This is a genomic window from Pseudooctadecabacter jejudonensis, assembly GCF_900172275.1.
Taxonomy (GTDB): Bacteria; Pseudomonadota; Alphaproteobacteria; order Rhodobacterales; family Rhodobacteraceae; genus Octadecabacter; species Octadecabacter jejudonensis.
In genome coordinates this window covers 54,775-111,703 of the sequence record NZ_FWFT01000006.1, presented here as the reverse complement: position 1 = coordinate 111,703, position 56,929 = coordinate 54,775, and the positions used below count along the sequence as shown (strand labels likewise).

The window sequence follows — 56,929 nt, the reverse complement described above, 5'->3', positions numbered from 1 at the left end:
CCCGCCGCAAACAGCCCCGCCAGTGCGGCAAAAACAATCACAGGGATCATCAACAGCCACTTCATTTGCGCGCCACAGCTTGGATATGCCGCCGTGCCTCAACATCCTGCAACTGTCGGGCCACGCGCCGTTCGCGACGCAAAGACACCACCACAACGCCGATCAAAAGAACAATGGACACGCCATAGGCCAGCAAAACCTCGACCGCGTATTTTCCCAGATCCGGCATCATCCGCGCATCCTCGCCTCAAGTGCGCGCATCCGGCGGACGCGAATTTCGGTGGCTGTGCGCATCAGCACCAAGGCCACAAACAACAGCACGAAACCCGCAATACAAACCAGCGCGGGATACCAAAACACATCTGCCACGTTTTCTTCCTTATCCAGCGACAAGGATGCGGGTTGGTGCAACCCTTGGCTCCAGAAGTTCACCGCATAGCGCGACAAGACGGCAAACACCGACCCCACGATGCACAGCACCGACGTCAGATCAGCGGCCGTGTCCGGATCCTCGATCGCTTCCCACAAGGCAATGTAGCCAAGGTAGAACAAAAACAGGATCAGAAAGGACGTCAGGCGCGGATCCCAGGCCCACCATGTGCCCCACATGGGCTGGCCCCAAATGGCGCCGGTAAACAAGGCCATCACTGTCATCACAACGCCCACAGGCGCAGCGGCCCGGGCGGCCAAGGCGCTGACATGATGACGGCGCACCAACCAGATAACCGAGGCGATCAGCATCATGAACCACGCGTTGATCGCCATCAGGGCCGATGGCACATGCAGATAGAAAATCTTGACGGTGGACCCCTGCCGGAAATCGTCGGGCGTAAAGAAAAACCCCCAGACAAGCCCGACAACAAGGATTGCAATGGATCCCCACAGCATCACCGGCACCCAAGGGCCGGTTGTTGCAATGAATTTCTTCGGATTGGCGTATTCCCAGATCGACATGAGTGTTAGCTAGCCCTTCCCCTTTGCGCCGACAAGACCGCTCACTTCAAATTCACCCGCAGGGCGGCGGCACTGGCAAAAGGCAGCAGCGCAAAACAGCCCAGCGTGATCCCGGCCAACATCAAAAGCGGCGTCGTGGGGTCTTGCCCATCGGCCCCGCGACGCACGGCCTCCGCCCCGAAAATCAACGTCGGCACATAAAGCGGCAACACCAGAAGAGACATCAAAAGCCCCCCACGTTTGAGGCCCACCGTCACCGCCGCCCCAAAGGTGCCGATCATCGACAGGGCCGGTGTGCCCAACACCAAAGACGCCAGCAGCCAGACATAGGCCCCGGGCGCCAGTGACAGCAAAAACCCCAACGCGGGCGCGGCGAAGGTCAGCGGCAGGCCCGTGGTCAGCCAATGGGCCACCCCTTTTATCAAGGCGACCCCTTCAAGCGGCAGCGGGGATGTCGCCAAAAGCGGCAGGGACCCGTCCTCAAAATCCAGCGCAAAGATCCGATCGAGCGACAACAGCGCCGCCAACAGCGCGGCCACCCACAAAACACCAGGTGCGATGCGGGACAGAATATCCGCCTGCGGCCCGACGCCAAAGGGCACCAGAACGATCACAATCAGAAAGAACGCAAGGCCAAGGCCAAAGCCGCCGCCTGCGCGCACGGCCAAGGCCAGATCTCGGCGCAACAGCGCAATCAAAGAAACGCCTCGTCCGCACCGTCCCGAGCGTCGGGCGCCGCCTTGAAAGGCGCCAGTTCCAGCTCCGGGGCATCGATACCAAGGTCAATGTGGGTGGCAATGACAGCAATGCCGCCTGCGGCCAAATGGCTGCCCTGCAACCAACGGGCAAACATCTTCACTGAAAAGCCATCGAGGCTAACCGTCGGCTCATCCAGAAACAACACTTTGCGCCCGATGACCCCCAGCCGTGCAAGACCCAAACGGCGCTTTTGCCCCGCCGACAACGTGCCCGCCAAACGGTCCCTCAAGTCTTCTAGATCAAACGCCGCAAAGACGGCGTCCGGCACATCTGCCCCATGGACGTCCCCCCAAAACGCAAGGTTTTCGGTCACGCTCAGCTGCGCTTTGATGCCATCGGCATGACTGGCGTAGGCGCCACTGTCTTCGGGATAAATCACCTCTCCCGTCAGTGGCGGCTGCAATCCTGCAAGGGTGCGCAGCAATGTCGTCTTGCCGACCCCATTGGGCCCGCGCAACACCAGTGCCTGCCCTGCGGCGACCTCAAAAGTCAGCCCCTCCAGCACAGGCACCCCGCCACGCGCGACGCATACATCCAGAACCTTCAGTTCCATCGCGGCCCGCCCCCTCAACCGACAGGCAGCAGGGCCAGCCCGACACGCCGCCCTTCGCTCAGCAAAACATTGTAGGTGCGACACGCCGTGGGCGACGACATCACCTCAACGCCCAACCCCGCGTCCTCAAGAGCGGTGCGCAAATCCGTTGGAATATGCGCGATCTCAGCCCCAGTGCCAACAAACACAACATCCAGATCGGCGACTGCATCAATCAGGGTCTGCGCATCGTCATATCCGCCCCACGGCGCGATGCCTGTGGGCAGCACAACCAAGGCCCCCTCGTACACCTGCCCACCGATGCGAAAAAAGCCCGCACCATACCCATCCACGGGCTTCGCATCCGTATAAACAACTTCATTCAGGCGCATGGGCGGCCCCCTTCATCTGACCCGAAAAACTCCCGCCGGAGGCGCTAAAATTCCGGAATTTTAGCATGCCCCTCAGGCATCAATGTTGGCAAATTGTCCGCCGACGTTCTTGTTGTCACCCGACCAATCCCGTTTGACGCCCAACACCAACAACGTGGTCGAGGCCACAAAGATCGATGAGTAAGTGCCCACAATCACGCCCCAGATCATCGCAAACACGAACCCGCGGATCACATCGCCGCCCAAGACATAAAGCGAAATCAGCGCCAGCAAAGTCGTGAACGACGTCATGAATGTCCGGCTCAGGGTTTCATTGATCGACAGGTTCAACACCGCCTTAAGGTCTTTTTGCTTATACTTGCGCAAATTCTCCCGCACGCGGTCAAACACCACCACCGTGTCGTTCAGCGAATAGCCCACAATCGTCAGCAAGGCCGCAATGATCGCCAGATCGAACCGGATTTGCAGCTCCGAGAAGATGCCGATCGTCAGCACCACATCATGCACAAGGGCCGCCACAGCGCCCAGGGCAAACTGCCACTCAAACCGCAACCAGATGTAGATCAGCACCGCACCGATGGCCAATGCCACCGCAATGATCGCCGCCTGAATCAACTCTCCCGACACGGTCGGTCCGACGGATTCCACCGCAGGGAAGGTCATGTCCGGATCAATCGTGCGCAACGCGTCTTGCACCGCATTGATCGTCTCGTTCGTCACGGCCTCCTCGCCATCTTGCGCTTGCAAGGCCACAAGGGCCACGTTTTGATCCGGCCCAAACGTCGGGTCGAACACTTCCGTAATCGTGACCTCGCCCAGCTCCAGACCGTCGATCACGCTGCGATATTCGCCCACATCCACCACCTGCGCGCTTTGGGTGCGCAAGGTTGTGCCGCCTTTGAAATCGATGCCGAAATTCAGGCCCTGATACAGGAACGATCCGAAAGCGACCAAAGCCAGAACCGCCGAAATCCCCAGCCACATCTTGGCCCGGTTGAAGAAATCAAACGCAGTCCCCTGTTTGACCAGCCGCAAATACCGACCCGCAAACAACTGCTTTGGCCGCTTGCGTTCGAACCAGATAACCACCAACAGGCGCGTCACAAAAATCGCCGTAAAGACGGATGTGATGATCCCCAGCCCCAGCGTAATCGCAAACCCGCGCACGGGCCCCGCGCCCATGGCAAACAGGATCGCCGCGGTGATAAAGGTCGTGATGTTGGCGTCGATGATGGCCGAAAGCGCCTTTTCATAGCCCAACTCAATAGCGCGGGCGGGGCCTTTGGCCGTGCGCGCCTCTTCTCGTATCCTCTCAAAGATCAGAACGTTGGCATCCACCGCCATACCAATCGTCAGCACGATGCCCGCGATGCCAGGCAACGTCAGCGTGCCGCCGATCAGCGACAAAAGCCCGAAAATCAGCGCCACGTTCACCAACAATGCGACATTGGCAAAGATGCCGAACAGCCCATAACTCAGCACCATGTAAATCAGCACCAGCGCAAAAGCGACCAGACAGGCGATGGCGCCCGCATTGATGCTGTCTTGCCCCAAATCAGGCCCAACTGTCTGTTCTTGCAAGAAATTCAATTCCGCGGGCAAAGCACCTGCGCGCAACAAAACGGCCAGATTGGTCGATTCCTCAACCGTAAACTGCCCCGTGATAATGCCCGATCCACCCGAGATATGCGCCTGAATGGTCGGCGCGCTGACCACCTCGTCATCCAGCACAATCGCAAAGGGCGACCCGATGTTTTCCAACGTATAATCACCAAATTTCCGCGCACCCGACGGGTTGAACCGGAACGTCACGGCGGGGCGGTTGTTCTGGTCAAAGGTGGGCTGGCTGTCCACCAGATCCTCGCCCGTCACCACCGGCGAGCGTTCGACGATGTAATACACACCAGGTTCATCCAGCGACGGCAGCACCACATTGCCCGCACCTGCACGGTCCTCAGGGTCAGAGGTGCGGCCCACCACAGGGTGGAACCCCAGCTGCGCGGTTGTGCCAATGATGTCTTTGACCTCTTGTGCCGATCCCACACCCGGCACCTGGATCAGGATCCGGTCCGCGCCCTGGCGCTGAATGGATGGCTCCCGCGTGCCGACCTCGTCAATCCGGCGGCGCACAATCTCAAGCGCCTGGCGCACCGTGCGGTCGTCCGTGGCCTGCATTTCGGCCTCGGACAGGGTCACGATCAGGTCTGTATCGCTGACCGCGCGCACCACAATATCCGTCTGCCCGACGCCTGTCACACTCACCACCTGTTGCGCCAGACCCCGCACCAGCGATAGCGCACGGTCCATGCCGGCAGGCTCCGAAATGCGCACGCGCAGTTCACCGGGCGTGTCGCTTTCGTCGGTGACAAACCCCACGACGTCCCGCTGGGCGGCCAACACATCGCGCACCTCGGGCCACAGGGCGCGCATGCGGGTCTCGTAGACATCTTCAACCTGCACTTCGGCCAACAGCTGGGCGCCACCGCGCAAATCAAGGCCCAGGTTCACCAGATTGTCGGGCATAAACGACGGCCACGCGGCCGCGTCAGCCTGCAGATCCTCGCCTGACTGCCCTGCCGCCAGCGCGGCCTCGGCATCGTTGGACCTCTCGACCGTGCCGTAAAACCCGTTGGGCAACGCCATCGCGATACCAATGGCCACCACCAGCCAGATTGTAACGCGTTTCCAAAGATCAATCTTCAGCATGGCAGGTCCTGTGTGTCTGGGGCCGCCGCCTGCGGGGGCCACCTTTTAAAATCAAAAGGGGCGGGCCATCGTGCTGGCCCGATCCCCAAATCCTGTCGTGACACGGCCCGCTTTGGGCCGCCCCGTTTTAGCCTTCGGCTGGTTCGGTTTTGTTCAAAACCTGAGAAATGGTGGAACGGACAACACGCACTTTCATGCCCTCGCCCAGCTCAACAACGACTTCGCCATCATCAACGACTTTGCTCACCTTGCCGATCAAACCGCCTTGGGTGATCACCTGATCGCCGCGCCGCAGGGCCGCAACCATCGCCTGATGCTCTTTCAGCTTTTTCTGCTGCGGACGGATCAGCAGGAAATACATGATCGCAAAAATCAGGATCAGCGGGATAAATTGGCCAAGCGCTTCCATGGTCGGTCGTTCCTTACGTGTTAGGGGCAAAGCTGCACGCCTTGCAAAGTTGCGGCACCCTACGGGCGGGGTGCGGGATTCGCAATCTGAAGTGGCCGCAAATTAACCTATGTTCAAGGCTCGGGCGCAATAACAACGCCATATCTTTTGCCATACGCGTGCCATACGCCAGCCATACGCTTTCCATACGCGCAAAATTACGCCATATGGCCCCCTTGAGACGCATTAACCAAAGGACAGACCCATGCACGACATCCGCGCGATCCGAGAGAACCCCGCCGCCTTCGACGCGGCGCTGTCTCGACGTGGGGACGCGCCCGTGTCGTCCGAATTGCTCGCCATGGATGAGGCCCGCCGCACCAAGATCGCGCAGGCAGAGGGCGCGCAGGCCGACGCCAACAAAGCCGCCAAAGAAGTGGGCGCCGCAAAGGGGCGTGGGGATGAGGCTGAATTTGAACGGCTGCGCGCACTGGTGGCTGAAAAGAAACAGCAAATCGCTGCCCTGAACGAGGAGGCGAAGGCGCAAGATGCAGCCCTGACGGCCCGTCTGGCGGAAATCCCGAACCTGCCCGCCGATGACGTGCCAGACGGCACGGATGAGGCCGACAACGTGGAAATCAACCGCTGGGGCACCCCGCGTGACATTAAGAACGCACAGGAACACTTTGATATTCCAGCCGTAAAAGGCAGCATGGATTTTGAAACGGCAGCGAAACTCTCTGGCAGCCGGTTTGTTCTGCTCAGCGGGGCCGTCGCCCGAGTGAACCGCGCTCTGGCGCAGTTCATGTTGGATGTGCACACGATGGACAATGGCTTGACCGAGGTGAACACCCCGGTCCTCGTCCGCGATGACGCCATGTACGGCACCGACAAACTGCCAAAATTCGGCGACGACAGCTACCGCACCGAAGACGGCATGTGGCTGATCCCCACATCCGAAGTCCCGCTGACCTACATGGCCGCCGGGGACGTGCTGGAGGAGGCCACCCTGCCCCTGCGCTACACCGCCCATTCCCTGTGTTTCCGCTCCGAGGCCGGAAGTGCCGGCCGCGACACCTCAGGCATGTTGCGTCAGCACCAGTTCGAAAAGGTCGAAATGGTCTCTGTCACGCACCCGGGTGAAAGCGATGCGGAACAAAAACGCATGTTGCGCTGCGCCGAAGACATCCTCGAACGTCTTGAAATCCCTTACAGAACCGTCATTCTGTGCACCGGTGACATGGGGTTCGGGGCGCGCCGCACCTATGACATCGAGGCGTGGTTGCCGGGCCAGAACACCTACCGCGAAATCTCCTCCGTTTCGACCACGGGTGACTTTCAAGCGCGTCGCATGAACGCCCGGTTCAAACCTGCCGAGGGCGGCAAACCGCAGTTCGTCCACACCCTCAACGGCTCGGGCCTTGCGGTGGGGCGCTGTCTGATCGCTGTGCTGGAAAACGGACAACAGCCCGACGGCTCGGTTAAACTTCCAACTGTCTTGCACCCCTATCTGGGCGGCAAACAGGCGATCTCCGCTGACGGTGCGTTGATCTAGCCCCGATCACTCGTCCAGCGTATCAGGCGTTCGGGCCCATTCCGGCGGGCCCGGCCACGTCACCCGTCCCGGCATATGGGTATAGGCCCCATCGGTCGCCCTGTGGGCCTTCCTAATCTTGTCGCGCCGGTCCTCGTCCAATTTATACAGATCCGCATAAATGGCCTTCAGGCTGGGGTTGCGGATATAGCCCTCGTCCTCAAACACGCGGTCAATGGCCAACATCGACATCTCGACCAGCTCTTGCGGGCCTTTGCGGTCGTTCGTCCATTTGTTCAGGACATTGGCCAGCCCAAGGGGCCCGAACTTGTTGTCCAAAGGCTCCATCACGTCGAACCGGTCCGCGACGTTTCGCATCTCGCGCCAATCCAGCGCCAACCCCGCCTTGGCCGCCCCCAACATCACCCAGTTGAGCGCAACAGACGACAGCCCCCGACGGCTGCCGCCCCCGCCCACGGACCCATGATTGCCGGGAAACCATTGCTGCAGATATTCCGGTGCCACAAAGTTTCGGGCCTTGTTCATCTCGGCAATATTGCTCCACGGCATGGCCGGAAACGTCTTGCGGCGTTCATCAATGGAAATCGCGTGGCGCGCGGCCATGACCATGGAAGACAACATCGCATCGTGAAATTCATATTTGCGGTTAAACGCCCCCGCCCCCGGCAAAGCCGCCGGCAACCCCAGCGCCTTCACCGTGTCCCACACACCCAGATAGGCGATGCGCAGATCCACCACATCCTCATGTCGTTGGCCATGTTTTGCGCGCCATTTCCGTTCATCCAGCGACGTCACGACGGCGGGCGAAAACCCCAGCCGAAACGCATAACTGTCCTCATGGCGCGGGTGCGTTTCGGGCGCGCGGTCCACATACCGTGCCACCGCCGCCGGAATATCGCGCAACCTGTCGCGCCCGCAAATCCCCGCCGACCGGATGAACCCCACCAACGACCGCGCGGCAAAAGCCCCGCGCGAAAAGCCGAAAATCATCACCTCGTCGCCCGGCTCATAGGCAAAGACCAACCGGCGGTACATGTCCTCCATGATCGACAACAAGCCCCACCCCAAGGTGCCGCCAAAAACACGGTCCATCTTGCGCGCCAGCCTGTTGTTGCCCGATCCAGACCCCACTCCAGCGGTATACAAAACCACCTGCGGCATCCCGCTGTCCGTGCGGTGCTGCACGCAGCGCGCCAGACGCACCACATTTGTGGGATGTTCCGCATCCGGCCGGTTCCACGTTCCATCAATGAAAATAACAATGCGTTTCATAGGCTTGTCCCCCAACATTGATTTCAGCCTGATGGGGGCACCCGTTTCGGTCAAGTGTGCTTTTCCCGACCCTCGGCCTACATCTTTTGACATCCAATTGAACCAACCTCGTCTGCGGTGCGTTCACCCTGAAAACCAAAAGGCACACCATGATACGCGCATGTCTGACCCTCCTGTTTACCGTGACTTTCGTGGTCTCCCCCCTTGTCACCTCCCCCTTCAGCGGATTTGAGGCAGACCAGCTGCCGATCCCACAGATCAACCCGCCAATCCAGCCCGCCGGATACGCGTTTTCCATCTGGGGCCTCATCTATGGGTGGTTGACGGTCTCGGCGCTTTTTGGGGTGCTAAAGCGGGCGCAAGATCCGGCGTGGGACGTGATGCGCACACCGCTGATCCTCAGCCTCGCCCTGGGGACACCATGGTTATGGGTCGCCAACCAATCCGCCATCTGGGCGACCGTATTGATCATCGCCATGGCCGTGCCTGCTGTGGTCGCCATGCTGCGTGCGCCCGCCCATGACGCGGGCTGGGCACGCTGGCCTGTATCAATCTATGCGGGCTGGCTGACGGCCGCGTCCTGTGTGTCCATCGGGTCAACCATGGCAGGCTACGGTATCTTGTTTGACCAAAACGGCTGGGCCTACGCAGGTATTGCCCTTGCCCTCGCCCTCACGCTGCCTGTGCAATATACGCGCGCAGACGCGCCGGGATATGGCCTCACGGTCATCTGGGCCAGCGTCGGCATCATCGTGGCCAATGGCACCAGCCTCGTCTCGCTTGAGGCCGCCTTGGGCATCGCATTGATCGCGGGGCTTTTGTGGTCCCAACACCGGGCTGCCCTGCCCGCCTAACGGCGCGCTCAACTCCGCAAACGCGGCTTCGTCAGACCGGCCCCCAGCGTACTACAAACGGGGCCGCTCCGAGACGGCTCGGGTCTCCGACCATTCTTCGCCTGACCGGCCCCCCAGTGGACATCATTTACGGCCGCTCCGAGACGGCTCGGGTCTCCGACCATTCTTCGCCTAACCGGCCCCCCAGTGGACATCATTTGCGGCCGCTCCGAGACGGCTCGGGTCTCCGACCATTCTTCGCCTGACCGGCCCCCCAGTGGACATCATTTGCGGCCGCTCCGAGACGGCTCGAATTCTTTGGGTCAAAAATACCTTAAAACTCACTCATCTGCCCGTCCCTTGCCCAGATGTTTGCGCAGACGGGACGGGGTGGATTTGGTTTTGTTTTTATAGGGGTTTTTCTCGGCCTGAGACCGGAAATGCAGACGGATGGGCGTGCCGGGCATGTCGAAATCCAACCGCAATCCGTTCACCAGATACCGAGAGTAACTGGCAGGCAGCATGTCGGGATGGCTGCACATCACCACAAACCCCGGGGGCCGTGTTTTCACCTGTGTCATATAGCGCATTTTGATGCGACGGCCGCCCGGTGCGGGGGGCGGGTGCGCCTCGGTCATGCCCATCAGCCAGCGGTTCAACTGGGCCGTGGTCACACGGCGGTTCCAAATGTCATGGGCCCGCATGATCGCTTCTTGCAGCCGGTCAAGGCCACGTCCGGTCTTGGCGGACACCGTGATCAGCGGCGCGCCGCGCAACTGCGGCAAAAGCCTCTCGAACTGTTCTTTCAGCGCCTTCAGTTTGGCCTGCTTTTCGTCTTCCACGTCCCATTTGTTCACCGCGACCACAACGGCGCGGCCTTCCCGTTCCGCCAAATCGGCAATCCGCAAGTCCTGCTGCTCAAACGGAATCTCAACATCCAGCAAGACGACAACCACCTCGGCAAACTTCACCGCGCGCAGACCATCCGACACGGACAATTTCTCAAGCTTTTCCTGAACCTTAGCCCGTTTGCGCATGCCCGCGGTGTCAAAGATCCGCACGGGCGTCTCGCCCCAATCGGTCTGCACCGAAATCGCGTCACGGGTGATGCCAGCCTCAGGTCCCGTCAGCAGACGGTCCTCACCGATGATCTTGTTGATCAGCGTGGATTTGCCCGCATTGGGGCGGCCCACGACGGCAATTTGCAGCGGCTTGGCACGGGTTGGCGTGCGCGGGCCGTCCGCGTCGTCGTCTTCCTCCACGTCAACATCTGTCTCGGGCGCATCGGCGGCGGCGCGTTCCTCGAACGCGTCGGCCAACGGCATCAACACATCGTAAAGCTCTGCCAGACCTTCGCCGTGCTCTGCGGACAAACGAATGGGCTCCCCCAGCCCCAGATTGAACCCCTCCAGCACACCGGCATCCGCCGCCTTGCCTTCGGATTTGTTGGCGGCCAGGATCACATGGGCATTCTTCTTGCGCAGGATATCCGCAAAGACCTCATCTGCGGGCATGACGCCCGTGCGCGCATCATACATGAACAGGCACATATCGGCCATTTCCACGGCGCGTTCCGTCAGGCGGCGCATGCGGCCCTGCAGGCTTTCGTCCGTGGCCTCCTCCAGCCCGGCGGTGTCGATGACGGTGAACTTCAGGTCGCCCAGCCGCGCGGCCCCTTCGCGCAAATCGCGCGTCACACCGGGCTGGTCATCAACCAGCGCCAGCTTTTTGCCGACCAGACGGTTAAAGAGCGTGGATTTGCCAACATTCGGGCGCCCCACGATGGCAAGGGTAAAGGACATGTCTGCACACCTATCAGGTTAAGGGCTGCCCCCTACACCCTAAATCGTCTAACGGAAAGCCACCAGTTGGCCCCGTTCGGACACGACATACAAAATGCCATTGGCCACAACGGGGTTGGAGGTCGCGCCCCCCGGGATCGCAGCTGTGCCCACAACCGCACCGGAGGCCGGATCAAACTGGCGCAGCACCCCGTCGCTTGACGCGACAATCACGCGACCACCGGCGATGATCGGCCCATAATGGGCAAAGCGGGTCTTCTGACGCCGTTCGCGCGTTTCCTCAAACCCAGGCAAGGCAACACGCCAGATGGGTTGCCCGCTGGAGGCATCCAGCCGCACCAATTCCCCGATGTCGCTGACCAAAAAGACCGACCCGCCCGCAGGCCAAACAGGCCCCACAACGCCTTCGGTGGCCGTCCAGATCCGATCGCCCGTGTCGACGTTCAGCGCCACAACGCGGCCCGAGACGTTGCCAACATACACAGTGTTGCCGTCAACCACAGGATCACCCGCAATGTCCGAGATGTTTGACGCCGCCTGGCCCGCACGTTGGCCCGTCACAACCGTGGACCAGCGCCGCAAGCCGCCTTCAGGGAAGGCCGCCAGAACTTCGCCCGTCGGGAACGGGAAAATCGCCAGATCAGAGGTCACAGCGGCGCCCGCCCCACCTGAGAAATTCGCACCCGGTGTGAGAGTGTTGATCGTCCAGCGCACGCGGCCATTGCCCCGTTCAATGGCCCAAGCCCGGCCATCGCGGCTGACCACATAGACAAGATCGCCGCGGATTGTGGGCGCGGATGTGCCCGGCGCGTCCAGATCCTGTCGCCAGATTTCGCCCCCTGTCGCAGGGTCCAGCGCCACGACCTCACCAAAGCCGGTGGTTGCGACCAGCAGATCACCGTCGGCGGCCAGACCCCCACCAGAGGCATCTGTCGCGTTGTCTGTGGCAGGTGTGGTGCTCGCGCTCCACAAGGTTTCACCGCCTGTGGAGGTCGCCGTCACCTGCGACCGCGCGTCCAGTGTGAACACTCGTCCACCGGCCACGACCGGATCCGCTGTGATACGCAACCGGCGGGTGTTGCCCGAACCGATGTCGGCCGAAAAGATTTGCGTCAACGTCGCACCCAGCGCCGGATGGGTGATCTGGTGCGCAGGCCCGCCACCGCGATGGGTCCATTCGGCATTGGCCACTTGGGCGGGCAGCGAAATCGCGCGTGTTTCATTCACGAAGGCCTCTGCGACCACCGCATCGCCGCGAATGTCCAGACGTTCGCCCGGCAGGACGATATCCGCCTCACCGCAGGCCGACAAAAGACCCAGCGCCGCGCAGGCCGCCAAAAGGGATGTCTTCAAAGGACGGCGATCGCCCCGTTTCACAGCGTAGGAGGTGTCCATGCCTGTCACGTCATTCCCCATTATCGACCCCTTTTCGGGCTTATTGATTGACTTCACCGGTGTCGCCCAAAAGCAGACCTTCCAGATCACCGCCCATCGCCACAATCATCCCGAATGCCCGATCACGCAAGCCCCGTGTCACTTCGGCATCTTGTGCAATCGCCGCGAACTGATCCAGCGCAAGGTCCGTTTCCCCTGCAGCGACATTCATCAATGCAATCTGTTCCTGCGCCACAAGACGAAACGTCGCCCCCGGGGCGGCAAGACGTTCAAAGGTCGCGCGGCGGTCATCGTCAGACATCGGTCCGTCTGCGATCATGGCAGATTTCAGCGCCGCCAGATCGCGGTAGATTTGCGGCGCGTCATCTTGCAAGGCCACGGCATTCAAGGTTTCAACCGCCGCTTCGGCTTCGCCGGTTTCGGTCAGGTCTGCAGCCGCCAGAAGGCCCGTGATTGCCGCAGCGCCCCCCTCTGCCTCAACCGCCTGCAAGGCCTCGGCCCGCGCGGCATCATCGTCAAGCTCAAGGGCTGCAAGAATCGCATTGCCTGTTTCTTGCGCGGCACCCTCAGATTGGGCCTTGCGGAATTCGGAAAACGCCGTGCCGCCCACCAGCACCAAAACCACCAAAACGGCGATCCAGCCGTACTTGCGCATATAGCCGAACAATTGGTCTTTGCGGACCTCTTCGGAAACTTCATCAATGAAGCTGTCAGTATTGCTCATCTGGTCCTCACCTTGCGTGTTGGACCCTCTTATCTTGAACAGCCAAAGCTGGGCAAGGGGCTCACGGGTGCTCTGCCTCCAGACCGGCATTGAAACCGATCAAAAATTCACCAATTTGCACATGTAAATACGTTTTACATCTTCATGTTGCACCTGCGGCAATAATTCTTTAATCTGAACTGGTCAGTTTAGCGTAGATTTTGTACGTCACAGAACATACTTGCCGGTCGACGACATCTATTTCGAAAGTTGCTACATGCGTATCATGCCCCTCTTCACTGCGATCATCGTGTCGCTGACGCTCTATGCTCTCGTTTTTGAACGTGAACAGCTTTTGGCATTCGCGCAGGTCGCCCCCGACACCGATGACACCCCGCCTCAGGTGGACACAATCGACCCCGTCAGCGTCGTGGCCCGCACCTCTGTGGCCGAAACCGTGGACAGCGCCGTGATCCTGCGCGGCCGCACCGAAGCCGCGCGTCAGGTGACGGTTGCGTCTGAAACATCGGGTCAGGTGATCTCTGAGCCGATCCGCAAAGGTGCCACGATCGAAGAAGGCCAGCTGATGTGTCAGCTGGACCCCGGCACGCGGGCATCATCCCTGGCCGAGGCCCGCGCCCGCCTGACGGAGGCGCAAGGCCGCGTGCCAGAGGCCCAGGCCGCCGTGGCCGAGGCGCAGGCCCGCGTCCGCGAGGCTGAGATCAACGTCAACGCGGCCCGCACCCTCAGCCAGGATGGGTTCGCCTCCGAAACCCGCCTTGTAAGCGCCGAGGCCGCCCTTGAAGCCGCCAACGCAGGCGTGCAGCGCGCGACCTCTCAGGTGACCTCCGCGCAGGCCGGTATCGAATCCGCCCAAGCCGCCGTGGCCGCAGCTGAGCGTGAAATGGAACGTCTCAACATCACGGCACCCTTCGCAGGCCTTCTGGAATCCGACACCGCCGAACTCGGCTCACTGATGCAGCCCGGCGCGCCCTGCGCGACGATCATTCAACTCAACCCCATCAAACTGGTGGGCTTTGTGCCTGAAGACAGCGTGTCCCAAGTGACCGTGGGTGCCCGCGCAGGGGCCCGCCTGACATCCGGGCAAGAGGTCGTGGGCGAGGTGACGTTCCTGTCCCGCTCCGCCGATGATGAAACCCGCACCTTCCGCGTGGAAATCGCGGTGCCCAATGACGATCTGGCCATCGGCGATGGGCAGACGGCGGAAATTCTTGTGGCCTCCGACGGGCGCAAGGCACATCTGCTGCCCGCCTCCGCCATGACATTGGACAACGATGGCAACATCGGCATCCGCGTTGTGGACGAAGGCGATGTGGCACGGTTCATGCCCGTAGGCGTGTTGCGCGACACCATTGATGGCATCTGGGTCACGGGCCTGCCCGAAACCGTGGATGTGATTGTGGTCGGTCAGGAATACGTCACCGACGGCGTGCCCGTAATCCCGACCTATGAGGAGGCAGAAGGATGATCAGACTCGTCGATACCGCCGCCGCCCGCGCGCGGATGGTGATTGCGTTTATCGTGCTGTCCCTGCTTGCGGGGGCCTACGCCTATGTGGGTCTGCCCAAAGAGGGTGAGCCGGATATTGAGATCCCCGTGATCTTCGTCTCTGTCCCCTTCCCCGGCATCTCGGCCGAGGATTCCGAGACGTTGCTGGTCAAACCAATGGAGGCACAGCTTCAGGATATCGACGGCCTGCTTGAGATGACCGCCACCGCCTCCGAAGGCTATGCCGGTGTGGCGCTGGAATTCGATTTCGGCTGGAACAAGACCGACACCATGGCCGACATCCGTGACGCCATGAACGCCGCCGAAGGCCAGTTTCCTGCAGGCGCGGACAATTATTCCATCAACGAAATCAACTTCTCCGAATTTCCCATCGTCATCGTCAACCTGACCGGCAACGTGCCCGAACGCACGTTGATCCGCGTGGCTGAAGACCTGCAAGAGGCGGTCGAGGGCATTGACGGCGTGCTTGAGGCCTCCCTCACAGGTCAGCGCGATGAGATGATCGAAGTCATCATCGACCCCCTGAAACTTGAGGCCTACAACGTCACCGCCGGTGAGTTGATAAACGTCGTCACCCAAAACAACCTGCTGATCGCGGCGGGTGAGGTTGAGACGGATCAAGGGTCGTTCGCGGTCAAGATCCCCTCCAGCTTTGATGAACCCCGCGACATCTACAGCCTGCCCGTCAAGACAAATGGCGACCGCGTGATCACCCTTGGCGATCTGGCCGAAATCCGCCTGACATTCGAAGACCGCACCAGCACCGCGCGGTTCAACGGCACAACCACCGTGGCCCTGCAGGTGGTCAAACGTCGCGGCTTCAACCTGATCGACACCGCCGCCGAGGTGAAAGAGGTCGTCGACGCCGAAGTTGCCACCTGGCCGCAAGACCTGCGTGATGCCGTGCAAGTGGGCGTCAGCAATGACCAGTCCCGCAACGTGGACAGCATGGTGCGCCAGCTTGAAGGATCCGTTCTGACGGCCATCGCGCTGGTGATGATCGTGGTGCTGGCCGCCCTTGGCACGCGGCCTGCGCTCTTGGTGGGTTTTGCGATCCCGACGTCGTTCCTGCTGTGTTTTGCCTTCCTTGCAGTCATGGGTGTGACAATTTCGAACATCGTGATGTTCGGCCTCATTCTGGCTGTGGGTATGCTTGTCGACGGGGCCATTGTGGTGGTCGAATACGCCGACAAACGCATGTCCGAAGGGGCAGGCCCGATGGAGGCCTACACAGACGCCGCCAAACGCATGTTCTGGCCCATCGTCAGCTCCACCGCCACAACGCTGTGCGCCTTCCTGCCGATGCTGTTCTGGCCCGGTGTGCCTGGCCAATTCATGGGCATGTTGCCGGTCACGATCATCTTCGTGCTGTCGGCGTCCCTTGTCGTGGCGCTGATCTATCTGCCCGTTATGGGCGGTGTGACGGGGCGGTTGTCCAACGCCTTTGCGGGGGCGTCAAATGTTCTCAAGGCGCGTCTGCCTTGGATCATCCGCGCCCTCCTGATTGCGCCTGCGATCATGTTGGTCTTCACCGGCGCGATGCTCACGTTGAACCCGGGCTATTTCACCGGCGAACAGGTGCAAGGCGGCTTTTTCGCCGCCCTGCCCGGTATGATCCTGTTTCTTGCGGGCGCAATTGCCGTGTCCATCACGGTGGGGGCCGCCCGTATCGAACGTCAGCAGCGCCGCATCCGCGCAGGCTACCGCCGTTCGATCTTTGGCCACCTGATCCACTTCATCTCCGGCAACCCGATCATGCCGATCGTGGCCATCGGGGCGGTCGTGGGCTCGGTCATGTTTGTGTTCACGTACTTTGGCCAGAACAACAACGGCGTCGAATTCTTCGTGGAATCCGAACCGGAACAGGCGATTGTCTATGTACAGGCCCGCGGCAACCTCAGCATCGATGAAAAAGACGACATCGTCGCCCAGGCCGAGGCGATTGCCCTCGCCGAACCCGGCATCCAGTCCGTCTTTGCCTTTGCCGGTGCGGGTGGTCTGAACCAGAACACCGGCGGCGGCGAAGGCCCGCGCGACACCATCGGCCAGCTGCAGCTGGAACTGGTGCCGTGGGATGACCGCCCCGCCTTTGCCCGTGCCAATGACATCGATCTGGCAACGCTGGACGGCGATCTCGTCCTCGAACGCCTCACGGCTGAGCTTGAGACCTTGCCAGGCATCCGCACGGAAATCCTCAACCTCTCTCGTGGGCCTGCGGCGGCCAAGCCCGTCCACCTGCGCCTGTCCGGCGAAAACTGGCCCGAACTGATCGAGGGCACCGCCATCGCCCGCGCCCAGTTCGAACAGACCACCGGTCTAACCCTGATCGAAGACAGCCGCCCCCTGCCCGGCATCGACTGGCAAATTGACGTCGACGTGGAAAAGGCGGGCCGTTTTGGCGCGGACGTGGCGACCGTTGGCGGCATGGTGCAGCTGGTCACACGCGGCATTCTGCTCGACACCATGCGCGTCGACACATCGGATGAAGAGATCGAGATCCGCGTGCGCCTGCCTGAGGCAGACCGGGTGCTGTCCACCCTCGACAGCCTGCGCGTGCGCACCAACGGCGGCCTTGTGCCCCTGTCAAACTTCATCACCCGCACGCCGGTCCCCAAACTGGCCGAAATCAACCGCATTGATCAGGCGCGCTATTTCGACGTCAAAGCGGACGTTCTGCCGGGCCTGACGAAATTCACTACCGGCGAAGGCGACGATGTGTCCACCTTGGGCATCTTCCGCAGCCTGGCTGAGGGTGAGGTCGCCGCAGATGGCAGCGCAACCGTGGAAACCACAGGCGGCGACGTGTTGGAACTGGTGACGTTGATCGACGCCGCCTCCGTCGATGCGGTGCAGCAGGCGATCAGCGACGGCGACGCCACACCGGTTGTGATCAACGGCAATGAACGGATTGAGGTGTTGACCGCATGGCTGGACACCCTGCCCCTGCCCGCCTCCGTCAACTATCAATGGACCGGCGATCAGGCGGATCAGGCGGAATCCGGGGCCTTCCTCGCGACCGCCTTCATGGGCGCACTGGCGTTGATGTTCATCATCCTGCTGGCGCAGTTCAACTCCATCTACAACTCCGTTCTGGTGCTGCTGGCGGTGGTGCTGTCCACCACCGGTGTTCTGATCGGCATGTTGGTCATGGATCAGGCGTTCTCGATCATCATGACAGGCACGGGCATCGTGGCGCTTGCGGGCATCGTGGTGAACAACAACATCGTTCTGATCGACACCTATCAGGAATATGAACGCTACATGCCGCGGACGGAGGCCATCACCCGCACGGCAGAGGACCGCATCCGCCCTGTTCTATTGACCACAATCACCACCATGGCCGGTCTGGCACCGATGATGTTCGGCCTCTCGCTCGACTTTATTGGCGGTGGCTACAGCGTCGACAGCCCTACATCGCTCTGGTGGAAACAGCTGGCCACGGCGGTGGTCTTTGGCCTTGGCATCGCGACGGTGCTGACGTTGATCTTCACGCCTTCGATGTTGGCGCTGCGTGTCTGGGTCACGACCTATGCGCGGTGGTTGGGCCAACTGCTGGCAAAACTGTCCATGGGCCGGTCCAGCCGTGCCGCCCGTGACTGGGCACTGGCCCGCGACGCCAAACGCGTCAAAGCGCCCGAGATCATCTGGGGCGACCCCGACGCCCCCCATGACGTGACGGAGCTGGACGCCAATGTCGAACCGGAGGCATCTGACGACGGGGACAATACCCCGGACAGACCCCACCCGCCCCTTCAGGCGGCCGAGTAAAGAAAGGGCGGTTCCAATGGGCCGCCCTTTTTGCCAGACCTGCACACCCCTTTGCCGCGCGTCCTTCCCACCACTCAAGCCTTGCGATGTTGCGACAGGCCGCGGTCTGTACCGTCAGGCGCGTCGCGACTTCTACGCTGCTCTGCCGGAACTGCCTAATTTATTTGATTTTTCCAGCCCAGTCGTACACCATATTGCGTAAAGGTAATGGAGTGTGACGATGGAATTGATTTTATTACTTGGCGCGGCTTTTGGCGTTGGCTTGGTGTTGGATGTTTTCGACAGCACCGACAATACCACCGAGGATGCGCCCATCGACGACACTCCGCCTCCCACCGAATTGACAGACCAAAATGACTTTCTGGAAGACAAAACCAACGATGACCTCCTGGTCTATGGGTTGGATGGTGACGATGACATCCTTGAAGGCTATGGAAACTCCACGCTCTTTGGCGGCGAAGGCAGCGACTATCTAAGGAGCGAGGGCGGACAAGACATCATATTTGGTGGCAACGATGCGGACACGATCGTTATATATAATTCTAGCCTTCGCGACGGGGAAGACGAAGCCACAGCCTACGGCGGCGCGGGAAACGACTGGATTGCAACTCGTTTTGGCGATGACGAAGTGCATGGCGGCAGCGGCAATGATCTGATCGGAGACGCTACCATCTTCGGCACCGAAGTTTTCGGCGGGATCACGGATGATGACACCATTTATGGTGGATCCGGGAACGATAATATCTCGACCCGCGTGGGGGCCGACATCGTTTATGGCGGCACGGGCGACGATCAGATTATGTCAGCGCCGTCTTTGGAAACGGAAATCAGGTATAATGACCTTGCCGCCCCCGATACCTTGTATGGCGGCGAAGGCAACGACCGCGTATTTGCCGTCAACGGATCGACCCTTTTTGGGGGCGAAGGCGAAGACACACTAGCCACAATCACCAGAGCGAGTACCGTGGACGTGTTCGAGCCTGTGGTCATCGCTGACTTCAACCCGGACGAAGACATGATCGAATTGACGGCCTATGGGTTGGGCAACCCTACGTTTGGGGACATCACATACGAAGACCGCGACGACGGGTCGGTGATGGTGTCGATTGACGGCAATGACTATGCGCTGATCCTCAACACCCAGTCGTCCGATTTGAATGCCGCGAACCTTTCGATCGAGGCAAGGCCAAACGGGGGTTAAGCCGCCTCATCTTGCTGCTGGCGGTTCCACAACTGCGCATAGCGCCCTTCGGCCTCAAGCAGCGCATCATGGCTGCCCTCTTCCACGATCACACCGTTTTCCAACACAACGATCCGGTCCGCATCGGCAATCGTCGACAGCCGGTGGGCAATGGTCAGCACCGTCCGGCCCTGCCCCATCGCCTTGAGTTCGTTTTGAATTTCCAGCTCAGTGTCCGTATCCAGCGCGCTTGTCGCCTCGTCCAAAATCAGGATCGGCGGGTTCTTCAGCAACGTGCGCGCAATGCCCACCCGCTGCTTTTCGCCGCCTGACAGTTTCAGGCCACGCTCGCCCACAGCGGTCTCATATCCCTCAGGCAGGCTTTCTATAAAGTCGTGGATTTTCGCGGCCTTCGCGGCGGCAACGATGTCCTCAAAACGGGCCCCATCCCGGCCATAGGCGATGTTATACCGGATGGTGTCGTTGAACAGCACGGTGTCCTGCGGCACCACGCCGATACGGTCATGCAGGCTGTCTTGGGTCACATCGCGAATGTCTTGGCCATCGATGGTGATCGCCCCCGCGCCCACGTCATAAAACCGGAACAACAACCGCCCCAAGGTCGATTTCCCCGACCCCGATGATCCCACAATCGCCACCGTCTGCCCCGCAGGCACGGCCAAGCTGACGCCCTTCAGGATCGGGCGTTCCGCGTCGTAGCCAAAGACCACATCGTCGAACCGAACCTCCCCACCAGTGACGTTCAAAGGGGCCGCGCCCTCACGGTCTTTGACCTCGGCAGGTTGTTCCAGCAGGGTAAACATCTCCCCCATATCAACCAGCGCCTGACGGATTTCGCGATACACGGTGCCAAGGAAATTCAGCGGCATGGTGATCTGGATCATGTAGGCGTTCACCATGACAAAATCACCCACGGTCAGCGCGCCATTCTGCACGCCGATTGCGGCCATAACCATGACCGCGACCAGCCCGCCGGTGATCAACAGCGATTGGCCGAAGTTCAAAAACGCCAGCGAATAGGATGTTTTCAGGGCAGCCTTTTCATAACCGGCCATCGCGACGTCATAACGGTCCGCCTCACGGGTTTCGGCCCCGAAATATTTCACCGTCTCGAAATTCAGCAGGCTGTCGATGGCCTTTTGGTTGGCGTCTGTGTCTTGGTCGTTCATCTCCTTTCGGATCTTCACGCGCCATTCGGTGACCGTGAATGTGAACCAGATATACAGCGCGATGGTCCCCACGACGACCGCCAAGTACCAGACATCAAACAAGAAAAACAAAACGACCGAAATCATCAACAATTCAAGCACAAGCGGCCCGATGGAAAACAGCAAGAACCGCAGCAGGAATTCCACGCCCTTGACGCCCCTCTCGATGATCCGGCTCAGCCCGCCGGTTTTGCGCGTGATGTGATAGCGCAGGGACAGCCGGTGGATATGGGTGAAGGTTTCCAACGCCAGCGCGCGCAGTGCCCGCTGACCCACGCGGGCAAAGATCACATCGCGCAGCTGTTGAAATCCGACATTCAGCAAACGCGCCATCCCGTAGGCAACCGTCAGACCCACAGCCCCCACCGCGACCAGCCAGCCCGAACCTTCACCGGCCAGCGCATCCACCGCGTTCTTGTAAAAAATCGGAGTACCCACCGCGATCAGTTTCGCAATGAACAGCACGATCAGGGCCGCCACGACCCGGCGTTTCACCCAAGGCTGATCGTCCGGCCACAGGTAGGGTGCCACCTTTTTGACGACCTTCCAGCCCTGCACTTGATGATCATTGAGGTTGGCGGAGGTCGGGCTGAGGCTGCGCATCGGTGCTCTTTCTTGGCGTCGGCTGCTGTTACTTAGGCCCCGATTGGTCCCATTGCCAGCCCAAGGTGTCTTTGGGGGCCGCATCATCCGCCTTGATCAGGGCCATCATGCGGGTCTTGTCGCCTGTGTCGCGGGGGTCAGACAGGGCCGCCGCCAGCCCTTCAAGCGACGCGATGTTGTGGCCTGCGCGAAACGTATTCACATGGGGCAGCATGGTGCGGATGCCGCGCGCTTTGGGGGCAAAATCCGCCCAGCGCAACAGCGGGTTCAGCCAGATGACCTGCCGTGCCGTCAGCGACAGCCGCCTCATCGCGGCCCCCAAGGTGTCGCCCGCGTCACGGTCCAGACCATCGGTGATCAGCACGACAACCGCGCCCTGCCCCAAAATGCGCCGCGCCCAATCGCGGTTGAACCGGTCGACGCAATGCCCGATCCGCGTGCCGCCTTCCCAATCCTGCGCCTGCGCACCGGCCGCGGCCAGTGCTGCATCCACATCGCGGGTCCGCAGGTGGCGGGTGATGTTCGTCAGCGTCGTGCCAAAGGTGAAGGCATGCAGCTGACCCCAGTGTTCTGTCCGGCTGTTGGCCAAGGTATGGGCGAAATGCAGCACCGCGCGGCTGTAGGCGGACATGGATCCCGAAATATCGCACAGCACCACCAGATCGGGGGGCTGAATGCGTTTTCGGCGGGTGACAAAGGCGCGGATCTCGCCGCCCTGCCGATTGGCCCGGCGCAGTGTTTCACGCCAATCGGGCAAAGGGCCCACACCCCGCACAGTGCGCCGCGAGGGGACGGGCGTCACAGGCAAGGTCAGCTTGGACAAAAGCCGCAGGGCCTCGGCCATCTCGGGCGCTGACATCTGCTCAAAATCCAGCGTGCGCAGCACGTCTTGTGTGGACATTGTATGGGACGCGTCGATGTCGATCTCCGTCTCGGCGTCCTCTTTTGCCGTCTCTGGCGTGATCGGATCGGTCTGGTCCAAAAGCGCCTGTGCTGCGCGTTTTTCCGCGGGGGCCGCGCGCCGGTCGTCTTGCAGCCCCTGCACCTGTGGGATCAGCAAAGACATCATGTGTTCAAGGTACTGCGGATCGCGCCAATAGAGCCGGAACGTCTGCGCAAAGACCGCGCGGTGATCGGGTTTGCTGACGAAACAGGCCTGCAACGTGTGGAAAAAATCCTCACGTTTCGTGAAGCCCGCCGCAGCCACGGCTGCGATGGCATCCACGGTGCGCGCCGGACCAATGGGGATCCCTGCCCGCCGCAGGGCGCGGGCAAAGTGGGTGATGTTGCGGGCCAATGCGCCGTCTTCGGGAATATCGAGGGGCGGAAGGGCAACCATCAGGGGGCGCTGCACGCGATATTGTTGGGGGTTCTGCACGCGACGTTTTTGGGGGCTCTGCACGCGATGTTTCTGGGGGCTCTGCCCCCGGCCCTACGGGCCTCCCCCGGGATATTTATGAAACAAAGACAGATCATGCGGGGGAGAGGTCGGCGCGGGCCTCATCCAGCAGTTTTTTGGCGGCGGACCCTTGCAGCGCCTGAATGTCGTCTTGGTATTTCAGGATCGCGCCGATGGTGTCGCTGATCACCTCAGGCGAGAGCGTCACGACATCCAGCGCCAGCAGGCATTTGGCCCAGTCGATGGTTTCCGCCACCCCTGGCGTTTTGAACAAATCGGCGCCGCGCAGACGTTGGACAAAGGCCACGACCTCACGGCTGAGCGTTTCCTGCGCCTCAGGCACGCGCGCCGCCAGGATATCCATTTCGCGGTCAAAATCAGGGTAATCCACCCAATGATAAAGACACCGACGTTTCAGCGCGTCGTGGACCTCGCGGGTGCGGTTTGACGTCAGGATCACAATCGGTGGCTGGGGCGCGCGGATGGTGCCCAGTTCCGGGATCGTGACCTGAAAATCGCTCAGCGCCTCAAGCAGGAATGCCTCAAACGGGGCATCGGTGCGGTCGATCTCGTCGATCAGCAGCACGGGCGGGCCTGCGGGATGGGGGCGCATGGCCTGCAGCAGCGGGCGTTCGATCAGGTAGTCTTCGGTGAAAAGCTCGGACTTCAGTGTGCGACGGTCCGCCCCACCCGCAGCCTCAGCGGTGCGAATGGCAATCATCTGTTCAGCGAAATTCCATTCGTAGACAGCCGACGCCGCATCAAGGCCCTCGTAGCATTGCAGGCGGATCAGGTCGCGCCCCAAAGACGCAGCAATCGCCTTGGCGATTTCGGTTTTGCCGGTGCCTGCCTCCCCCTCCAGGAACAACGGTCGGCCCAAGGTTTGGCTCAGATACACCACAGTGGCCAGCGCGCGTCCGCACACATACCCCTGCCCGCCCAGTTGAGATTGTACGTCATCAATGCTGTTCATATCGCCCTCACCTGTCCCATAGCTGCACCCTATGCCCCGCGCGTCAAGCCGTGCATTGTCCCAGCGGGGGCGGCGCGTTAGATTAACGCGAAATCAAGGGAGTGCTCAAATGACCGAATCGTCCCCGATCAAAACCGGATTTGGCCCCGATTTGGGCGCCTTCGACTGGGCCGATGCACTGCGTCTTGAAGATCAGCTGACCGAAGACGAACGCATGCTGCGCGACGCGGCCCGCACCTTTGCCCAAGATCGCCTGCAGCCACGGGTGCGCGATGCCTACCGCGAAGAGGCCACCGACGCTGCCATTTTCAAGGAGATGGGCGACGCGGGCCTTTTAGGGCTGACCGTTCCCGAAGAGTATGGCGGCCTCGGCGCGGGCTATGTGACCTACGGCCTAGTTGCGCGCGAGATTGAGCGCGTGGACAGCGGATACCGGTCCATGATGTCGGTGCAATCGTCCTTGGTGATGTATCCCATCCACGCCTATGGGTCCGACGCGCAAAAGGCGAAATACCTGCCAGGGCTGGCCACAGGCGATCTGATCGGCTGTTTTGGTCTGACGGAACCCGACGCGGGCAGTGACCCTGCGGGCATGAAAACACGGGCCGTCAAAACCGACACCGGCTACCGGTTGACCGGGTCCAAGATGTGGATTTCCAACGCCCCAATCGCCGATGTCTTCGTGGTCTGGGCCAAGTCCGACCATCACGACGGCAAGATCCGCGGGTTTGTGCTGGAAAAAGGCATGACGGGCCTCAGCGCGCCAAAGATCGGCGGCAAACTGTCCCTGCGCGCCTCCATCACCGGTGAGATCGTGATGGACGGGGTTGAGGTCGGCGAAGACGCCCTGCTGCCCAATGTTCAAGGCCTCAAGGGGCCGTTTGGCTGTCTCAACCGCGCGCGCTACGGCATTTCGTGGGGTGTGATGGGGGCCGCTGAATTCTGCTGGCATGCGGCCCGGACCTACGGGCTGGACCGTCACCAATTCGGCCGACCTTTGGCACAAACGCAGCTGTTTCAAAAGAAACTGGCGGATATGCAAACGGACATCTCGCTGGGCCTGCAAGGATCCCTGCAAGTGGGCCGCTTGATGGAAGCCGGCACAGCCGCGCCTGAGATGATCAGCCTGATGAAACGCAACAACTGCGGCAAGGCGCTGGACGTGGCACGGGCGGCGCGTGACATGCATGGCGGCAACGGCATCTCGGACGACTTCCACGTCATGCGCCATATGGTCAACCTTGAGACCGTCAACACCTATGAGGGCACCCACGACGTCCACGCCCTGATCCTGGGGCGCGCGCAAACGGGCCTTCAGGCGTTTTTCTGATGGCTTCGCAAAAACGTCGCATCGCCCGCCCATTTTCGCCGCATTCCTTACGCACAAAGCGAGGTGTGAGTGGGATCACACTGAGTACGAGTAAAGTTTGATGAAAGACATAAGTGCCGCCTTTCAGTTTGATCTGACCAACCTGGCGTTTGAGCCCTGGCTCGACCTGCTGGATGATGTCAGCGAGGAATTCGGGCATTTTGAGCCCCTGGGCCCGGATCATTCCGCGGCCTTCATTGATGCCGGTCGCACCCTGTTGGTGACGTTCGAAGCGGCACCAACCGTTCATAAAAGCAATGCAAATCACGCACCCTTGGGCTGGCAGTTCGTCCAAAGCCACGGCTGGTCCAGCCTGACGGTGATGTCCCACAACCGGCAGGATTGGTTCCGCCATGACGCGGTTTTCGGCTATTTTGACCGGATGATCGACGACGGGTTTTTTGATGATTTCGATCAAATCCTGTTTTACGGCGCAGGCGCGCGGGCCTATGCGGCGGCTGCCTTTTCCGTGGCAGCCCCCGATGCACGGGCGCTGCTGATCCAACCGCAAGCCACGTTGGACACCGATCGCGCTGGTTGGGACAAACGGTTTCCGCAAACGCGACGTCTGGATTTCAGCACACGCTACGGCTACGCCCCCGATATGGTTGAAACGGCCTCCGATGTGTGGGTGATCCATGACCCCGATGTTCTGGAAGATGCCGTGCATGCGCAGATGTTTGATGCAGATCATGTGCACCATCTCACCGCGCGCCATGTGGGGCCGAATGCGGATCGTGCATTTATGGACGTGGGCGTGTGGGCTGATCTGGTGGAACAGGCCATGTCGGGCGATCTGACACCGGCCCGCTATGGTGCCGTGTGGCGGGCGCGGTTCAACAACCTCAAATACATGCGTCAGCTGTTTGACAGGTTGGTCTCATCGGACACGCATCCCCGTCTGCTGGCCTGGGTCTGCCGCGCAATGACACGCGACAATGATCGCCCGCTGTTTGCCCAAAAACTGGCTGAGCTGGAGGCGAAGGGCGTCAAAGTGTGACGCCCTGCTGTTGCGCCCCCTCGCCCCTGCCCGTCGCCTGAACAGCCTCCAAACGGCGGACGGATGCCACAGGTCGCGCGACCTAGTCGCGCCGCCCTTCGATGACCCGCTGCACCCAACGCACCAAACGCAGGCCAAAATAGCCCAAAGTTCCCCCAACGATCAGGCCCACGGCTGATCCGCTGTCAAAGACCGACCCCAAGATGGCTGCTGCAAAAAGCGCCACAGCAAAGGCAATCAGTCGGATTTCGGTGTCCTGCACCTCGATGTTCTGGCCCAGCGCGCGGGCGATGGGGCGCGCAACGGGGCCTTCGATCATGGGCGTTGCGGCACCTGCGGCGACGGCAATGAGAAATCCAAACATGTGACACATTCCTTTCAAAGTCTTTGACGTGGTGTTGGGCCGATAATCAAACACGGGGCGCAGTGGGCGCAAGGGGAACCCTCTTCCCCCTTTCCCTCAAGCGGTGTAAGGCGGTGATATGCCTAAGACTGCCATAGACCGCCTTACACTCCGCCGCCCTGACGACTGGCACCTGCACTTGCGTGACGGCGCAATGATGGAAGCCGTGACTGCGTATTCTGCGGCCCACTTCGGACGGGCCATCGTGATGCCCAACCTCGTGCCGCCCGTGGTGACAGGGGCACAGGCGGGCGCTTACCGCGACCGGATCATGGCCACCTTGCCCGAAGGCAGCCCGTTCCGCCCCCTGATGACCTGTTATCTGACCGAAGACACCGACGCGGAAGATCTGGCCCGCGCCCACGCGGATGGCATCATTACAGCGGTGAAGTTGTACCCGGCAGGGGCGACGACAAACTCGGCCTCCGGCGTCAAAGACTTCGACAAGGTGCGTCCGGTGCTGGAACGCATGGCCGAGATCGGCCTGCCCCTGTGTGTGCACGGTGAAGTCACAGACAGCGATATCGACATCTTCGACCGTGAGGCCGTGTTTATCGACCGCATCCTGAAACCGATGCGCAAGAAGGTGCCCGACCTGCGGATCATCATGGAACATGTGACGACAGAAAATGCCGTGGATTATGTCCGCGACAGCCGGTCCAATCTGGCGGCGACCATCACAACGCACCACCTGATCATCAACCGCAATCACATCCTCGCCGGTGGGATCAAACCGCATTACTATTGCCTGCCCGTAGCCAAACGCGAAAAGCACCGCATCGCGCTGGTGGCGGCGGCGATCTCGGGCGACAAACGTTTCTTTCTGGGCACCGATTCCGCGCCACACACGGATGCGAACAAGTATCTGCCCTGTGGCTGCGCGGGCTGTTTTACCGCCCCCAACACCCTGTCATGTCTGGCTGAGGTTTTTGACGCAGCGGGTGCCTTGGACAAGTTGGAAAACTTCACCTCACTGGCCGGTCCACGCTATTACGGCCTGCCCCCCAACGAAGACACGATCACACTGATCAAGGGCGATCCTGTCGATTATCCAGCACAGATCGAGACCGGCGACGGCCCCGTCACCGTCTTCGACCCGGGCTTCCCCCTCCATTGGCGCGTCGAGGCGAGAGCAGAATTTTGAAAAAATTCTGTAGACAAATTCTTGATAAGAATTTGGCCTCCGGCGGGCATATTTTTGAAACAGCGAAGACAGGCACATGATCCCCACCTCCTTTCCAGACAAAGCCGAAATTGCCCGATTGACAGCGCGCATGTTGATCGAGATTGGCGCGATTGATTTCAACGCGGAAGAGCCGTTCACCCATGCGTCCGGCAAAAAGGCCCCCACTTACGTGGATTGCCGCAAACTGATCTCGTTTCCGCGCATTCGCACGACCTTGATGGATTTTCTGGCCGTCACCGTCATGCGTGAGGTGGGGTTTGAGGCCTTTGACAATGTCGCAGGCGGTGAGACAGCAGGTATCCCGTTTGGCGCCTTGATGGCCGAACGTTTGGCGCTGCCCATGACCTATGTGCGCAAAAAGCCCAAAGGCTATGGCCGCAATGCGCGCATTGAAGGGGTGATGACCGAAGGTCAGCGGGTGTTGTTGGTCGAAGACCTGACGACAGACGGCGGATCAAAGCTGAGCTTTGTGGACGCCATTCGCGAAACAGGCGCCACCTGCAACGCGACCGCCGTCATCTTTTATTACGGGATATTCGAAGGGGTGGAACAGACACTGGCCGATCATGGTGTGCAACTGCTGTCACTGTGCACCTGGTGGGATGTCTTGGCTGAGGCGAAGGCCTCCGATTCCTTCGATGCGGCCACCTTGGATGCGGTTGAGGCCTATTTGAAGGATCCGGCGGGCTGGTCTGCCGCACACGCCTAAACCTTACAAAATAATTAAGCGCGGCAGAGCGCCCAAACCACCACATCTGGCCCGTAGCACCTAGCCGCGGGCCTTATTTTGTGGCACACTTTGTCCCACAGCTTATCCACAGCTTATACAATTTGCCCTGCCCGTCGGGGCTTTGTATGGCAGTGGCCTGCGGTGGGACGCGGCACAATCGGGCAACATAGGGGTGAGGCATGAACGAAATCACGACTTTCAACGCATCAGGCACGGCTGAGGCGAACGTCGATCAGTCGCCCCATTCGATTGAGGCGGAACAACAGCTTTTGGGCGCCATCCTCACCAACAATGACATCTTTGACCGCGTGGCCTCCATCGTTGGGCCGGAACACTTCTATGACCCCGTCCATGCCCGCATCTTTGAAACCGCAGCCGCGCGGATTGCCAAAAACAACCTCGCCTCTCCTGTCACGCTAAAGGCGTTTTTGGAGGACGACGAGGGGCTGAAGGAACTGGGCGGCCCCGCCTATCTGGCCCGTCTGGCGGGGGCTGCGATTTCGGCCTTTGCGGCGCGGGACTACGCGCAGATGATCTATGACCTCAGCGTGCGCCGCGAATTGATCAGCGTGGGCCATGACATCGCCGCCAAAGCCGCCAAGGTCGATGTCGCCTCCGAGCCAAAAGAGCAAATCGTCGAGGCAGAACAGGCGCTTTACAAACTGGCCGAACAGGGCACCTCCGAGGGGGGCTTTCAATCCTTCCTCAAGGCGGTGACCGAGGCTGTGAATGTCGCCAACTCCGCCTATCAGCGCGATGGCGGGCTGGCGGGTGTGCCCACGGCCCTTGTGGATCTGGACGAAAAACTGGGTGGATTGCACAAGTCTGACCTGCTGATCCTGGCCGGCCGTCCGTCTATGGGCAAAACCTCGCTTGCCACCAACATCGCCTACAACGTCGCCAAGGCGTACCGCAAAGGCAAGCTGACCGATGGGTCCGAAGGGGCTGTTGATGGGGGCGTCGTGGGCTTCTTTTCGCTTGAGATGTCGGCCGAACAGCTGGCGGGCCGGATTCTGGCCGAAGCCTCCGAAATTTCCAGCCACAAGATCCGCCAAGGCGACATGACCGAAAGCGAATTCCGCCGCTTTGTGGATGCCGCCAAACAGCTTGAGTCCTGCCCGCTGTTCATCGACGACACCGCCGCCATCCCCATCAGCCAGCTGGCCGCCCGGGCGCGCCGTCTGAAACGGACCCACGGGCTCGATGTGCTGATCGTGGACTACCTGCAACTGGTGCGCGGGACATCCGACAACCGCGTGCAGGAAATCGGTGAAATTTCCATGGGCCTCAAGGCGATTGCAAAGGAACTCAACATCCCCGTCATCGCCCTGTCCCAGCTCAGCCGTCAGGTCGAAAGCCGCGAGGACAAACGCCCACAGCTCAGCGATTTGCGCGAATCCGGCTCGATTGAGCAGGACGCAGACGTCGTGATGTTCGTTTACCGGGGCGAATACTACACCGAACGCGAAAAACCCGATGACAACAACCTTGAGGCCATGGCCGCATGGCAGGACAAAATGGCCCAGCTGCACGGCAAGGCCGAAGTCATCATCGGCAAACAGCGTCACGGACCCATCGGCACGGTTGAGCTCAGCTTTACGCCCGAATTCACCCGTTTTGGCAATCTGGTCAAACCGTGGCAGCAAAACTCGGATCAAGAATTCTAGCCCCCCATGCCAAATTGGCTGACCCGAAACGCCCCCGTGATTGAGGCCTGCGCCGCGGCCCTCACGGCAGTGGTCGCTGTTGCAGCCCTTTTTGGGGTCAGTGCACAGCTGAACGCTGCCGATACACTGGCGCTGGAACAGGCCGCCCGCGACGCCTATCGCGGCCATCTGTCCTTGGCGGTCTCCCACCCGGACTTTGCAGAACCCAAGGATGTTTGCCGCCTCTTGGACAGTGACACATCCGGCGCCTACATCGCCTTTGTCGATCACCTTTTGTATTCGGCGGAATTGACCCTCGACACGGACAGCGGTTGGGCCTCCGTCTATCTGTCCGACATGGTGCCACACGCGCCCTATTTTTGCAGCACTTCAGCCCCGCGCGGCGACACCGAAAGCGTGGCGAAACTGATTGCCACCTTCCGTGATCTGTCGTGCGCCCTGGTCCCCCCCTGTGACTGACATCAAGGGGTGTCTTTGTTTCAAAAATATCCCCGCCGGAGGCACCGGATCTCGCCGTCATGTGCAGGAGATGCTGAATGTGATCCGCGCGCGCCTCATCTCCTGCTCTCCCACATCCCCCACTTGCGACCCATGCCCGTGGCTGGCATGAAGCGGCATGAGTACAGGTTTTCTTTCCGTCGATCTTGATGCGCTGGTCACCAACTGGCGCGCCCTTGATGCCCGTTCAACCGCCGAAACGGCTGCGGTCGTTAAGGCGGATGGCTATGGTCTTGGCGCCGATAAGGTGGGGCGTGCGTTGATGCGCGCAGGGGTCCGGCGCTTTTTCGTGGCTGTGGCCGAAGAAGGCGCGGCCCTGCGGCAGGCGCTTGGCCCCAATGTTGAGATCTGCGTGTTCTCGGGCCACATGCGCGGCGACACGGACATGATCGCCGACATGATGCTGACGCCGATGATCAACACCGTGGGCCAGCTGACCCGCCACCTCGAAGGCCTGCCCGAACATCCCTTCGGGGTTCAACTGGACACGGGCATGAACCGTCTGGGGCTTGAGATGGCCGAATGGGCCAGCATTGCTGAAATAGCCCTGTCGCAAAACTGCCGACTGGTGATGTCCCATCTGGCCTGCGCGGATGAGCCTGACCACCCGATGAACCGCCAACAGCTTGACCAGTTTCACCTGATGACAGACGGCATTTCCGTGCCGCGGTCGCTGGCCGCCACGGGGGGCATTCTGCTGGGGCCTGAGTATCATTTTGATCTCGTCCGGCCCGGTGTGGGCCTCTACGGCGGTCTGCCCTTTGCCGATGCCCAGCCCGTGGCCTATCTTGACCTGCCCGTCATCCAGATCCGAGAGGTCGAGGCCGGCGAAACCGTCGGATATGCCAACAGCTGGACCGCCGAGAGGCCGTCAAAAATTGCAACCGTATCAGGGGGATACGCAGATGGCTTGATCCGCGCCATGGGCGGCCACGCGCAGCTGTGGCACGGCGCACAGCCCGTCCCGGTGGTGGGCCGTGTGTCCATGGACCTGATCACCGCAGACGTGACCGACCTGTCCGAATTGCCCGGCGTGCTGTCGATCCTGGGGTCGGACCAGACCGTTGACGCCGTCGCGGATCATGCGGGCACCATTGGCTATGAAATCCTCACATCCCTCGGCGCACGCTACCAGCGCCGCTATTCCGGCGGATGACGCGGGGGGCCGTTGGACTGGCTGCCGCGGGTCTGGCCGCCTTGGGGGCGGCGACCCTGGCCCTTTTGGCCGCAATCGGACGGGTTACGCTGTTCACAGCCGCCACGGTGTCCCACCTCGTGCGCCCCCCCTTCTACGCCCGCGAATTCGCCACGGCGCTCGTCCAAATCGGGTTCTTTTCCCTCCCCGTCGTCGGCCTGACCGCGCTGTTCACCGGCGGCGCGCTGGCCTTGCAGATCTACGCAGGCGGCGCACGGTTTTCAGCCGAAGCCGTGGTGCCCCAAATCGTGGCCATCGGCATGGTGCGCGAATTGGGCCCTGTCCTGGTGGGGCTGATGATCGCGGCCCGCGTGACGTCTTCGATCGCCGCTGAAATCGCCACCATGAAAGTGACAGAGCAGATCGACGCGCTGGTCACCCTGTCCACCGATCCCATGAAATACCTCACCGTGCCGCGCGTGCTGGCCGCAACGCTCGTGATGCCCGCCCTTGTGGCTGTGGGCGACATCATCGGCATCCTCGGCGGCTATATCGTGGCCACCGGGCGGCTGGAGTTCAACGCCGCCGCCTACCTGCAAAACACGGCGCAGTTCATCGAACCGCTTGATATCGTCTCCTCCCTCGTGAAAGGGGCCGCCTTCGGCTTCATCGCCGCCCTTATGGGCTGCTATTTCGGCATGACGTCCTCGCGCGGGGCCATGGGCGTGGGGCGCGCCACCAAATCCGCCGTCGTGGCCGCTGCCGTTCTGATCCTGGGCGCGAACTTCCTCCTGACGGAGGCCTTCTTTTCCCTATGATCACCTTTGAAAACATCCATAAATCCTTCGGGCCAAACCATGTCCTCAAAGGGGTCGATCTGACGGTGGATCAAGGCCGCTCCATGGTGGTCATCGGGGGCTCCGGCACCGGCAAATCCGTGCTGATCAAATCGGTGCTGGGTCTGATCCAGCCCGACCGCGGTACTATCACTGTGGGCGGGCGCGCCACCACGCGCCACGACCGCGACGCGTTCCTGTCGCGGTTCGGCATGTTGTTTCAGGGCGCGGCCCTGTTTGACAGCCTGCCTGTGTGGCAAAACGTGGCCTTCAGGCTGCTGCGGGGGCGCCTCAAACTGCCCCGCGATCAGGCGCGGGCCACGGCCATCGACAAATTGCGACAGGTCGGCTTGGGGGAAGATGTGGCCGACAGGTTTCCGGCTGAGCTGTCTGGCGGCATGCAAAAACGCGTAGGCCTCGCCCGCGCCATTGCCGCCGACCCCGATATCATCTTCTTTGACGAACCCACGACAGGCCTTGATCCGATCATGGCGGGCGTCATCAACACCCTGATCCGCGACATCGTCACCGACCTTGGCGTAACCGCGATCACCATCACCCATGATATGTCGTCCGTTCACGCGATTGCAGATGATGTGGCAATGCTGCACGACGGCAAAATTCAATGGACAGGGCCCGTTGGCACCTTGAACGACGCCCTGGACCCCCATGTCGTGCAATTTGTAAATGGGCGTGCCGACGGCCCGATTGCAACGATCCGCTAAACCTAAACACGAATCGCAGCGCCTGTGTCTGGGGCAACCCCAACATCTTTGCCCCCGCACCTCATCTGCGAATCTATACCCGTCAGCACATCAAGATATGGCCAGGCATGCCGCGAAACAAAGACGTCTCCGCACAGCAGATTGTTCTCAGCCCCGCGACGGCAAAGCAACAACTTGCTGAAAACGAACAGCAATTCTTGCAGCAAACGGGATATTTTCGTTTTTCCCCTTAGGCATCGGCAACTTTTTGCTTAGATTAGGGTTAACGATCTAATCAGTAACCTGGGGGTGCAAGTGTCTGATCGGTCTTTGGTGGCAACGGGCCACCGTATCCTACATTCCATGTCCATGACCTTTATCTTGGTTTTGGGGCTGGCGGCGATTGGCTACACTCTGGCGTGTGCGATGGGGGCCGCCCCGTGGCTGACGTTTACCGCCACCTTTGGCGATCTGTTCGTGCCCAATGCAGGAATGATCACGCAGATCGTCGTGACGGTCATCCTCGCGTCGCTGTTTTTCTTCATGCCCAGCGCAGGCCGCATCATGTCGCTGGAACGCAGCCACCGCAATTTCCGCATCACCATGGAAGACGTGGCCCGCGCCTATCACACCTGCCACACCGCCGACCGTGCCGGCGTCTTCACCATGAGCAGCGAATTCGACGCCGTGCGCGAACGCCTGTCCTATCTGCGCGACCACCCCGATCTGGACAGCCTAGAGCCGCAAATCCTTGAACTGGCCGCCCAAATGTCCCAGCAATCAAGGGAATTGGCCGACATCTACAACGACGAAAAGGTCGCCCGTGCCAAAACCTTCCTGCGCCAACGTCAAGAAGAGGCAGAACGCCAGCAAACCCTGATCGTCGAAGCCCACCACGCCCTGCGCGACATCCGCAAATGGTCCCAACAGGTGGAACTGGAAGAAAGCGTCGTCGCCAGCCAGCTGAGCCAGCTGGAAGAACAGCTGGAGGCAACACTGCCCGCCTTGGGCTACACCCTTGGCAAGCAAAGCGCCGACATCCTCCCCCTGCCGCAAAAACCAGCCGCCGAGTAAACCGCGCGTAAACTGTGCGCGCGTCTACACCAATCGCCCTTGCCTCGGTCGGTCATCCCCCGCATCGTGTCTCAAAACGGATAAGGGCCATGCTGACATTCCTGCGCATCATCAATCTGACATTGCTGATCTTGTTTCCCATCGCTTGGTTCGCGCCCCTGTTGCGCGCGGCCCTTCTGCCGATCTTCGGAATGGACGAAATCAGCGTCATATCAGGCCTGCAAAGCCTCTGGGGCTCGGATGTGGTTCTGGCCCTCATCGTCACCGCCTTCGCCATCTTCGCGCCCTACCTTAAAACCATTGGGCTGGCGCTTGTGCATTTTGATCTGTTGAAACCCAGCACCCTGCCCGTGCTGGGCTATCTGGGCAAACTGGCCATGGCCGATATTTTCCTGATCGCGCTTTATGTTGTGGTGGTCAAAGGCGCGGGCCGCGTCACGGTCGAAGGGGGCTGGGGCCTCTATCTGTTCACCTTCTGCGTGCTGGCCTCCATCGCCGTCTCCATCCTGACCGCCCGTCTTCATCTGACCAGAAAAACTCACGGCGCACCGTCTGAAACAGGCCGCTAAAATTCCGGAATTTTAGCACCCCCCAAAGATCGAGCCGTACAAACGTCTTGCACGCAAGACATAAATAAAACAAAACAAGAACATGGCCAAAGACCCCACCTTCATCTGTTCCAAATGCAACGCCGCCACCACCAAATGGTCGGGCCGCTGCGACACCTGCGGCGAATGGAACACCATTGAGGAGGTCAAACCGCTCTCCTCCGGCCCCAAATCCAAAAAGGCCATGGGCGGCGTGCGCGGCAAAGCCATCCCCCTCACCGATCTGGCCACCGAAGAACAAGAACCGCCCCGCACGCTGTCTGGCGTGGATGAGTTGGACCGCACCTTGGGCGGCGGCCTCGTCAAGGCCTCCGCCCTGCTGGTGGGCGGCGATCCGGGCATCGGCAAGTCCACGCTCTTGTTGCAAGCGGCCGCCCGCTTTGCCCGCAATGGCCTCAAGGTCATCTATATCTCGGGTGAGGAATCAGCCTCTCAGGTTCAGATGCGCGCCCGTCGTCTTGGCCTCACCGAAAGCCCCGTCAAACTGGCCTCGGAAACGAACCTGCGTGACATCCTCACCACGCTTGAGGCCGAACAGCCCGATTTTGTCATCATCGATTCCATCCAGACCATGTGGCTCGACACGGTTGAGGCCGCCCCCGGCTCCGTCTCCCAGGTCCGCTCCGCCGCGCATGAGCTCACGACGTTTGCCAAATCCCGCGGCATCGCCATCGTCATGGTGGGTCACGTCACCAAGGAAGGCGCCATTGCGGGCCCGCGCGTGGTCGAACACATGGTCGACACGGTCCTGTATTTCGAAGGCGAACGGGGCCACCAGTTCCGCATCCTGCGCGCCGTCAAAAACCGCTTTGGCCCCGCAGATGAGATCGGCGTGTTTGAAATGACAGGAAAGGGCCTGGCGGAGGTCAAAAACCCGTCCGCGTTGTTTTTGTCCGAACGCGGTGATCCCGCGCCGGGGTCGGTGGTCTTTGCGGGGATCGAAGGCTCGCGTCCCATGTTGTGCGAATTTCAGGCGCTTGTCTCGCCCTCGCCCCACAGCCAGCCGCGCCGCACGGTGGTGGGCTGGGATGGCTCTCGTCTGGCGATGATCTTGGCCGTGTTGGAATCCCGTGCCGGCGTGCCGTTCACCGGCCTTGACGTCTACCTCAACGTGGCGGGCGGGCTGCGGGTCAGCGAACCGGCCGCCGATCTGGCCGTGGCCGCCGCGCTGATTTCCGCCCGCGAGGACGCGGCCTTGCCCAAAGAAAGCGTCATTTTCGGCGAAATCAGCCTCAGCGGCGGGCTGCGTCCGGCCCCCCAGACCGAAAATCGGTTGAAAGAAGCGTCAAAACTTGGTTTTACGTCCGCCATCACCCCAGTGCGGACAAAACGCGGGGGAGACGGGGGCGTCACCTTGCGCGAAATGCCAGGTCTGCTTGCCTTCGTGGAACAGGTTTTCGGGGCCAGATAGCCCTTTTTGATGCACCCCGAGGGGCAGAACGGACAGATCATGGCGGATTTCACCCTTATCGACGGCATTGTTGCCCTTGTCATCGTGATGTCCGCGCTTTTGGCCTACAGCCGCGGTTTGGTGCGTGAAACGCTGGCCATCGCAGGCTGGATCATCGCCACACTTGTGGCTTTCATCTTTGCCGACCAGGTCACGCCTCTTGTGCGCCAAATCCCCGTGATCGGCGGGTTTATCGGCGACAGCTGTGAACTGAGCATCATCGCGGCCTTTGCAGCCGTGTTTGCCGTGGTTTTGGTGATTGCATCAATCTTTACCCCGCTGTTTTCGTCCCTCGTTCAGCGGTCCGTGCTGGGGGGGCTGGATCAAGGGCTGGGGTTCTTGTTCGGGGCGCTGCGCGGCATCCTTTTGGTCGCAGTCGCCTTCTTTGTGTACCAAACGGTTCTCGAAGCGCAGAGCATCGAAATGATCGAAAACTCCCGCGCGATTGCCGTGTTCTCCAACTTGACAGGTTCGGTTGAAAACCAGGACCCAGAGGCCGCATTGGGCTGGATCACCACCCAGTACGAACAGCTTGTCGGCAGCTGCGCCGCCCCTGCCCAGTAACTTTTAGGTGCCGCGCAGCGTTCGGGTCAGCCCGATCACGAACAACAATAAAGCCGCCACCACATAAATCGGCAGGCCCAACCCGATAAATTCACGCACGGTGTCCCAAACCTGTGCGCCATCCCCCACCGTCGGTTGAGGCAATTGTTGTGCAACGTCCCCCCAATCTGCGGCCGCGCGGATCAATGGCTCCGCGATGAGGCCTACGGGGATGCCACCGGCGATCAGCATCGCCAAACCGGCCTTGCGCCGGATCACGACCAGGACCACCGCAAGGGCTGCAAAGGGGAAGCTGGCCGCCAACACATACAGCCGCCAAGGATATCCCCCGATGTCGGGCGCGTCGCCATTCGCGAAATCAATAGGCCCCAGATCGGTCCCGAACAGCGACACCCAAGGCAGGAAAAAACTGGCCACCATTGCAGCCGCAGCAAGCCATCCGATCATAGTGTATTGTCCCCGTATTGTGTGCCCGTCATCTTTGCCCAACCTTAGACGAGGTCCCGTCAAACTGCATAGCGCGAATTGAACGATCTGAGCCCGTGACAGAATCGTAACAAGGGGTTAAGACGCCCCCAACACGTCACCCTGCAACCGGAGCTGCCCAACGTGTCCAATGTGCTGAAACGCCAAATGCCCCCCGCCCATCCTTTCGACGACGACAAATTAAAAGAAGAATGCGGGGTCTTTGGCGTCGTGGGCGTGGCCAATGCGGCCTCGGTCGTGGCCCTTGGCTTGCATGCGCTGCAGCACCGCGGACAAGAGGCAGGCGGCATCGTCACCCATGATCCCGAACAGGGCTTCAACTCCGCCCGACGTTTTGGCCTTGTGCGCGACAATTTCACCGACGAGGACACGTTGGCGACGGTGCCCGGCCCCATTGGCATCGGCCACGTGCGCTATTCCACCGCCGGATCGAAGGGCGCCACACAGATCCGCGACGTGCAACCCTTCTTTGGCGAATTCTCCATGGGCGGGGCGGCTATTGCGCACAACGGCAACATCACCAACGCCATGGCCCTGCGCCGCGAACTGATCGAACGCGGATCGATTTTCCAAAGCTCCTCAGACAGCGAATGCATCATCCACCTGATGGCACGCTCCATGGGCCGGTCGATCCCTGACCGCATGGAAGAGGCGCTGCGCAAGGTCGAAGGCGCGTTCTCTGTCGTCGCCATGACCCGCACCAAACTGATCGGCTGCCGCGACCCGCTGGGCGTGCGCCCGCTTGTGCTGGGCCAATTGGGCGACGGTTGGGTGCTGGCGTCCGAGACCTGCGCCCTGGACATCATCAACGCCAAATTCATCCGCGAGATTGAACCGGGCGAGATGGTGGTGATCACCGAAAAAGGCGTGGAATCCAACCACCCCTTCCGCCCCGCCAAATCCCGCTTTTGCATCTTTGAACACGTCTATTTCAGCCGCCCCGACAGCATCCTCGGCGGGCGCAGCGTCTATGAAACCCGCGAAAACATTGGCCGCGAACTGGCCAAGGAAAACCCCGTGGACGCCGATCTGGTCTGCCCCGTCCCCGACAGCGGCACCCCCGCCGCCATCGGCTATTCCCTGCAATCGGGCATTCCCTACGCCATGGGCATCATCCGCAACCAATACATGGGCCGCACCTTCATCGAACCCACGGAATCCATCCGCAACATGGGCGTCCGCCTGAAACTGAACGTGAACCGCGCGCTCATCGAAGGCAAACGGGTGATCCTGGTGGACGACAGCGTGGTACGCGGCACCACCTCGCGCAAAATCAAGGACATGATCCTCGATGCCGGTGCGGCCGAGGTGCACTTCCGCATCGCCTCCCCGCCCACCGCCTGGCCCTGCTTTTACGGCGTCGACACGCCCCAACGCGAAAAACTGCTGGCGGCGACGATGTCAGAAGATGAAATGCGCGACCATCTTGGCGTCGACAGCCTGAAATTCATCTCTCTGAACGGTCTCTACCGCGCCGTGGGCGAGGCCAAGGGCCGCGATGCCAGCGCCCCCAAATACTGCGACGCCTGCTTTAGCGGCGAATACCCTGTCAAACCGGCGGATATGCTGGAACAAGGTTTTGAGATGAAAACAGCCGCCGAATAACACCTGACCGCCGCCCACATGGGCAAGTTTTCGCCCGCCCACCGCCGAACGCCACGTCGCCCCTACACGGGCTGATCCGCCGCACATAAATGCCTGTCGAACCCGCAACGACAGGTCCAGACATGGCATCGACAAATACCCTCACCGCGCAGGCGGCCACCATTCCGGCCAGCACCCTCAACCGCCCGCTTACGCTGCTGGGCATCTACACCTCCGCCAACGGGGCCCGCGCGCTGGTCCGCAAAAACGGCACCAACATCATGCTGGATCAGGATCACCCGTCGGATGGCCTCACCCTCATGGGCACAGGCGACGGCTGGGCCATGGTCGCGGAGGGCGACACCCTGCACCGGCTCGTCATCAGCTGACATTATCGGCTGACATTGCCAAACCCGCCCGCCCGGCCTAAAGACGCGCCATGACTACGCACGCAAAAACCGCTCTGATCACCGGCGCTTCTCGGGGCCTTGGTGCCGCGCTGGCCGAACAGCTGGCCGCAACCCACCACATCATCGCCGTGGGCCGCACCACCGGCGCGCTGGAGGAGCTTGACGACCGTATCAAAGCCGCCGGCGGAGAGGCCACACTGGCCCCCATGGACATCACCGTCGATCCCGCGATGCAGCAACTCTGCCGGTCCATCTTTGACCGCTGGGGCAAGCTTGACCTTTGGGTGCATGCCGCCGTCCACGCGGCCCCTTTGACACCCGCAAGCCACGTCAACGCCAAGGATTTCTCAAAATCCACGGACATCAACATCACCGCCACATCGCGCCTGATCACCTATGTCGCCCCGCTCTTGGGGGCCACCGGTCAGGCGGTCTTCTTTGACGACCCGCGCCATGGCGCTGCGTTCTTTGGCTCCTACGGGGCCACGAAAGCCGCACAAACTGCCCTGGCGCAGTCCTGGGCGGCAGAGACGGAAAAAACAGGCCCCAAGGTCCGCATCCTCTCGCCTGCCCCCATGGCCACAGCCACCCGCGCGCGCTTTTACCCCGGCGAAGATCGCAGCGCTCTGGCCGATCCCAAAGACGAAGCGACCCGTCTGCTTGCAGACATCCTCGCATAAACCGCCTGCTCGCGCCCCGTCCCAAAGGCAGGGGGCACCCCTCCTTCATCTGACCCGAAAAACTCCCCCCGGAGGGCCCGCCCGCCATACGCGCGCCCCTGCCCGCAGCTCTCCGCCTCACAGCACGAGTCTTTCGTGCAACGCCTGGCACCTTGCCACCTTCGGCTGTCTTGCCCGCCCTGATCCCTTCACCTAAACGGGAAGGCAAAGGGGGCCATCATGCGCATTCTGATCACCAATGACGACGGCATCACGGCCCCTGGGCTGGCCACGCTCACGGCAATCGCGCAGAAGATCGCGGGCCCCGGCGGAGAGGTCTGGACCGTCGCCCCTGCGTTTGAAAAATCGGGCGTCGGTCACTGCATCAACTACGCACACCCCACACTGATCTCCAAGCTTGAGGACCGCCGATATGCCGTGGACGGCAACCCCGCCGATTGCGTTCTGGCAGCACTCTACGATGTGATGCAGGACAGCCCGCCCGATCTGGTGCTCTCAGGCGTGAACCGCGGCAACAACGCAGCGGACAACACGCTCTATTCCGGCACCATCGGCGCCGTGATGGAGGCCGCCTTGCAAGGCGTTCCGGGCATCGCTCTGAGCCAGTTTTTCGGCCCCGCCAATCGCGATCTCGCTGATCCGTTTGACGCCGCGGCAGTCCACGGTGCGGCCACCGTCCGCGCGCTGCTCGATCACGGCATCTGGACCGAAGGCGACTACCGCGTGTTTTACAATGTCAATTTCCCGCCCATCCCCGCGGCGGACGTCAAAGGCCACAAGGTCGCCGCCCAAGGGTTTCGACGTGACACCCGATTTGGCATGACCCCCACAACAGCCCCCAATGGGCGGCGGTATCTGTGGGTCAAAGGTGGTCCGCAAGATGTGGCCACAGGGCCGGGGACGGATGTCACCGCCAATCTCGACGGCTACACATCGATCACGCCCATGCGCGCGGATCTTACGGCCCATGATCTTTTGTCTGATCTGAACGGGCGTCTGTCATGATGATGACCCCACGGGCCCAACAACAGATGCAGTTTCTGTTCGCCCTGCGCTCCAAGGGCGTGACGGATACGCGCGTCCTGACGGCCATGGAAAAGACGGACCGCGCCCTGTTTGTCCGCGGGCATTTTGCCGACCGCGCCTATGAGGACATGCCCCTGCCCATTGCCTGCGGCCAGACCATCAGCCAGCCGTCCGTGGTGGGCCTGATGACGCAGGCCTTGCAGGTCGCCCCGCGCGACAAAGTGCTCGAGGTTGGCACGGGCTCGGGCTATCAGGCCGCCATTCTCAGCCATCTGGCGCGCCGTGTGTATACCGTGGACCGCCACAAAACCCTGATGCGCGACGCCCGCGCGATTTTCGAACGCCTCGACATCACCAACCTGACAGCTTTTACGGCAGACGGCAGTTTTGGTCTGCCCGCGCAGGCCCCCTTTGACCGCATCCTCGTGACCGCCGCCGCCGAAGACCCCCCCGGCCCCCTTTTGGCACAGCTCAAGGTCGGCGGGATCATGGTTTTGCCCGTCGGACAATCAGACAGCGTGCAACAGCTCATCCGCGTGCGCCGGCTTGAGACCGGGTTCGATTACGAAGAATTGCGCCCCGTGCGGTTCGTCCCCCTGCTTGAGGGCTTGGGAAACGACTGAACAGGCGCTATAAAGACGACCAGATCGGGCAAAAGATCCGACACCCTCGAGGAGACAGTCCATGCGCAGCCTTTCCCTGCCCCCCTTCCGTTCCGTTCTCATGGTCTCAACGGCCTGTGTGGCCTTGGCAGCCTGTGACGACAATTTCAATCTCAGCCCTCTTAATCTGGATGCGGACCTTCGGGGCCTTGGTGGCGGGTTCAACACAACCGCAGCCGCACAGAACCTGGCCGACCGCCCGCGCCCCGATGATCGCGGCGTCATCTCCTATCCCAACTATCAGGTTGTCGTGGCAGAGCGTGGTGAAACCGTCCGCCAGATCGCAGGCCGCTTGAACCTAGACGCAAACGCGCTGGCGGCCTTCAACGGGGTCGACGCAGATGTGGCGCTGCGCCGCGACGAAATTGTGGCCCTGCCCTCACGCGTGGCGGAACCCTCGCCCGCGACTGGCGCTGTCACCACCGGCCCAATCCAGCCCCCAACGGTGAATGTCACCACCCTGGCCTCCGACGCGATTGACCGCGCAGGCGAACAGACCCGAACGCCTGCGGCCACACAGCCCTCCCCCCAAACGGGGGCAGAACCTGGCCTGCACCGCGTCGCGCGCGGCGAAACCGCCTTCCAGATCGCACGCCTTTATGACGTCCCCGTGGCTGCACTGGCCGAATGGAACGGCCTTGGGTCAGACCTGACGGTCCGCGAAGGCCAACAACTCCTGATCCCCGTGGCGGGCGCCACACCGCCCAGCCCGGCGGCCACAACAGCCCCCGGTGAAGGCAGCTCAACCCCCACACCGCCCAGCGCGCGTGCGCCGTTGCCCGCCGCAGTCGCGACACCCGCCGCCGCGGCCCCGACGCCGCCTGTCCCCGCCCCTGATTTGGGCACACCCAGCACACCGGCCACCAGCGCGCCCTTTATCTATCCGGTCACAGGCACAATCATTCGCGCCTACAATCCAGGCCGCAACGAAGGCATCGACATCGGCGTGCCAGCAGGCACCTCTGTCAAAGCCGCAGCCGCAGGCACCGTCGCTGCCATCACGCAAAACACCAACGGCGCACAGATCGTGGTGATCCGGCACACGGGCAACATTCTGACTGTTTATGTCAACGTTGATGAGCTGACAGTGGCCAAGGATGACAGCGTATCTCAGGGGCAGGCCATCGCGAAAGTCTCATCCGGCGATCCGAGCTTTTTGCACTTTGAGGTGCGCGACGGCCTCGAAAGCGTCGATCCCGCCGACTTCCTGCCGTAACTCTAAATTTCTCGAAATTTAGACGCCGCTCTAAAATTCCGGAATTTTAGAGCACGACCCCACGGCGACCGGCAAGGTCCACAAAATACTGCCAAGCCACGCGCCCCGACCGGGACCCGCGCGTGGCTTGCCATTCAATCGCCTCAGCCCGTAAATCCGCGTCGCTGATCTCGACCCCATGGGCCTCACAATACCCCCGGATCATGGCCAAATACTCATCCTGATCACACGGATGAAACCCAAGCCAAAGGCCAAAGCGGTCTGACAAAGACACCTTTTCCTCTACCGCCTCAGACGGGTTGATCGCCGAGGACCGTTCATTCTCGATCATATCGCGCGGCATCAGGTGACGGCGATTGGACGTCGCATAAAGGACCACGTTCTCCGGCCGCCCCTCAATCCCGCCATCCAGGACCGCCTTGAGGGATTTGTAATGGGCATCGTCATGACCAAAACTCAGGTCATCGCAAAACAGGATAAACCGTTCTGCCCGACCGCGCAGCAACGCCAGACAACGGCCGATGCTGGGCAGGTCTTCCCGTTGCACTTCGACAATCTTCAGCTGGTCATGTGACGCGGCAACATCACCGTGTATCGCCTTGACAAGGCTTGATTTTCCCATGCCACGCGCGCCCCAAAGCAGCGCATTGTTCGCAGGCAGGCCCTTGGCGAATTGCACCGTATTCGCGTGCAATGTGTCGCGGCTGCGGTTGATGCCCACCAACAGCGACAGATCGACCCTGTTCACCGTCTCCACCGGGTCCAATCGGTCTGGCTCTGCGTGCCACACATAGGCCGAGGCGGTGAAATCCGGCGCTGTCGCAGGCGGCGGCGCCAGCCGTTCCAGCGCCTCCGCGATGCGGCCTAAGGCGTCATCGTTCACTTCTGCGCCTCATCGTCGGTGGCATCGTTATCAGCGGCATCTTCTGCGGCCTCGAAATCCTCAACCTCTTCGTCGTCCTCAAACCACAGCCCTTCCGCGCGCAACTTGGCTTCCCGTTGCTTTTCAACGCGTTTGACCAATTGGATCGACACCTCATAAAGGCCGTACACCACAACAAACAGAATGATCTGGGTGATCACATCGGGGGGCGTCACCAGTGCGGCCAGCACCAGAATGCCCACCACAGCATATTTGCGGACATTGCGCAGCCCCTCAGAGCTGACCAACCCAGCCTTGCCCATCAAGGTCAGCAACACCGGCAGCTGGAAACACATCCCGAAGGCCACGATGAATTTCACCGTTAGGTTCAGATATTCCTGCGCCGACCCCTGGAACACAACGGACAGCGGTGCTGCGTTCATACCAGGGTCAACCACTTCTCCCTCGCCGCCAAACTGTTGGAACCCAAGGAAAAAGTCATAGGCCAGCGGCGTGACGACATAAAACGCGAATGATGCGCCCAGCAGGAACATAAACGGAGAGGCGATTAGAAACGGCAGAAACGCGCCCTTTTCATTGCGGTAAAGCCCCGGCGCCACAAACCGCCACAGCTGATTGGCCACAAAAGGAAACGACAGGATAAACCCGCCCAGAAGCGAGACTTTGATCGCCACAAAGAACCCTTCCTGCGGCGAGATAAAGATCAGGTCGCAGTCCTGCCCCCTCTCTGCCAACACCGAACACAACGGCGCGGTCAGGAAATTGAAAATGGGCGTGGCCACGGTGAAACAGATCACCATCCCGATCAGGAAGTAGACCACGCAACGGATCAGCCGCGTGCGCAACTCCGCCAGATGTTCGATCAGCGGGGCGGCGCTGTCCTCAATCTCAGGTTGGGTGTCGGTCTGGCTCATGATCCGTCCTTCGCCTCCGCCGCAGCGGCCTCAGCGGCGGCCTTTTCCGCCGCCATCCGCGCCTCGGCCTTCTCGGCCATGGCTTTTGAGATTTTCTCGGCGGTGGCCTTGCGTTCGTCGGTCATCTTGGCGCGCAACTTGTCGGTCTCGTTCTGCGGCTTGGCGTCAGCCGCCTTGGCCTCCGCCCGCGCCCGCTGCTCCGCCTGAACCTCATCCGATGACTTCATCTTGGTCGCTTCGCGGATCTTGTCGGCCCCGAATTTCTGCGGGTTGGCCGCCGCCTTGATCGTCTTGTTGATCTCGCTCACGCCGGCCTCGTCCGCAGCCGCGTTCATGGCTGACGAAAACTCCCGCGCCATGCCCTTCGCCTTACCCACAAACTGCCCCGCAGATCGGAACAGTCCCGGCAAATCCTTGGGCCCCACGACAATCAGGGCCACCACCCCGATCACCAGCATTTCCATAAAGCCAAGATCAAACATCAGGCCACGTTCCCCATTTGGATCGGTTCAGGATCAGACCTTGGTTTCTTCTTTGGTCTCTTCAGTCGGGGTCACGTCCTTGGCGTCAGCAGCACTGTCTTCCAGCTCCGCCTTGCCATCATCGACACCTTTCTTGAAGGCGGTGATGCCTTTGCCAACTTCGCCCATCAAGGACGAGATTTTGCCACGCCCAAACAGGACGAGGACAACGACGGCGATCAAAAGAAGGCCAGGAAGACCGATGTTATTCAGCATGTTCTTTCTCCGAAGACAGAATGCAGACGCTGCGCCTGCGAAAATAAGTGCGGTGCTCAGTAGTACGGCTTCCCCCCAAAGATGAAAGCAAAAACAGCGTAAACACAGCCAATTTCACAAGGGTTTGTGTGATCTTTTGCCAAAAAATTGACAACTGTCAGTTTTTTGACAATTCTGCACCTGCGAAAGGGGCAAAACCATGCGACGTGCCGACAGATTGATGGATTTGATTCGCCACCTGCGAGAGGGCGAGTTGCACCGCGCCACCGATTTGGCCCGCGTCATGGGGGTGTCGTTGCGCACGATCTACCGCGATATGGAAACGCTCGCCGCCTCAGGCGTCCCCATCGAAGGCGAACGCGGCACAGGCTACCGCGTCACCGCCGCCATCACCTTGCCGCCGCTGAACCTCAGCATGGCAGAGCTTGAGGCCCTGCACGTGTCGCTGGCGGCCATGACCCAAGCCCAGGATGCGGACTTGGCCGCGGCCGCCACCTCGCTGGCGCGCAAACTCGATGGGGTGCTGCCCGAAGGGGAGGCACCGCGCGCCCTGGCGGTCTATCCCTTTGCCGATGCCGCGCGCGGCTTTCAACATCTGCCCAAAATCCGCAGCGCCATCCGTGCGCGCCAAAAGCTGATGCTGACCACCCACCGCGACCGCACCGTGCGCCCCTTGCAACTGGATTACTGGGGCCGCCTGTGGACCTGCATCGTCTGGTGCGACACCACCCGAAAATTCGACGAGTTGCGCATCGACCAGATCACCGCCCTTCGCGTCCTGCCCAGCTTGTTCGTCGAAGAAGAAGGGAAACGTCTGTCAGACTTCCGTCGCCAGCGGGATCGGGACTGGGCGCGGGAAGATGAAACAGCGGTCGCGCCGGATCATCAGCCATAAAACCATCCCGCGCTTGGGCAGAAACACGGACGGAACAACCGCCGTCATCTCGCTGCCATCGTCCAAAGTAAACTCCACAAGGCTCTCGCCCCCCATGAACCGGGCGCGTTTCACCGTCCCGCGTGCTGGCGTTCCGGTCGCAATGGTCGGGTTGGGTCCCTTGCCCTGCCGGTCAAAATCAATCTTCAGGTGCTGGGGCCGCACGACAATATCCACCTTCGTCCCATCGGCCACACCCGGCACCAGGAATTGGCCAAACACCGTCTGCGCCAAGGCGCCCTCCACGGTCGAAGAGACAACATTGATGTCACTGAAAAAGGCCGCGGCCTCTCGGTCGATGGGGGTGTTGTAGATGTTGTAGGGCGCGCCGGTCTGCACAATCCGCCCGCCCCGCATCAGGGCAATTTCATCGGCCATGCGCATGGCCTCCGCCGGCTCATGTGTGACCAGCAACACGGCCGTGCCCTCGGCCTTCAAGACGTCCAGCGTCTCATCGCGGATTTCATCGCGCAGACGGTCATCAAGGCCCGAAAACGGCTCATCCATCAACATGATCCGCGGACGCGGGGCCAAGGCGCGGGCCAGTGCCACCCGTTGCTGTTCGCCCCCCGACAATTCATGGGGATAGCGGTCGATGTGGGCCGACATACCAACCTTCGCCAACAGGTCTTCCACCCGTGCCCGTGTCTGCGCCCGCCGCCCGCGCAACCCGTAGGCCACGTTGCCCGCCACCGTCAGATGCGGAAACAGCGCGAAATCCTGAAACATCAGGCCGATGCCCCGTCCCTCGGGCGGGATTCTCTCGACCGTATTGCAGATCAACTCCCCATCGGACCAGATCTCACCACTGTCCTGCATCTCGATGCCCGCAATCATCCGCAAGGTCGTGGATTTCCCGCACCCCGATGGGCCCAACAAACAGGTGACCTGCCCCGGCATGATGCTCAGCGACACATCATCCACGACCGTCCGCCCCGCAAAACTGCGCGACAGGTTCTTGATCTCAAGACGTGGTATGTCTGACACGGGGGACAATTCCTTAGCGAAAACATCAGGCTTTGCCCGCAGATAACAACCCAAACTCGGGCGGGCAAGACCCCGCCCTCCGGGCGCTTTGGCTTCATCTGACCAGAAAAACTCGCCCCGCAGGGCCGATTTGCCGCACGATCATATGGTCGCGTTGATGGCGCCCCCGTCCAGCAACAGGTTTTGCCCCACGATGAACCCGGCCTTGTCCGAACACAAGAACGCACAGGCCGCGCCAAATTCCTCTGCCGTGCCATAGCGCCCCGCCGGAATGGTCGCCTCCCGTTGCGCTTTGGCCTCTTCCATCGTGATGCCTTGGGCGGCCACAACCCCCTGATCAAGGCTCACCGCGCGGTCCGTGGCATGGATGCCCGGCAACAGGTTGTTGATCGTCACACCGGATCCCGCCACCTGACGGGCCGTGCCTGCAACAAACCCTGTCAGCCCCGTGCGGGCCGTATTGCTCAGCCCCAACACCGGAATGGGCGCCTTGACGGAGGCAGAGGTGATGTTGACCACACGCCCCCACCCTTTTTCAATCATCGCGGGCATCAACCCCTGGATCAGCGCGATCGGGGCCAGCATATTGGCATCAAACGCCGCAATAAAATCATCGCGGCTCCAATCGGACCACATCCCCGGGGGCGGGCCGCCCGCGTTGGTCACCAGAATGTCCACGCCCGCCGCGGCCTCGATCACCTGTGTTTGAACCTCCGCCGCGGTGATGTCACCGGCCACGGTCACCACGTCCACACCATACGCAGCACGGATCTGCGCCGCCGTGTCCTCCAGCGCCTCTGGCCCACGCGCGTTCAGCACCAGATTGACGCCCTCGCCCGCCAAAGCCTCCGCACAGCCGCGCCCCAACCCCTTTGAGGACGCACACACCAGTGCGCGCTTGCCTTTCAGCCCCATATCCATGATGTCTCTCCTTGCATTCGCGCCCTTGGCTTTCCCCGCGGGCGACCATCTTTCGCCATGTTTCTAGGGTAGCCATATCCCCATTGACCACCCCCTGTTCACAGTATCGCGTTCAAATGTCCCAAACCGCCCGCACCACCATCGCTGTTTTTTCATCCGCCACATTCAACGTGATTGATGGCGTGGCCGAGGGGGAGCCGATCTCATTCATGGACGAACTTGTCCTGGATGATGTCTATCAGCTGTCCCCCGATGCCAATCGCGCCGCTTTGACCTACGAAGTGGGCCAGTCGGCGGGCTTTGTCATCTCAGCGGGCAGCGCCTGTGGCACACCGGGCAACCTTCTGTTTCTTGATTGCGCCATCACCCTCATGGCCCCCGACGGTGCCACCTATGAGGCCCTGATCCTGGTGGAGGTCGAGGGCGATGAGGCCGCCGAGGTCTACATGATGCCGCTGGCCACCCTCAACGACGACATCCCCTACCGGCTGGTGGGCCATGACCGCGACGCCGCCGCCGCCAAGTTCGGCGATGTGGCCTGCGTGCGCTTTGCCCGCGGCACCCACATCACACTGGCCTCCGGCGCACAGGTGCCCATCGAACAGCTCCAGGTGGGCGACCGTGTGCTGACCCGTGACGCAGGCCAGCAATCCATCCGCTGGATCGGTGAGACCACATTGCGCGCGGTGGGCGATTACGCCCCCGTGGTCATCCGCGAAGGCGCGCTGTTCAACACCCGTGATCTGGTGCTGTCCCCCGATCACCGCCTGTTCATTTACCAGCGCGAAGACCGCCTTGGCGCGGGCCGCTCCGAAGTCCTCGTGAAGGTGCGTCACCTGATCAACGGCGACACCGTCGTCCAGCAGGACGGCGGCTTTGTCGACTATTTTCAGATCCTTTTTGACGACCACCAGATCATCTATGCCGAAGGCATCGCGGCTGAAACGCTGCTGGTCGACGCCCGCACCCGCGCGGCCCTGCCCGATGACGTCTCGCTTGATGCCCATTCCGCCGCCGCCCACAATGATTTTGAGGTGCCGGAGTCCCTGGCCAATCGCCCCGACATCGTGCAACTGCTCAAGAAAGCCTCGTCCAGCTAACTGGACGCCGCACGCGCGCCCCGCTATAGCGCACCCCATGACAAATCGCGCTGAATTGCCCCCCGAAATCGCCCGCCGCCGCACCTTTGCGATCATCTCGCACCCGGATGCGGGCAAAACCACCCTGACGGAAAAGTTCCTGCTGTTTGGCGGGGCGATCCAGATGGCCGGACAGGTCCGCGCCAAGGGCGAGGCGCGGCGCACGCGCTCCGACTTCATGCAGATGGAAAAGGACCGCGGCATCTCCGTCTCCGCCTCTGCCATGTCGTTTGATTTTGACAGCAAGGTCGGCAACCTGCGCATGAACCTTGTGGACACGCCCGGCCACTCCGATTTTTCCGAAGACACCTACCGCACGCTCACCGCCGTAGACGCCGCCGTCATGGTCATCGACGGGGCCAAGGGCGTAGAAAGCCAGACGCAAAAACTGTTCGAAGTCTGCCGCCTGCGCGATCTGCCCATCTTGACCTTTTGCAACAAAATGGACCGTGAAAGCCGCGATACGTTTGAGATTATTGACGAAATTCAAGAAAACCTCGCCATTGACGTGACACCGGCCAGCTGGCCCATCGGCGTGGGCCGCGATTTCATCGGCTGCTATGACATCCTGCGCGACCGGCTTGATATTATGGACCGTGCGGACCGCAACACAGTCGCAGAATCCATCCAGATCGAAGGCATGGACGATCCCAAATGGGAACAGCACGTCCCCGCCCCCCTGCTGGCGCAATTCCGCGAAGAGATTGAAATGGCCCGCGAATTGCTGCCCGCCCTGGACCCTCAGGCGGTGCTCGATGGCACGATGACACCTATCTGGTTCGGCTCCGCGATCAATTCCTTCGGCGTGCGTGAATTGATGGAGGGCATCGGCGCCTACGGCCCCGAACCCCAGCCCCAATCGGCCGAACCGCGCCAGATCAGCCCGGATGAGAAAAAGGTCGCGGGCTTTGTCTTCAAGGTGCAGGCCAATATGGACCCCAAGCACCGCGACCGCGTGGCGTTTGTGCGTATGGCGTCCGGTCATTTCACCCGTGGGCAAAAACTGACCCATGTGCGGACGAAAAAGCCCATGGCGATCTCAAACCCTGTGTTGTTCCTCGCCTCAGACCGCGAATTGGCAGAAGAGGCCTGGGCCGGCGACATCATCGGCATCCCCAACCACGGACAGCTGCGCATCGGTGACACCCTGACCGAAGGTGAGGCGCTGCAGGTCAAAGGCATCCCGTCGTTTGCCCCCGAATTGCTGCAGGGCGTGCGCGCGGGCGATCCCTTGAAGGCCAAGCACCTTGAAAAGGCCCTGATGCAATTTGCCGAAGAGGGGGCTGCTAAGGTCTTCAAACCCACATTTGGGTCCGGCTTTATCGTGGGTGTTGTCGGTCAGCTGCAATTCGAAGTCCTCGCCAGCCGGATTGAGATGGAATACGGCCTGCCCGTGCGGTTCGAACAATCGCAATTCACCTCCGCCCGCTGGGTGTCTGGATCCAAAGAGGCGGTGGAAAAATTCGTGGCCGCCAACAAACAGCACATCGGCGCAGACAGCGACGGCGATGTCGTTTACCTGACCCGTCTGCAATGGGACATCGACCGCGTCGTGCGCGACTATCCCGACATCCAGCTGACCGCGACCAAGGAAATGATGGCCAGCTGATCATGCCATAGTGTGAGTCTCACGCGCAACAATCCGCCGAAAGCCCCCAAAAAGGGTAGATCGGCGGCCCCTGCCCCGTTAATCAGTCCTTAACGATTTTGGGAGTGATTGATGAAAAAGACAGCTGTATCCGCCCTTGCCCTTTCCGCCCCCTTTGGTGTCGCCTCTGGCGTGGCCTTGGCCGACGACGCGAATTGGGAGGTGTTGAGCCAGATCGAAGTTGAGGAAATCATCACCGAGACCTCCTATGAGGTGCGCAAGATCTTCCCCGCGGCCATCGAAAACGGCGTCGAACAATTCGACATCACGGGCTACGTGGTGCCGCTCTATTCCGAAACCGACATCAAGGAATTCATCCTGATCTCCGATATGGGGTTCTGCCCGTTCTGTGGTGATCCGGAACACGGCACGTCCCTTCAGGTGACCATGGCCGATCCGCTGCCCGAATACATCGAAGGGGAGCGCATCACCCTGCGGGGCGCATTGCAAACCGTGACGGATTCCGAAACCTGGCAGACCACCATCCTGACCAACGCCCGCGCGCTGTAACCACTTTTGCCAGTCTGTTGGCGGGGCTGGGGCTGGCATCCCCTGCCATACGTGAGCCATACGCCAGCCATACGCGTGCCAGCCCCCGAATTTCGGGGGCTTTTGCGTTTGGGGTCGTGGCCGATTTGCCCCAAATTTTCGTGCCTTACGCCATATCCTGTTGTTTCCTTGACCTCACCTTTCCCCCTCCGTAGGTGTGGCCCACCCAAAGGGCAGGCAATTCGGCCCGCCCGGCCGCGTGACGAAGTGCGGCCATCTTGCCGCAACCTTCACGTTAGGGACAAAATTGACCAAATTCAGTGACTTAAACCTCGACAAGAAAGTCCTCAAAGCCGTCGAAGAGACAGGCTATGTGACCCCCACCCCCATCCAAGCAGGCGCGATTCCCCCCGCCTTGGAAGGTCGCGACGTCCTTGGTATCGCGCAAACGGGCACCGGCAAAACCGCCAGCTTTACCCTGCCGATGATCAGCCTGCTCAAACGCGGGCGCGCAAGGGCCCGCATGCCAAGGTCGCTGGTGCTGGCCCCCACCCGCGAATTGGCCGCGCAAGTGGCTGAAAACTTTGATGCTTATGCCAAACATACCAAACTGACCAAGGCCCTTTTGATTGGCGGTGTCAGCTTCAAGGAACAAGACGCGCTGATTGATCGCGGCGTTGATGTTCTGATCGCCACGCCGGGCCGTCTTCTTGATCATTTCGAACGGGGCAAACTGATCCTGTCCGATGTGAAAATCATGGTCGTGGATGAGGCGGACCGGATGCTTGATATGGGGTTCATCCCCGACATCGAACGCATCTTCGGCCTGACGCCGTTTACCCGCCAGACACTGTTCTTCTCCGCCACCATGGCGCCTGAGATTGAACGGATCACCAACACCTTCCTCAGCAACCCCGAAAAGATCGAAGTGGCCCGCGCGGCCACCACATCCGAGAACATCAAACAAGGTGTTGTGATGTTCAAAGCCTCCCGCAAGGATCGTGAGGGTTCGGAAAAGCGACGTGTTCTCAGACAGTTGATTGAGAGCGAGGGCGATGAATGCCGCAATGGCATCATCTTCTGCAACCGTAAGGTCGATGTGGATATCGTGGCGAAATCCATGAAAAAATACGGTCTCGATGCCTCCCCCATCCATGGGGATCTGGACCAGTCACACCGGATGCGCACGCTGGATGGCTTCCGTGATGGGTCGATCCGCTTCCTTGTGGCCTCCGACGTGGCCGCCCGAGGCCTGGATATTCCGAACGTGTCCCATGTGTTCAACTACGACGTTCCCAGCCACGCCGAAGACTACGTGCACCGCATCGGCCGCACGGGGCGCGCGGGCAAAAAGGGCACGGCGATCATGATCTGCGTGCCACGGGATGAAAAGAATTTCGACGACATTGAACGTCTTGTCGAAATGCAAATCCCGCGGATCGACGCACCGGGCCAACCGGCCAAGACCGAAGAGGCCCCAAAGGCGGATGAGGCCGCTGCCGACAAGCCCAAGCGCACCCGCAGTCGTGGGGGTCGTGGCCGTAAGTCCGACGAGGCCAAGCCGGATACAGCGCCGCAGGACACCACTCAGGACGCGCCAAAACAGGATGCGGCACCACAACAAGACACGCCCGCACCTGAGCAAAAGCCGGATCATGACGACAAACCCAAACGCAGTCGTGGCGGACGCGGACGCAACCGTGACAACACCGATCGCGGGCCGAAAATTGTCGGCATGGGGGACGACGCGCCCAGCTTTATCACCATGAGTTTTGACGAACGCCGCAACGCGTAAATCCGTCACTCAAATGCAAAAGGGCGCCCGATTGCGGCGCCCTTTTTCGTTTTATACCAATACTCTAGCTGAGGCGTGAGATCACGACGGTCACTTCTGTTTTCTTGCCGATCTCGGCCATGGTGGTCCGGCGCGCAATCGTCCGCAGCTCCTTTTCAAGCTTGTCGTCATCGGCCAGCGTGCGATCTTCGGCACGGCCCAGGAATTGGTCCAGATCAGCCTCCAGCACGTCCACCAACGGCGCGTTGCTGCGGCCTTGTTCGGGCAGGCCCATGACCTCACACCATGGCTCACCCAGTGGATCGTCGTTCTCATCAAGGATCAACGTCACGGTCACATGACCGTTCAGTGCCATACGGATGCGGTCGCGGATCACACCATCGAATTGGCCCACTTTCACCGTACCATCCAGATAGGTGCGGCCGGTTTCGATGTATTCGGCCACTTTTGGTTTGTTGCCGCTCAGGTCAATCATCATGCCGTTGACGGCCAAAACGCCCTGCACGCCCGCAGCCTCAGCAATCTTGACGTGTTCGCGAAGGTGACGGTGTTCGCCGTGCATCGGGATCAGCGCTTGCGGGTTGATCAGCTCACGCATGGTGTCCAGATCGGGGCGGTTCGCGTGGCCGGACACGTGGTAGAGGCCACCGCTGTCGTCAACCACATCCACGCCCATCTCGGAAAACTGGTTCATGATGCGAATGACACCACGTTCGTTGCCCGGAATGGTTTTCGACGAAAACAGGAAGGTGTCCCCTTCCTTCATCGTGATCCCCATGTATTTGCCGTTCGCCAACTGGGCCGAGGCCGCGCGCCGTTCGCCCTGACTGCCCGTCACCAACAACAGCACGTTTTCGCGCGGAATATTTGCCACGTCTTCGGGCGAAATCACGCTTGGAAAGTCGTCCAGAAGGCCTGTTTCCGTCGCGGCCTCAATCATGCGGCGCATGGACCGGCCCAGCAAACAGACAGAGCGCCCCGCGCGGTCCGCCGCCTGCGCGATGGACCGCACGCGCGCGATGTTCGACGCAAACGTTGTGGCGGCGACCATGCCTTTGGCGGTTCCGAGGAACTTTTCAATTTCGGGTCCGACAGTGGACTCCGAGCGGCCTTCGGCCATGGAAAACACATTCGTGCTGTCGCAGACCAGCGCCTTGACCCCATCTTTGGCAAGGGATTTCCATAGGTCATGGTCAAACGCCTCCCCCACACCGGGGTTCGTGTCGATTTTGAAATCACCGGTGTGGACGATACGGCCCCCCTTGCTGTCGATCACCAGACCGCTGCTTTCGGGGATGGAGTGGCTGATGGGCACAAAGCCCACCTTAAACGGGCCAGCGGTGACGGTTTCGGGCCATGGAGCCACTGTCGTCACAGACTTTTCCGAAAACCCATGTTCGGCCATCTTGCGCCGTGCGATGTTGGCGGTGAAGGCACGCGCATAGATCGGCGCGCCGAGACGTTCAAAGAGATGGCCCACCGCGCCCACGTGATCCTCATGGGCGTGGGTGATGAAAATACCGTCGATCTGGGATTTACGGGCCTCAAGCCACGCAACATCGGGCAGGATCAGATCCACGCCCGGGGTGCTGTCCATATCCGGAAATGTCACGCCCAGATCAACCACGATCAGTCGTTCCGCGTCCTCTGGCCCGTAGCCGTAAACGTAACAATTCATACCGATCTCACCCGCTCCGCCGAGGGGGAGATACATCAGTCTCGATTTACTCATTTTATTTTTCGTTGTCCTTGTTGAAGGCGTGGATCACGGTCAGCCCGTGCATCGTCAAATCGTCTTCGATCACATCAAAGAGGGCGTATCCGCTGCTGAACAACGGGGCGAGCCCTCCGGTTCCTACGACTTTCATGGGGCGGTCGTATTCGCCCTTTATCCGTTCGGTGATGCCGTTCACGAGGCCCACATAGCCCCAGAAGACACCAGATTGCATGCAGGCCACCGTGTTCGTTCCGATGACGGCCTGCGGTTTTGTCACATCCACATGCGGCAGGGCGGCAGCGGCCTGGTGCAGCGCCTCAAGCGAGAGGTTGACGCCGGGTGCGATCACGCCGCCCACATAGGCCCCATCGTCCGCTACCACGTCAAAGGTCGTCGCTGTGCCGAAATCGACCACCACAAGGTTGCCGCCATGACGGTCATGGGCGCCTGCGGTATTGACCAACCTGTCAGGGCCCACTTGGGTTCCCTCATCCACGCGCGGCGGCTGGGGCAGCAGGCAATCGGATTTGCCGACCACCAAAGGTCGCGTGTTGAAATAGCGGTCCGCCATCACACGCAGGTTGAACACCACACGCGGCACGGTTGAGGAAATGATGACCTCATCCACATGGGCCTTGATCCCTTTATGGGTCAAAAGCGTCGACCACCAGACGAAATACTGGTCTGCCGTGCGCTGCCATTCCGTGGAGGTGCGAAAGGTGCACAGGAATTCCTGCCCATCCCACAAGGAGAAGACCGTATTCGTATTCCCGCAATCAATGCACAGCAACATAGGCCAGTCCCCTAGAAATACACGTCCGCTGCCGCGATGGCGCGCGCGCCTTTGGCAGTGGTAAGCACGAGATAGCCGTTTTCATCGACGGTTTCAAAGCGCCCCGTGATCTCTTCGTTGGGCAAACGTGCCGTTATTGTCTCACCCAGCCGTGCGGCGTCATGAAGCCAAAGGCGGCGGATTGGGCCAAACCCGAATTCCTTAAACAGACGTTCCTGATGCCCGAAGTGACTGGCGAGCCAGAACAGAAAGTCCTGCGGAGATGGGGGTGTGCCGTAATCTGCGACCGCAACAGGGCGAAACGCGCCGTCCTCAACCTGATCGAGGGGCGGGGCAGCGACAAGATTGACGCCGACACCGATGGATACCCAATCCACACGCCCGCCCTGCCCGATCGCCTCAAGCAGGATACCTGCGACCTTGCCACCAGCGAGCAGCACATCATTGGGCCATTTCAAGGAAAGCTGTTCAGGCGGGACCGACATCGCCAAGGTCTGGCGCAACGCCACGGCCATTGAAAACGACCGTAAAGCCGCCTGTGCGGGGTCATCATTCACCCGCAACAACAGTGTCGCTGCGAAATTGCCTTTGGGCTGGGACCACGGGCGGCCACGGCGTCCTGTCGCCGCCTTTTGCTCCTGCGCCATGATCCATGTGGAGCCGCTGGCCTGTGGTGCCATACGACGCGCTTCGGCCATGGTGCTATCAACC

Annotated in this window: 55 protein-coding genes (2 of these 55 running past the window's edge); 29 read left to right on the top strand and 26 right to left on the bottom strand. The window is 60.9% G+C overall.

Annotated elements, in window-relative coordinates:
* From PSJ8397_RS15400 to yajC, 8 genes are all read right to left on the bottom strand, one after another.
* On the bottom strand, nt 1-65 hold the beginning of the coding sequence (locus PSJ8397_RS15400; protein ID WP_085865523.1) for a DsbE family thiol:disulfide interchange protein. 478 nt of this gene lie to the left of the window's left edge; 65 of the gene's 543 nt are visible here — the first part of the coding sequence; the start codon lies at nt 63-65; its stop codon lies off the left edge, out of view.
* Nucleotides 62-232 (bottom strand): heme exporter protein CcmD, encoded by a 171-nt coding sequence (gene ccmD, locus PSJ8397_RS15395; protein WP_085865522.1) that lies wholly within the window; start codon nt 230-232, stop codon nt 62-64. The genes PSJ8397_RS15400 and ccmD overlap by 4 nt, the downstream gene beginning before the upstream one ends.
* Nucleotides 229-954 carry a heme ABC transporter permease gene (locus tag PSJ8397_RS15390; protein ID WP_085865521.1) on the bottom strand — a complete coding sequence of 242 codons (726 nt, stop codon included), beginning with the start codon at nt 952-954 and terminating at the stop codon, nt 229-231. The genes ccmD and PSJ8397_RS15390 overlap by 4 nt, the downstream gene beginning before the upstream one ends.
* A 41-nt stretch (nt 955-995) precedes the next feature.
* Entirely contained in the window at nt 996-1,652 is a 657-nt protein-coding gene (gene ccmB, locus PSJ8397_RS15385; protein ID WP_085865520.1) for a heme exporter protein CcmB, read from the bottom strand.
* A complete protein-coding gene (gene ccmA / locus PSJ8397_RS15380; protein ID WP_085865519.1) occupies nt 1,649-2,266 on the bottom strand; it encodes a heme ABC exporter ATP-binding protein CcmA in 618 nt (205 codons plus the stop codon). The genes ccmB and ccmA overlap by 4 nt, the downstream gene beginning before the upstream one ends.
* A 14-nt stretch (nt 2,267-2,280) precedes the next feature.
* Complete coding sequence (locus PSJ8397_RS15375) at nt 2,281-2,637, bottom strand: Mth938-like domain-containing protein (protein WP_085865518.1); 357 nt, start codon at nt 2,635-2,637, stop codon at nt 2,281-2,283.
* Between the two features lie 72 nt (nt 2,638-2,709).
* On the bottom strand, nt 2,710-5,343 hold the full coding sequence (gene secD, locus PSJ8397_RS15370) for a protein translocase subunit SecD (RefSeq protein WP_085865517.1): 2,634 nt from the start codon (nt 5,341-5,343) through the stop codon (nt 2,710-2,712).
* Between the two features lie 127 nt (nt 5,344-5,470).
* Nucleotides 5,471-5,752 (bottom strand): preprotein translocase subunit YajC, encoded by a 282-nt coding sequence (yajC, locus tag PSJ8397_RS15365; protein ID WP_085865516.1) that lies wholly within the window; start codon nt 5,750-5,752, stop codon nt 5,471-5,473.
* Between the two features lie 244 nt (nt 5,753-5,996).
* Between yajC and serS the strand changes: the two genes are divergently transcribed.
* Nucleotides 5,997-7,286, top strand: coding sequence for a serine--tRNA ligase (gene serS / locus PSJ8397_RS15360; RefSeq protein ID WP_085865515.1), 1,290 nt, complete (start codon nt 5,997-5,999; stop codon nt 7,284-7,286).
* A 6-nt stretch (nt 7,287-7,292) separates the two neighbouring features.
* Here serS and PSJ8397_RS15355 read toward each other — a convergent pair whose 3' ends face one another.
* Entirely contained in the window at nt 7,293-8,558 is a 1,266-nt protein-coding gene (locus tag PSJ8397_RS15355; protein WP_085865637.1) for a phospholipase effector Tle1 domain-containing protein, read from the bottom strand.
* A 149-nt stretch (nt 8,559-8,707) separates the two neighbouring features.
* Between PSJ8397_RS15355 and PSJ8397_RS15350 the strand changes: the two genes are divergently transcribed.
* Nucleotides 8,708-9,412 (top strand): tryptophan-rich sensory protein, encoded by a 705-nt coding sequence (locus PSJ8397_RS15350; RefSeq protein ID WP_085865514.1) that lies wholly within the window; start codon nt 8,708-8,710, stop codon nt 9,410-9,412.
* 320 nt (nt 9,413-9,732) lie between these two features.
* On the opposite strand, the gene der is transcribed toward PSJ8397_RS15350, so the two are convergent.
* Genes der through PSJ8397_RS15335 form a run of 3 tightly spaced genes read right to left on the bottom strand, consistent with a single transcriptional unit; the run spans nt 9,733 to nt 13,312 of the window.
* The gene (der, locus tag PSJ8397_RS15345; RefSeq protein ID WP_085865513.1) at nt 9,733-11,193 is read right to left on the bottom strand and encodes a ribosome biogenesis GTPase Der; all 1,461 of its coding nucleotides are present in this window, start codon (nt 11,191-11,193) and stop codon (nt 9,733-9,735) included.
* Between the two features lie 48 nt (nt 11,194-11,241).
* Nucleotides 11,242-12,609 (bottom strand): outer membrane protein assembly factor BamB family protein, encoded by a 1,368-nt coding sequence (locus PSJ8397_RS15340; RefSeq protein ID WP_085865512.1) that lies wholly within the window; start codon nt 12,607-12,609, stop codon nt 11,242-11,244.
* Between the two features lie 19 nt (nt 12,610-12,628).
* Nucleotides 12,629-13,312: a hypothetical protein gene (locus tag PSJ8397_RS15335; RefSeq protein ID WP_085865511.1), complete on the bottom strand. Its 684-nt coding sequence runs from the start codon at nt 13,310-13,312 to the stop codon at nt 12,629-12,631.
* Nucleotides 13,313-13,568: 256 nt separating this feature from the next.
* Here PSJ8397_RS15335 and PSJ8397_RS15330 point away from each other — a divergent pair, with 256 nt between their 5' ends.
* From PSJ8397_RS15330 to PSJ8397_RS15320, 3 genes are all read left to right on the top strand, one after another.
* Nucleotides 13,569-14,780 carry an efflux RND transporter periplasmic adaptor subunit gene (locus PSJ8397_RS15330; protein WP_085865636.1) on the top strand — a complete coding sequence of 404 codons (1,212 nt, stop codon included), beginning with the start codon at nt 13,569-13,571 and terminating at the stop codon, nt 14,778-14,780.
* Entirely contained in the window at nt 14,777-18,589 is a 3,813-nt protein-coding gene (locus PSJ8397_RS15325) for an efflux RND transporter permease subunit (protein ID WP_085865510.1), read from the top strand. Before PSJ8397_RS15330 ends, PSJ8397_RS15325 begins: the two co-directional genes overlap by 4 nt.
* Nucleotides 18,590-18,809: 220 nt before the next feature.
* Nucleotides 18,810-19,790, top strand: coding sequence for a calcium-binding protein (locus tag PSJ8397_RS15320; protein WP_085865509.1), 981 nt, complete (start codon nt 18,810-18,812; stop codon nt 19,788-19,790).
* On the opposite strand, the gene PSJ8397_RS15315 is transcribed toward PSJ8397_RS15320, so the two are convergent.
* From PSJ8397_RS15315 to PSJ8397_RS15305, 3 genes are all read right to left on the bottom strand, one after another.
* Nucleotides 19,787-21,601, bottom strand: a complete 1,815-nt coding sequence (locus PSJ8397_RS15315) for an ABCB family ABC transporter ATP-binding protein/permease (RefSeq protein ID WP_085865508.1) — start codon at nt 21,599-21,601, stop codon at nt 19,787-19,789. The two genes, PSJ8397_RS15320 and PSJ8397_RS15315, sit on opposite strands and share 4 nt — an antisense overlap.
* Before the next feature lie 28 nt (nt 21,602-21,629).
* The gene (locus PSJ8397_RS15310) at nt 21,630-22,940 is read right to left on the bottom strand and encodes a vWA domain-containing protein (RefSeq protein ID WP_085865635.1); all 1,311 of its coding nucleotides are present in this window, start codon (nt 22,938-22,940) and stop codon (nt 21,630-21,632) included.
* Nucleotides 22,941-23,073: 133 nt separating this feature from the next.
* Nucleotides 23,074-23,973, bottom strand: a complete 900-nt coding sequence (locus tag PSJ8397_RS15305) for an AAA family ATPase (RefSeq protein ID WP_085865507.1) — start codon at nt 23,971-23,973, stop codon at nt 23,074-23,076.
* 109 nt (nt 23,974-24,082) lie between these two features.
* Here PSJ8397_RS15305 and PSJ8397_RS15300 point away from each other — a divergent pair, with 109 nt between their 5' ends.
* The gene (locus PSJ8397_RS15300) at nt 24,083-25,303 is read left to right on the top strand and encodes an acyl-CoA dehydrogenase (RefSeq protein ID WP_085865506.1); all 1,221 of its coding nucleotides are present in this window, start codon (nt 24,083-24,085) and stop codon (nt 25,301-25,303) included.
* A 100-nt stretch (nt 25,304-25,403) separates the two neighbouring features.
* Nucleotides 25,404-26,342, top strand: a complete 939-nt coding sequence (locus PSJ8397_RS15295) for a hypothetical protein (protein ID WP_085865505.1) — start codon at nt 25,404-25,406, stop codon at nt 26,340-26,342.
* An 82-nt stretch (nt 26,343-26,424) separates the two neighbouring features.
* Here the strand turns inward: PSJ8397_RS15295 and PSJ8397_RS15290 are convergent, their stop codons facing one another.
* Nucleotides 26,425-26,706 carry a hypothetical protein gene (locus PSJ8397_RS15290; RefSeq protein WP_085865504.1) on the bottom strand — a complete coding sequence of 94 codons (282 nt, stop codon included), beginning with the start codon at nt 26,704-26,706 and terminating at the stop codon, nt 26,425-26,427.
* Nucleotides 26,707-26,824: 118 nt separating this feature from the next.
* Here PSJ8397_RS15290 and pyrC point away from each other — a divergent pair, with 118 nt between their 5' ends.
* The 11 genes from pyrC to PSJ8397_RS15230 all read left to right on the top strand — a co-directional run bounded on the left by pyrC (nt 26,825) and on the right by PSJ8397_RS15230 (nt 37,197).
* Entirely contained in the window at nt 26,825-27,889 is a 1,065-nt protein-coding gene (pyrC, locus tag PSJ8397_RS15285) for a dihydroorotase (RefSeq protein WP_085865503.1), read from the top strand.
* A gap of 76 nt (nt 27,890-27,965) precedes the next feature.
* On the top strand, nt 27,966-28,640 hold the full coding sequence (locus tag PSJ8397_RS15280) for an orotate phosphoribosyltransferase (protein ID WP_085865502.1): 675 nt from the start codon (nt 27,966-27,968) through the stop codon (nt 28,638-28,640).
* Nucleotides 28,641-28,840: 200 nt separating this feature from the next.
* Nucleotides 28,841-30,328 carry a replicative DNA helicase gene (locus PSJ8397_RS15275; RefSeq protein WP_085865501.1) on the top strand — a complete coding sequence of 496 codons (1,488 nt, stop codon included), beginning with the start codon at nt 28,841-28,843 and terminating at the stop codon, nt 30,326-30,328.
* A 6-nt stretch (nt 30,329-30,334) separates the two neighbouring features.
* Entirely contained in the window at nt 30,335-30,787 is a 453-nt protein-coding gene (locus PSJ8397_RS15270) for a hypothetical protein (protein WP_085865500.1), read from the top strand.
* 157 nt (nt 30,788-30,944) lie between these two features.
* Nucleotides 30,945-31,982: an alanine racemase gene (alr, locus tag PSJ8397_RS15265; RefSeq protein WP_085865499.1), complete on the top strand. Its 1,038-nt coding sequence runs from the start codon at nt 30,945-30,947 to the stop codon at nt 31,980-31,982.
* Nucleotides 31,979-32,779, top strand: a complete 801-nt coding sequence (locus PSJ8397_RS15260; protein ID WP_085865498.1) for an MlaE family ABC transporter permease — start codon at nt 31,979-31,981, stop codon at nt 32,777-32,779. Before alr ends, PSJ8397_RS15260 begins: the two co-directional genes overlap by 4 nt.
* Nucleotides 32,776-33,522, top strand: coding sequence for an ABC transporter ATP-binding protein (locus PSJ8397_RS15255; protein WP_085865497.1), 747 nt, complete (start codon nt 32,776-32,778; stop codon nt 33,520-33,522). The genes PSJ8397_RS15260 and PSJ8397_RS15255 overlap by 4 nt, the downstream gene beginning before the upstream one ends.
* A 348-nt stretch (nt 33,523-33,870) precedes the next feature.
* Nucleotides 33,871-34,575, top strand: a complete 705-nt coding sequence (locus PSJ8397_RS15245; protein WP_235000796.1) for a DNA repair protein — start codon at nt 33,871-33,873, stop codon at nt 34,573-34,575.
* 89 nt (nt 34,576-34,664) lie between these two features.
* Nucleotides 34,665-35,144 carry a paraquat-inducible protein A gene (locus PSJ8397_RS15240; protein ID WP_085865495.1) on the top strand — a complete coding sequence of 160 codons (480 nt, stop codon included), beginning with the start codon at nt 34,665-34,667 and terminating at the stop codon, nt 35,142-35,144.
* Between the two features lie 82 nt (nt 35,145-35,226).
* Nucleotides 35,227-36,594 carry a DNA repair protein RadA gene (gene radA, locus PSJ8397_RS15235; protein WP_085865494.1) on the top strand — a complete coding sequence of 456 codons (1,368 nt, stop codon included), beginning with the start codon at nt 35,227-35,229 and terminating at the stop codon, nt 36,592-36,594.
* A gap of 39 nt (nt 36,595-36,633) precedes the next feature.
* The gene (locus tag PSJ8397_RS15230) at nt 36,634-37,197 is read left to right on the top strand and encodes a CvpA family protein (RefSeq protein ID WP_085865633.1); all 564 of its coding nucleotides are present in this window, start codon (nt 36,634-36,636) and stop codon (nt 37,195-37,197) included.
* Nucleotides 37,198-37,200: 3 nt separating this feature from the next.
* Here the strand turns inward: PSJ8397_RS15230 and PSJ8397_RS15225 are convergent, their stop codons facing one another.
* Nucleotides 37,201-37,644: a hypothetical protein gene (locus tag PSJ8397_RS15225; protein ID WP_085865493.1), complete on the bottom strand. Its 444-nt coding sequence runs from the start codon at nt 37,642-37,644 to the stop codon at nt 37,201-37,203.
* 186 nt (nt 37,645-37,830) lie between these two features.
* Here PSJ8397_RS15225 and purF point away from each other — a divergent pair, with 186 nt between their 5' ends.
* The 6 genes from purF to PSJ8397_RS15195 all read left to right on the top strand — a co-directional run bounded on the left by purF (nt 37,831) and on the right by PSJ8397_RS15195 (nt 43,261).
* Nucleotides 37,831-39,288: an amidophosphoribosyltransferase gene (purF, locus tag PSJ8397_RS15220; RefSeq protein WP_143515511.1), complete on the top strand. Its 1,458-nt coding sequence runs from the start codon at nt 37,831-37,833 to the stop codon at nt 39,286-39,288.
* A 122-nt stretch (nt 39,289-39,410) separates the two neighbouring features.
* The gene (locus PSJ8397_RS15215) at nt 39,411-39,656 is read left to right on the top strand and encodes a hypothetical protein (RefSeq protein WP_085865492.1); all 246 of its coding nucleotides are present in this window, start codon (nt 39,411-39,413) and stop codon (nt 39,654-39,656) included.
* Nucleotides 39,657-39,706: 50 nt separating this feature from the next.
* Nucleotides 39,707-40,357 carry an SDR family NAD(P)-dependent oxidoreductase gene (locus PSJ8397_RS15210; protein ID WP_085865491.1) on the top strand — a complete coding sequence of 217 codons (651 nt, stop codon included), beginning with the start codon at nt 39,707-39,709 and terminating at the stop codon, nt 40,355-40,357.
* 219 nt (nt 40,358-40,576) lie between these two features.
* Nucleotides 40,577-41,362, top strand: coding sequence for a 5'/3'-nucleotidase SurE (gene surE, locus PSJ8397_RS15205; RefSeq protein WP_085865490.1), 786 nt, complete (start codon nt 40,577-40,579; stop codon nt 41,360-41,362).
* Complete coding sequence (locus tag PSJ8397_RS15200; RefSeq protein WP_407691757.1) at nt 41,359-42,006, top strand: protein-L-isoaspartate(D-aspartate) O-methyltransferase; 648 nt, start codon at nt 41,359-41,361, stop codon at nt 42,004-42,006. The genes surE and PSJ8397_RS15200 overlap by 4 nt, the downstream gene beginning before the upstream one ends.
* Before the next feature lie 61 nt (nt 42,007-42,067).
* Nucleotides 42,068-43,261 (top strand): peptidoglycan DD-metalloendopeptidase family protein, encoded by a 1,194-nt coding sequence (locus tag PSJ8397_RS15195; RefSeq protein WP_085865489.1) that lies wholly within the window; start codon nt 42,068-42,070, stop codon nt 43,259-43,261.
* Nucleotides 43,262-43,307: 46 nt separating this feature from the next.
* Here PSJ8397_RS15195 and PSJ8397_RS15190 read toward each other — a convergent pair whose 3' ends face one another.
* From PSJ8397_RS15190 to PSJ8397_RS15175, 4 genes are read right to left on the bottom strand one after another with little or no spacing between them, the layout of a single operon-like run.
* Nucleotides 43,308-44,144 (bottom strand): ATP-binding protein, encoded by an 837-nt coding sequence (locus tag PSJ8397_RS15190; protein WP_085865488.1) that lies wholly within the window; start codon nt 44,142-44,144, stop codon nt 43,308-43,310.
* Entirely contained in the window at nt 44,141-45,058 is a 918-nt protein-coding gene (gene tatC / locus PSJ8397_RS15185) for a twin-arginine translocase subunit TatC (RefSeq protein WP_085865487.1), read from the bottom strand. Before tatC ends, PSJ8397_RS15190 begins: the two co-directional genes overlap by 4 nt.
* Nucleotides 45,055-45,540 (bottom strand): Sec-independent protein translocase protein TatB, encoded by a 486-nt coding sequence (tatB, locus tag PSJ8397_RS15180; protein ID WP_085865486.1) that lies wholly within the window; start codon nt 45,538-45,540, stop codon nt 45,055-45,057. The genes tatC and tatB overlap by 4 nt, the downstream gene beginning before the upstream one ends.
* Nucleotides 45,541-45,573: 33 nt before the next feature.
* On the bottom strand, nt 45,574-45,795 hold the full coding sequence (locus PSJ8397_RS15175) for a twin-arginine translocase TatA/TatE family subunit (protein WP_085865485.1): 222 nt from the start codon (nt 45,793-45,795) through the stop codon (nt 45,574-45,576).
* A gap of 199 nt (nt 45,796-45,994) precedes the next feature.
* Between PSJ8397_RS15175 and PSJ8397_RS15170 the strand changes: the two genes are divergently transcribed.
* Nucleotides 45,995-46,690, top strand: a complete 696-nt coding sequence (locus PSJ8397_RS15170) for a helix-turn-helix transcriptional regulator (protein WP_085865484.1) — start codon at nt 45,995-45,997, stop codon at nt 46,688-46,690.
* On the opposite strand, the gene PSJ8397_RS15165 is transcribed toward PSJ8397_RS15170, so the two are convergent.
* Together PSJ8397_RS15165 and PSJ8397_RS15160 are read right to left on the bottom strand one after the other, a co-directional pair.
* Nucleotides 46,613-47,716, bottom strand: coding sequence for an ABC transporter ATP-binding protein (locus tag PSJ8397_RS15165; protein ID WP_235000795.1), 1,104 nt, complete (start codon nt 47,714-47,716; stop codon nt 46,613-46,615). The two genes, PSJ8397_RS15170 and PSJ8397_RS15165, sit on opposite strands and share 78 nt — an antisense overlap.
* 141 nt (nt 47,717-47,857) lie before the next feature.
* Nucleotides 47,858-48,637, bottom strand: coding sequence for an SDR family oxidoreductase (locus tag PSJ8397_RS15160; protein WP_085865482.1), 780 nt, complete (start codon nt 48,635-48,637; stop codon nt 47,858-47,860).
* 116 nt (nt 48,638-48,753) lie between these two features.
* Here PSJ8397_RS15160 and PSJ8397_RS15155 point away from each other — a divergent pair, with 116 nt between their 5' ends.
* The 4 genes from PSJ8397_RS15155 (at nt 48,754) to PSJ8397_RS15140 (ending at nt 53,708) form a co-directional block, all read left to right on the top strand.
* Nucleotides 48,754-49,737, top strand: coding sequence for a Hint domain-containing protein (locus tag PSJ8397_RS15155; protein WP_085865481.1), 984 nt, complete (start codon nt 48,754-48,756; stop codon nt 49,735-49,737).
* A 37-nt stretch (nt 49,738-49,774) separates the two neighbouring features.
* On the top strand, nt 49,775-51,385 hold the full coding sequence (locus tag PSJ8397_RS15150; protein ID WP_085865480.1) for a peptide chain release factor 3: 1,611 nt from the start codon (nt 49,775-49,777) through the stop codon (nt 51,383-51,385).
* A 111-nt stretch (nt 51,386-51,496) separates the two neighbouring features.
* Nucleotides 51,497-51,934, top strand: a complete 438-nt coding sequence (locus tag PSJ8397_RS15145) for a hypothetical protein (RefSeq protein WP_085865479.1) — start codon at nt 51,497-51,499, stop codon at nt 51,932-51,934.
* Nucleotides 51,935-52,220: 286 nt separating this feature from the next.
* The gene (locus PSJ8397_RS15140) at nt 52,221-53,708 is read left to right on the top strand and encodes a DEAD/DEAH box helicase (protein WP_085865630.1); all 1,488 of its coding nucleotides are present in this window, start codon (nt 52,221-52,223) and stop codon (nt 53,706-53,708) included.
* A gap of 64 nt (nt 53,709-53,772) precedes the next feature.
* On the opposite strand, the gene PSJ8397_RS15135 is transcribed toward PSJ8397_RS15140, so the two are convergent.
* The 3 genes in view from PSJ8397_RS15135 to PSJ8397_RS15125 are tightly spaced (at most 11 nt apart) and all read right to left on the bottom strand, a layout consistent with a single transcriptional unit that may run on beyond the window.
* Nucleotides 53,773-55,440: a ribonuclease J gene (locus PSJ8397_RS15135; protein WP_085865478.1), complete on the bottom strand. Its 1,668-nt coding sequence runs from the start codon at nt 55,438-55,440 to the stop codon at nt 53,773-53,775.
* A gap of 1 nt (nt 55,441) precedes the next feature.
* Entirely contained in the window at nt 55,442-56,218 is a 777-nt protein-coding gene (locus PSJ8397_RS15130; protein WP_085865477.1) for a type III pantothenate kinase, read from the bottom strand.
* Between the two features lie 11 nt (nt 56,219-56,229).
* A protein-coding gene (locus tag PSJ8397_RS15125) for a biotin--[acetyl-CoA-carboxylase] ligase (RefSeq protein WP_268794672.1) crosses the window boundary here: on the bottom strand, nt 56,230-56,929 show its 3' portion. The gene runs 86 nt beyond the window's last position; 700 of the gene's 786 nt are visible here — the last part of the coding sequence; its start codon lies beyond the right edge, outside the window; it ends in the stop codon at nt 56,230-56,232.

Coding starts and splice junctions, on each gene's coding strand:
- PSJ8397_RS15255 (WP_085865497.1), top strand. CDS start 32,776: ATGATCACCTTTGAAAACATCCATAAATCCTTCGGGCCAAACCATGTC.
- PSJ8397_RS15150 (WP_085865480.1), top strand. CDS start 49,775: ATGACAAATCGCGCTGAATTGCCCCCCGAAATCGCCCGCCGCCGCACC.
- PSJ8397_RS15195 (WP_085865489.1), top strand. CDS start 42,068: ATGCGCAGCCTTTCCCTGCCCCCCTTCCGTTCCGTTCTCATGGTCTCA.
- PSJ8397_RS15135 (WP_085865478.1), bottom strand. CDS start 55,440: ATGAGTAAATCGAGACTGATGTATCTCCCCCTCGGCGGAGCGGGTGAG.
- yajC (WP_085865516.1), bottom strand. CDS start 5,752: ATGGAAGCGCTTGGCCAATTTATCCCGCTGATCCTGATTTTTGCGATC.
- PSJ8397_RS15310 (WP_085865635.1), bottom strand. CDS start 22,940: ATGGTTGCCCTTCCGCCCCTCGATATTCCCGAAGACGGCGCATTGGCC.
- PSJ8397_RS15170 (WP_085865484.1), top strand. CDS start 45,995: ATGCGACGTGCCGACAGATTGATGGATTTGATTCGCCACCTGCGAGAG.
- PSJ8397_RS15375 (WP_085865518.1), bottom strand. CDS start 2,637: ATGCGCCTGAATGAAGTTGTTTATACGGATGCGAAGCCCGTGGATGGG.
- PSJ8397_RS15320 (WP_085865509.1), top strand. CDS start 18,810: ATGGAATTGATTTTATTACTTGGCGCGGCTTTTGGCGTTGGCTTGGTG.
- PSJ8397_RS15340 (WP_085865512.1), bottom strand. CDS start 12,609: ATGGGGAATGACGTGACAGGCATGGACACCTCCTACGCTGTGAAACGG.
- PSJ8397_RS15200 (WP_407691757.1), top strand. CDS start 41,359: ATGATGATGACCCCACGGGCCCAACAACAGATGCAGTTTCTGTTCGCC.
- PSJ8397_RS15260 (WP_085865498.1), top strand. CDS start 31,979: ATGACGCGGGGGGCCGTTGGACTGGCTGCCGCGGGTCTGGCCGCCTTG.
- serS (WP_085865515.1), top strand. CDS start 5,997: ATGCACGACATCCGCGCGATCCGAGAGAACCCCGCCGCCTTCGACGCG.
- PSJ8397_RS15335 (WP_085865511.1), bottom strand. CDS start 13,312: ATGAGCAATACTGACAGCTTCATTGATGAAGTTTCCGAAGAGGTCCGC.
- pyrC (WP_085865503.1), top strand. CDS start 26,825: ATGCCTAAGACTGCCATAGACCGCCTTACACTCCGCCGCCCTGACGAC.
- PSJ8397_RS15290 (WP_085865504.1), bottom strand. CDS start 26,706: ATGTTTGGATTTCTCATTGCCGTCGCCGCAGGTGCCGCAACGCCCATG.
- PSJ8397_RS15210 (WP_085865491.1), top strand. CDS start 39,707: ATGACTACGCACGCAAAAACCGCTCTGATCACCGGCGCTTCTCGGGGC.
- PSJ8397_RS15145 (WP_085865479.1), top strand. CDS start 51,497: ATGAAAAAGACAGCTGTATCCGCCCTTGCCCTTTCCGCCCCCTTTGGT.
- PSJ8397_RS15130 (WP_085865477.1), bottom strand. CDS start 56,218: ATGTTGCTGTGCATTGATTGCGGGAATACGAATACGGTCTTCTCCTTG.
- PSJ8397_RS15155 (WP_085865481.1), top strand. CDS start 48,754: ATGTCCCAAACCGCCCGCACCACCATCGCTGTTTTTTCATCCGCCACA.
- alr (WP_085865499.1), top strand. CDS start 30,945: ATGAGTACAGGTTTTCTTTCCGTCGATCTTGATGCGCTGGTCACCAAC.
- PSJ8397_RS15355 (WP_085865637.1), bottom strand. CDS start 8,558: ATGAAACGCATTGTTATTTTCATTGATGGAACGTGGAACCGGCCGGAT.
- purF (WP_143515511.1), top strand. CDS start 37,831: ATGCCCCCCGCCCATCCTTTCGACGACGACAAATTAAAAGAAGAATGC.
- surE (WP_085865490.1), top strand. CDS start 40,577: ATGCGCATTCTGATCACCAATGACGACGGCATCACGGCCCCTGGGCTG.
- PSJ8397_RS15300 (WP_085865506.1), top strand. CDS start 24,083: ATGACCGAATCGTCCCCGATCAAAACCGGATTTGGCCCCGATTTGGGC.
- PSJ8397_RS15270 (WP_085865500.1), top strand. CDS start 30,335: ATGCCAAATTGGCTGACCCGAAACGCCCCCGTGATTGAGGCCTGCGCC.
- PSJ8397_RS15240 (WP_085865495.1), top strand. CDS start 34,665: ATGCTGACATTCCTGCGCATCATCAATCTGACATTGCTGATCTTGTTT.
- PSJ8397_RS15295 (WP_085865505.1), top strand. CDS start 25,404: ATGAAAGACATAAGTGCCGCCTTTCAGTTTGATCTGACCAACCTGGCG.
- tatB (WP_085865486.1), bottom strand. CDS start 45,540: ATGTTTGATCTTGGCTTTATGGAAATGCTGGTGATCGGGGTGGTGGCC.
- PSJ8397_RS15230 (WP_085865633.1), top strand. CDS start 36,634: ATGGCGGATTTCACCCTTATCGACGGCATTGTTGCCCTTGTCATCGTG.
- PSJ8397_RS15215 (WP_085865492.1), top strand. CDS start 39,411: ATGGCATCGACAAATACCCTCACCGCGCAGGCGGCCACCATTCCGGCC.
- radA (WP_085865494.1), top strand. CDS start 35,227: ATGGCCAAAGACCCCACCTTCATCTGTTCCAAATGCAACGCCGCCACC.
- PSJ8397_RS15390 (WP_085865521.1), bottom strand. CDS start 954: ATGTCGATCTGGGAATACGCCAATCCGAAGAAATTCATTGCAACAACC.
- PSJ8397_RS15315 (WP_085865508.1), bottom strand. CDS start 21,601: ATGCGCAGCCTCAGCCCGACCTCCGCCAACCTCAATGATCATCAAGTG.
- PSJ8397_RS15330 (WP_085865636.1), top strand. CDS start 13,569: ATGCGTATCATGCCCCTCTTCACTGCGATCATCGTGTCGCTGACGCTC.
- PSJ8397_RS15175 (WP_085865485.1), bottom strand. CDS start 45,795: ATGCTGAATAACATCGGTCTTCCTGGCCTTCTTTTGATCGCCGTCGTT.
- PSJ8397_RS15350 (WP_085865514.1), top strand. CDS start 8,708: ATGATACGCGCATGTCTGACCCTCCTGTTTACCGTGACTTTCGTGGTC.
- PSJ8397_RS15245 (WP_235000796.1), top strand. CDS start 33,871: ATGACCTTTATCTTGGTTTTGGGGCTGGCGGCGATTGGCTACACTCTG.
- ccmD (WP_085865522.1), bottom strand. CDS start 232: ATGATGCCGGATCTGGGAAAATACGCGGTCGAGGTTTTGCTGGCCTAT.
- PSJ8397_RS15305 (WP_085865507.1), bottom strand. CDS start 23,973: ATGAACAGCATTGATGACGTACAATCTCAACTGGGCGGGCAGGGGTAT.
- PSJ8397_RS15275 (WP_085865501.1), top strand. CDS start 28,841: ATGAACGAAATCACGACTTTCAACGCATCAGGCACGGCTGAGGCGAAC.
- tatC (WP_085865487.1), bottom strand. CDS start 45,058: ATGAGCCAGACCGACACCCAACCTGAGATTGAGGACAGCGCCGCCCCG.
- ccmA (WP_085865519.1), bottom strand. CDS start 2,266: ATGGAACTGAAGGTTCTGGATGTATGCGTCGCGCGTGGCGGGGTGCCT.
- PSJ8397_RS15280 (WP_085865502.1), top strand. CDS start 27,966: ATGATCCCCACCTCCTTTCCAGACAAAGCCGAAATTGCCCGATTGACA.
- secD (WP_085865517.1), bottom strand. CDS start 5,343: ATGCTGAAGATTGATCTTTGGAAACGCGTTACAATCTGGCTGGTGGTG.
- der (WP_085865513.1), bottom strand. CDS start 11,193: ATGTCCTTTACCCTTGCCATCGTGGGGCGCCCGAATGTTGGCAAATCC.
- PSJ8397_RS15325 (WP_085865510.1), top strand. CDS start 14,777: ATGATCAGACTCGTCGATACCGCCGCCGCCCGCGCGCGGATGGTGATT.
- PSJ8397_RS15225 (WP_085865493.1), bottom strand. CDS start 37,644: ATGATCGGATGGCTTGCTGCGGCTGCAATGGTGGCCAGTTTTTTCCTG.
- PSJ8397_RS15160 (WP_085865482.1), bottom strand. CDS start 48,637: ATGGATATGGGGCTGAAAGGCAAGCGCGCACTGGTGTGTGCGTCCTCA.